Here is a 54,888-nt window from a genome sequence, read left to right as displayed (position 1 = left end):
GCCGCCGTCGGCCTCCACGAGGCCGGCATCCTCACCAAGTACGGCGTCGAGCTCATCGGCGCCGACATGGACGCCATCCAGCGCGGCGAGGACCGCCAGCAGTTCAAGGAGGTCGTCCTCAAGGTCGGCGGCGAGGTCCCGCGCTCCGCGGTCTGCCACTCCATGGACGAGGTCCGGTCCACGGTCAAAGACCTCGGCCTGCCCGTGGTCATCCGCCCCTCCTTCACCATGGGCGGCTTGGGCTCCGGCATGGCCCACACCTGGGAGGACGTCGACCGCATCGCCGGGAACGGCCTCGCCGAGTCCCCCACCACCGAGGTCCTCATCGAGGAGTCCGTGCTCGGCTGGAAGGAGTACGAGCTCGAGCTCATGCGCGACCACAACGACAACGTCGTGGTCGTCTGCTCCATCGAGAACGTCGACCCCATGGGCGTCCACACCGGCGACTCCGTCACCGTCGCCCCCTCGATGACCCTCACCGACCGCGAATACCAGCACATGCGCGACGTCGGCATCGCCATCCTCCGCGAAGTCGGCGTCGACACCGGCGGCTGCAACATCCAGTTCGCGATCGACCCGGCCACCGGCCGCATGATCGTCATCGAGATGAACCCGCGCGTCTCCCGCTCCTCCGCGCTCGCGTCGAAGGCCACCGGCTTCCCGATCGCGAAGATCGCCGCGAAGCTCGCCATCGGCTACACGCTCGACGAGATCCCGAACGACATCACCAAGGCCACCCCGGCCGCGTTCGAGCCCACCCTCGACTACGTCGTCGTCAAGGTCCCGCGCTTCACCTTCGAGAAGTTCCCCGGCGCGGACCCGACCCTGACCACCACCATGAAGTCCGTGGGCGAGGCCATGAGCCTCGGCCGGACCTTCCAGCAGGCCCTCCAGAAGGCCCTGCGCTCCACCGAGACCAAGCAGGCCGGGTTCTGGACCCGCCCCGACCCCGAGGGCGCCACCCTCGAGAACACCATGGAGGCGCTGAAGACCGCGCACGACGGCACCCTCTACACCGCCGAACGCGCGCTGCGCCTGGGCGCGACGATCGCGGAGGTCCACGAGGCCTGCAAGATCGACCCGTGGTTCCTCGACCAGGTCGCCCAGCTCATCGACCTGCGCGGCGAGATCGAGAACGCCGCCGTCGTCGACGAGGCCCTGCTCCGCCGCGCCAAGCGCGCCGGATGCTCCGACGCCCAGGTCGCGGCCCTGCGCCCCGAGCTCGCCGGCGAGGCCGGCGTGCGCCGCCTGCGCCACCGGCTCGGCCTGCGCCCCGTCTACAAGACCGTCGACACCTGCGCCGCCGAGTTCGAGGCCCACACGCCCTACCACTACTCGACCTACGAGGACGAGACCGAGGTCGCGCCCTCCAACCGGCCCAAGGTCATGATCCTCGGCTCCGGCCCCAACCGCATCGGCCAGGGCATCGAGTTCGACTACTCGTGCGTCCACGCCGTGCAGGCCCTGCGCGAGGTCGGCTACGAGACCATCATGGTCAACTGCAACCCCGAGACGGTCTCCACCGACTACGACACCGCCGACCGGCTCTACTTCGAGCCGCTCACCTTCGAGGACGTCACCGAGGTCTACCAGGCCGAGAACGAGTCCGGCCGCGCCGCGGGCGGACCGGGCGTCGTCGGCGTCGTCGTCCAGCTCGGCGGCCAGACCCCGCTCGGCCTGGCCGAACGCCTCCAGGACGCCGGACTCCCCATCGTCGGCACCAGCCCGAAGGCCATCCACAGCGCCGAGGACCGCGGCGTCTTCGGCCGCCTCCTCGACGAACTCGGCCTCGTGGCCCCCGCCGGCGGCACCGCCACCTCCTACGAGGAGGCCCGCGAGGTCGCCGCCCAGATCGGCTACCCCGTGCTCGTGCGCCCGTCGTACGTCCTCGGCGGGCGCGGCATGGAGATCGTCTACGACGAGGACACCCTCGCCGGATACATCTCCCGCGCCACCGAGGCCAGCCCCGAGCACCCCATCCTCATCGACCGGTTCCTCGACGACGCCATCGAGATCGACGTCGACTGCCTCTGCGACGGGACCGACTTCTACCTCGGCGGCATCATGGAGCACATCGAGGAGGCCGGCGTCCACTCCGGCGACTCCTCCTGCGCGCTCCCGCCCATCACCCTGGGCGCCACCGTCATCGAGCAGATCCGCGACTACACCGCGAAGCTCGCCTTCGGCATCGGCGTGCGCGGCCTCATGAACGTCCAGTACGCCCTCAAGGACGAGCAGCTCTACGTCCTCGAAGCGAACCCGCGGGCCTCGCGCACCGTCCCGTTCGTCTCCAAGGCCACCGCCGTGCCGCTCGCCAAGGCCGCCGCCCGCATCGCCCTCGGCGCCCAGATCGCCGAGCTCCGCGGCGAAGGCCTGCTCCTGCCCGAAGGCGACGGCTCCGACGCCGGACCCGAGGTCCCGATCTCGGTCAAGGAAGTCCTCCTGCCCTTCAAGCGGTTCCGCACCGTCGAAGGCGCCGGACTCGACGCCGTGCTCGGCCCGGAGATGAAGTCCACCGGCGAGGTGATGGGCATCGACTCGTCCTTCGGCCTCGCCTTCGCCAAGGCCACGCTCGCCGTCTACGGCAAGCTGCCCACCTCCGGGAACGTCTTCGTGTCCGTCGCCGACCGCGACAAGCGCGCCATCGTCTTCCCGGTGCGCCGCCTCGTCGACCTCGGCTTCACCGTCTACGCCACCGAAGGCACCGGCCTGGTCCTCAAGCGCCACGGCATCGACTTCACGCCCGTCGCCCGCCACAGCTCCGGCGAAGCCGTGGACGCCGTCAGCCTCATCGCCTCCGGCGAGATCGACCTGGTCATCACCACGCCCTCGGCCTCCTCGGGCCCCCGTACCGACGGCTGGGAGATCCGCTCGGCCGCCGTCGTCGCCGACGTCAGCTGCGTCACGACCATCCAGGGCGCGGCCGCCGCCACGCAGGCCATCGAATCGGCCTCCCGCGGTGAGATCCGCGTCGCCTCGCTCCAGGAACTGCACCAGCGCCTGCGCGGCAGCGAAACGGCCGTCTGAATCCCATGGCGAAGCTTGCGAGCCGTGCCTGAAGTAGCGAACCGGGTGAGTGACCGCGATCCTGTCGCCGTGTCACTCACCCGGTGAATTGACGTATACAGGAATGAGCATGCTGTATCAGAATCTGGCCCGCCCGGTCCTGTTCCGGATCGGACGCGGCGACGCCGAACGAGCGCACGAGACCACCCTGCGCTGGCTCACCCGCCTGTCCACCCAACGTCAGGCCCGAAACGCGCTCATCAAGCTCAACCAGCTCAGTGCCCCCGTCACGGTCTGCGGCATCCCCTTCCCCAACCCCATCGGCCTCGCCGCCGGCATGGACAAGAACGGCGTCGCCACGGGCGCCTGGCCCGCCCTGGGCTTCGGCTTCGCCGAGATCGGCACCGTGACCGCCCAGCCCCAGCCCGGCAACCCGAAGCCGCGCATGTTCCGCATGAAGCGGTCGCAGGGCATCGTCAACCGCATGGGCTTCAACAACGACGGCGCGCAGGCGCTGGCCGCGCGGCTCACCGCGGCTCCGGCCGTGAACTGCCCGCTGGGGATCAGCATCGGCAAGTCGAAGGTGGTGCCGCTCGAGGCCGCGATCGAGGACTACCTGATCTCGATGCGGTTCCTGTACCCGTTCGCGGACTACATCGCCATCAACGTCTCCTCGCCCAACACGCCGGGCCTGCGGCAGCTGCAGGACGCCGGGGCATTGCGCGCCCTGCTCGGGGCGCTGCGCGCCGAAGGCGTGCGCCTGGCCGCCGGGCGCCAGCCGCGGCCGGTCCTGGTCAAGATCGCCCCCGACCTGACCGAGCCGGCCATGGCGCAGCTCCTGGAGGTCTGCCTCGAGAGCGGCGTCGCGGGCGTGATCGCCACGAACACGACCCTCGGCCGCGACGGCGTCGACCCGAGCGAGGACGCGATCGCCGCCGAGCCCGGCGGCATGTCGGGCAAGCCGCTGACCCAAGTCTCGCGCGAGATCGTGCGCTTCGTGCACCGCGAGACCAACGGGACGCTGCCGATCATCGGTTCCGGCGGGATCATGACCGCCGACGACGCGCAGGCGATGTTCGACGCCGGCGCCAGCCTCGTGCAGCTCTACTCGGGCCTCGTGTACAACGGACCCGGCCTGGTGCGCAGCAGTGTGCGCCGCTACCGATCCTCCGCCCGCAAGGGCGCCCGCACCCCTCAGTCCAACTGACGACAAGGAAACGCAATGCCTTCCAACAAGGATTTCGGCTCCCGGGCCCACCACCTCTCGCAGGTACGCGGGCCGCTGTGCGCCGGAATCGACCCGCACGGCGCGCTGCTCCAGCACTGGGGGCTCGACGACGACCTGGCCGGGGCCGAGCGCTTCGCCATGACGCTGGTCGAGGCCGCGGCCTCGACGTGCGCGTTCATCAAGCCGCAGTCGGCGTTCTACGAGCGGTTCGGATCGGGCGGCGTGGCACTCCTCGAACGGGTGATCGCGGAGTCCCGCAAGGCCGGGGCACTCGTCATCCTCGACGTCAAGCGCGGCGACATCGGCTCGACGATGGCGGCCTACGCCCAGGCCTACCTCGACCCGGCCTCGCCGCTCGCGGTCGACGCGATCACCGTGAGCCCGTTCCTCGGCACCGGCTCGCTGCAGCCCGCCTTCGACCTCGCCAACGCCCACGGCAAGGGCCTGTTCGTGCTGGCCCGCACCTCGAATCCCGAGGGCAAGCAGGTGCAGATGGCCAAGCGCCGCGACGGCAAGTCCGTGGCCCAGGGGATCATCGACGAGGTGAACGAGCACAACGGCGACGCCGAGCCGATGGGCTCCTTCGGCATCGTCATGGGTGCCACCATCGGGGCCTGCGCCTCCGAAGGAGAAGCGCGCCTGCGTGAGTCGACTTACGGAATCACGCACACCACCGTGCGCCAACGTGACACCGCTCACGACTTGTCCCAGTTCAACGGCCCCATCCTGGTCCCGGGCATGGGCGCGCAGGGCGGACGCCCGAGTGATCTTCCGCGCGTCCTCGGCGCGGCAACGAACTTCGCAATACCGTCCTATTCGCGACAAATCGCACAGCCGGGGCCAGCCGTGGCGAGCATTCGCACCGCCATCGAGGCGCTGCAGGAGGAATGCCGCGCCGCGATGGGGGAATAAACCCGCGATTTCGGGGCCCGAAATTTGCCCCACCCCCGGTCGCAGGCGTGTCGGACGCTGGGGTTACCGTTCCCGAGCTGGGTATGCTTCAGCGATACCCGCACGTCAAGGTCCACAGGGACGAAACCATCGACTGCAAGGAGACCCCGTGCCGCTCCCTAAACTGACTCCGGAACAGCGCGCCGCAGCCCTTGAGAAGGCCGCCGCGGCCCGCAAGGCCCGCGCCGAGCTCAAGGAGAAGCTGAAGTCGGGCGAGACCACCCTGGAAGCGGTCCTCAAGTCCGCTGCCACCGACGACATCTCGGGCAAGATGAAGGTCTCGGCCGTGCTCAAGGCCCTCCCCGGCATCGGCGACAAGCGCGCCACCCAGATCATGGAGAAGCTCAAGATCGCCGACTCCCGTCGGCTGCGCGGCCTCGGCGAGCACCAGCGCGCCGCGCTTCTGGATGAATTCAAGGGCGACCAGGCCTAAGTTCGGGTAGTTGTAGTCGCGTGAGCATCGATCGTCACCACGCAGCCCTGGCCCAGCGCCTCACGGTGCTGTCCGGCCCGTCCGGAGTCGGCAAGGGCAGCGTCAAGGCCCTCATCCAGGAGTACTACCCGTGGGTCTGGCTCTCCGTGAGCGCCACGACCCGCAAGCCGCGTCCTGGTGAGGTCGACGGCGCCGACTACCACTTCGTGTCGACCGAGCAGTTCGAGTCGATGATCGCCGCGGGGGAGTTCCTTGAGTGGGCCTCCTACGCGGGGAACCTCTACGGAACCCCCCGCGGCCCGGTCGAGGAGCGCCTGCGCGCCGGACTCCCGGCGCTGCTGGAGATCGAACTGCAGGGCGCCCGCCAGGTCCGCCGGGCCATGCAGGACGCCCAACTGGTGTTCCTGGCGCCGCCGTCGTGGGACGAACTCGTCCGCCGCCTCACCGGGCGGGGGACCGAAGACGAGGCCACGATCGCGCGCCGTCTGGACGCCGCCCGCCAGGAGCTCGCCGCGGAGGCCGAGTTCGATCACACAGTCACCAATGTGTCGATCGAGCAGGCGGCCGCCGAGCTGGTAGAGTTGCTCAGTTCTCCGGCTTTGGCAGCGAAGGCTGCGAGCCGCGCCTAAACGCGGCGGCGAGCCAGGAAAGCGTCGGGTTCCGGCATCCCGGAACCGGCAGCAACAACAAGTCGCACACGAAGGATTACACGTGTCAGGGACTGTCGCCGACCCGGTCGGCATCACCAACCCGCCGATCGACGACCTGCTCAAGAAGAGCCAGTCGAAGTACCAGCTGGTCATCTACTCGGCCAAGCGCGCGCGCCAGATCAACGCGTACTACTCGCAGCTGGGCGAAGGCCTGCTCGAGTACGTCGGCCCGCTCGTCGAGACCACGCCCGAGGAGAAGCCGCTGTCGATCGCCATGCGCGAGCTCGACAAGGGTCTCCTCGAGACGAAGGCGTTCGACGACCCCGACGCGTAAGCGTCCGGGGGTGCTGAGGCGTAAGCTTCGCGCGTGAACATCGTCCTGGGCGTGTCGGGCGGCATCGCCGCCTACAAGGCCTGCATCCTGCTCCGCCTCCTGAAAGAATCCGGTCACGACGTGACCGTGATCCCCACCGAGGCGGCGCTCAAGTTCGTCGGTGAAGCCACCTGGGAGGCCCTGTCGGGCCACCGGGTGGCTTCCGGCGTCTTCTCCGACGTCTCCGAGGTCAAGCACGTGCGGCTCGGCCGCCAGGCGGATCTCGTCGTGGTCGCCCCCGCCACCGCCGACCTGCTCGCGCGGGCCGCGCACGGACGCGCCGACGACCTCCTCACCAGCACCCTGCTGACCGCGACCTGTCCCGTCGTGTTCGCCCCCGCGATGCACACCGAGATGTGGGAGCACGCGGCCACGCGCGCGAACGTGGCCACGCTGCGCGAGCGCGGGGCGCACGTCGTCGAGCCCGACTCGGGCCGCCTCACCGGCGCCGACACCGGACCCGGCCGCCTCCCCGAGCCCGAATCGCTCTTCGCGCTCATCAAGGGCTTTCTGACTTCGCCCGCCCGGGACCTGGTGGGCCGCAAGGTCCTCGTCACCGCCGGCGGGACCCGCGAGCCGATCGACCCGGTGCGCTTCATCGGGAACCACTCCTCGGGCAGACAGGGCATCGCGATCGCCGCGGCGGCCGCCGCTCGCGGAGCGGACGTGCACCTCATCGCCGCCCACATCGACGTCGCCCCGCCCGCCGGGATCAGCGTCGAACGCGTCTCCACGACCGGCGAGCTGTACGAGGCGACGGTGAAAGCCGCCGCCGAAGCCGACGCCGCGGTGCTCGCCGCAGCGCCCGCCGACTTCACGCCCATAGAACGATCGGAACGCAAGCTCAAACGCAAGGGCGACATGGCACTCGCGCTGACCTCCACCGCGGACATCGCAGCCGCAGTGGGCCGCGAGAAGCGCCCTGACCAGGTGCTCGTCGTGTTCGCCGCCGAGACGAACGACGGTCCCGAGCACGCCATGCGCAAACGCGAGGCCAAAGGGGCCGACCTGGTGGTCCTCAACGACGTTTCCGGCGGCGCCGTGTTCGGCTCGACGGAGAACTCGGTCACCGTGTTCGACGAACGTGGCGAAGTCGACGTCCGCGAGCACGTCTCGAAGGAGGTCGCGGCCGACGCCATCTGGGACGCGGTATCGGCACGACTCCCGCTGAGTGGACGCGATTGACACCGCGTCACCGCCGCGTGCCGACTTGGTGGGAAGATCTTCACCGCATAGACTTGTGAGCTGCGAAGTCAGTCGAAGAGCGCCGTACCGCGGCGTGGAAGTGTTGAGGAGTGCCGTGGCACGTCGCCTGTTCACCTCCGAGTCGGTCACTGAGGGCCACCCGGACAAGATCGCCGACCAGATCTCCGATGGGATCCTGGACGCCCTGCTGGGCGAGGACCCGTCGAGTCGGGTCGCGGTCGAAACCCTCATCACCACCGGTCAGGTGCACGTGGCGGGCGAGGTGACGACCCACGCCTACGCGGACATCCCCCGGATCGTGCGCGACACGATCCTGCGGATCGGATACGACTCGTCCAAGAAAGGCTTCGACGGCGCCTCGTGCGGCGTGAACGTCTCGATCGGCGGCCAGAGCCCCGATATCGCCCAGGGCGTCGACAAGGCCTGGGAGTCCCGTGTGGACGCCGGCGACATCGACGAGATGGACCTCCAGGGCGCGGGCGACCAGGGTCTGATGTTCGGCTTCGCGTGCCGCGAGACGCCCGAACTCATGCCGCTGCCGATCGCCTTGGCGCACCGGCTCTCCCAGCGGCTGACCGAGGTCCGCAAGGACGGCACCGTGCCGTACCTGCGCCCGGACGGCAAGACCCAGGTCACCATCGAGTACGAGGGCAACCAGCCCGTGCGCCTCGACACCGTGGTCGTCTCGAGCCAGCACGCGCCCGACATCTCGCTCGACTCGCTCCTGTCGCCCGATGTGGCCGAACACGTGATCGCGCCGGTCGTCTCGGGTCTCGACCTGGACACCGCCGACTACAAGCTCCTGGTCAACCCGACCGGCCGTTTCGAGATCGGCGGGCCGATGGGCGACGCCGGCCTCACCGGCCGCAAGATCATCGTCGACACCTACGGCGGGTACGCCCGCCACGGCGGGGGCGCGTTCTCGGGCAAGGACCCGTCGAAGGTCGACCGCTCGGCGGCGTACGCCGCGCGCTGGGTAGCGAAGAACGTAGTGGCAGCCGGGCTCGCCGAGCGCTGCGAGGTCCAGGTCGCGTACGCGATCGGCAAGGCCAAGCCCGTCTCCGTCGCGGTCGACGCGCAGGGCACCGAGACCGTGGACCCGGCTCGCATCGAGCGCGCGGTGCTCGAGGTCTTCGACCTCCGCCCGGCCGCGATCATCCGCGACCTCAACCTGATCCGCCCGGTCTACTCCAAGACCGCCGCCTACGGCCACTTCGGCCGCGAACTCCCCGAGTTCACCTGGGAGGCCACCGACCGCGCGGCCGCCCTCAAAGAGGCCGTGAACTAGGCACGAACTGAAGTCACCGGGCGGCTCCTCCTGTCGGAGCCGCCCGGTACTTTTATCGGATGGACGAGTCCCCGGCACGATACGCAGCGGTCTGCGTAGACCACCCGTTGCCGCAGCTCAACCAGCTTTTCGACTACCGTGTCCCGGTCGAGCTCGTCGACGAGGTGCGTCCAGGCTGCCGCGTCGCGGTCCGCTTCAACGGCCGCAAGCTCAAGGCCACCGTGATGGAGCTGCGCGACCGCACGGACTTCCCCGGCAAGATCCTCCCGGTGCTCGAAACGGTCCCGCCCGGGCCGGTGCTCACCGCTGAAGTGGCCGCGGTGGCCAGGCGCGTCGCCGACCGCTACGCGGGGAACCTCGCCGACGTGCTGCGCCTCGCGCTTCCCGAACGCAAGCTGCGGGTCGAGAAGGAGGACCCAGCCGAACCGCTGCCGGTGGACGCCCCGAGCAACGCTCACTGGAATAGATATATCGCTGGCGAGGCATTCCTTCGCGCGGTGGGCGCGGGCAAGCAACCCCGGATCGTCTGGAGCGCCGTCCCCGGCGAGGACTGGGCCGCCCGATTCGCCGAGGCCGCGGCGACGGCCGCCGCCGCCGGGCGCGGAGCGCTGCTCGTCGTCCCCGACCAGTACGACCTGGAACGACTCGACGCAGCACTGACCGATGTGCTCGGTCCAGACCGGCACGTCACCATCTCGAACGCGATGGGCCCGACACCCCGCTACCGGTCGTTCCTCAAGGCCCTGCGCGGGGAGGTCCGAGTCGTCGCAGGCACCCAGGTCGCCATGCTCGCCCCCGTCGAACGGCTTGGGCTCGTTGCGGTCTGGGACGACGGCGACAAGAACCTGATCAGCCTCCACGCCCCTCACCCGCACGCCCGCGACGTGCTGCTGACCCGCGCCGAGCTCGCCGGCGCCGCCTGCGTGGTGGGCGGCTTCTCGCGCACGCCGCAGGCGCAGCTCCTGGTGGAGACCGGCTGGGCCGTCTCCGCGGTCGGCGAACGCGACGCGCTCCGCGCGGCCGCACCCCGGGTCGTGCCGATCGGCGATGACGCCGACCTCGCGGCCGACCCGTCGAGCTCGACCGCGCGATTGCCAACGGTCGCTTGGGAAGCCGCACGCAAAGCACTGAACGACGACCTGCCGGTGCTCCTGCAGGTGCCGCGCCGCGGCTACGTCCCGGCGGTGTCCTGCCAGCGCTGCCGCACCCGCGCGCTCTGCCCTGAATGCACGGGGCCGCTGCGGCTCACCGGCCCGCGCCGGCCCCCCGTGTGCACGTGGTGCGGCCGGGTCGACGAGCACTACCGCTGCAAGGAATGCGGATCGACGCGGATCAGGGCGAACGTGATCGGCGCGGCCCGCACCGCGGAGGAACTCGCGAGCGCCTTCCCAGGCGTCGAAGTGGTCGAATCGAACGCCTCGGAACGGCTCGACGCGATCCCGGAGGGCCGCCGGATCGTCGTGTCCACCCCAGGGGTCGAACCGGCTGCGCCGCAAGGCTACGGCGCGGTCCTGCTGCTCGACACCTGGGCGCAGCTGACCCGGGCCGAACTGACCGCTTCCGAAGAGGCGCTTCGGATCTGGATGAACGCGGTGGCGCTGTGCGCCCCCCGCGGCACCGCCGTGGTCACGGCCGACGGCGGACTGCCGGTGGTGCAGGCCCTGATCCGTTGGGACTCGGCATGGTTCGCGCGTCTCGAACTCGACGAGCGCGCCGAGCTGGGATTCCCGCCGGTGATGAAGTTCGCCGCGCTGACCGGCCCGAACGGCGAGGCCGAGAAGATCGCCGCGAACCTGCCTTCCGGCCTGGGCGCCGAGGTCATCGGGCCGATCCCGGTCGACGAGCACACCGAGCGGCTGCTGCTGCGGGTCCGCCGCCGCGACGGCGCCGCCCTCGCGAGCGTCCTCGCGAAAGCCGCCGCCGAAAGGGCGAGCGCGAAGGCCGAACAGGTCAAGATCCAGATCGACCCCCGCGAGATCGCCTGAGGCCGAGCGGGCTCGGGATCGGGCAGAAGTCGGACGAGGCGCCGACGCCGGCGACCAGGAGGAGGCGGAGCGCGATCCAGGCGACCGCGATCCAGCCGAGGACGATGCCCGCCGTCGCCATGCCCGCACCGGCCTGGCCGGCCAGAGGCGGGGCGGGGTTCGTCCTGGTGCATAGAGGGTCCTTCACATCAGGGAGCCCGATTGTCGCAGCTGCGGCCCGGGAGGGGTCCCCGCGCGGCACAATGGGGCCATGCCGGTCCTCGTGGGCACCTCCGGTTGGCAGTACCGCGACTGGCGGGGCGTGCTCTACCCGGAGGGCGTGCCGCAGCGGCGCTGGCTGGAGCACTATGCCGAGCGCTTTCCCGCCGTCGAGAACGACGGCGCGTTCTACCGGCTGCCCGAACGCGGCACGTTCGAACGGTGGCGCTCCGAGACACCGAAGCGCTTCGTCATGGCGCTCAAGGTGAGCCGATTCCTCACCCATTTGAAGCGGCTGCGCGACCCGGCCGAGCCCGTCAAGCGGCTGACCGATGCCGCGGCCGGGCTCGGAGACCGGCTCGGCCCGTTCCTGCTGCAGCTGCCGCCGACCCTCAAGGCCGACCCCGACCGGCTGGCCGACTGCCTCGACCGCTTCCCGGAAGGCGCGCGCGTCGCCGTCGAACCCCGCCACGAGTCCTGGTGGAACGACGAGGTGCGGTCGGTCCTCTCCGAACGGGACGCGGCCCTGTGCTGGGCCGACCGGGGCGGTCGCCCCGTGACCCCGTTGTGGCGCACCGCTTCGTGGGGATACCTGCGCCTGCACGAGGGCCGGGCGAAGCCCGCCCCGAGCTACGGCGACGCCGCGCTGCGATCGTGGTGCCGCCGCATCGACGAGACGTGGCCGAAGCGGGCCGAATGCCACGTGTACTTCAACAACGACCAGGGCGGGGCCGCCGTGCGGAACGCGTTCCGTTTCGCGGAGCTGATGCGCGACCTCGGGGGCCGCAGCGTTCCCGGCGCGCGGCCGTGACTACTCGGCCTCGCCGCGGCCGAACTTGGCGCACGAGACCGAGGACGATCAGCACGAACGGGATCGCGATGGGCAGGACCGTGGTGAACCCCAGGAGCACGATGAGCGCTTCGACGCCGATGAACGAGGCGACGCCCATGTATCCGACGACGGTGAACGCCTGCATTCGGTACACGAGTGCCGCGACGGCGTCGCGGAGTCGTCCGGGGCGGGATTCGGTCACCGCTCATGTATACCGGCGAAAGGGATTATTCTGCGATCTCCCAGATGTGGCCGGCCGGGTCGGCGAACGCGGCGGTGCGGACGCCCCACGGCCGGTCGAGCGGGCCGTTGACGAGTGCCACGCCGCGGGCGGCGAGGCTCGCGCACAGCGTGTCGACGTCGTCCACGGTGATGGTGAACTGCTGGCGGGCGCCGGTTTCGGGTCCGGCGACTGTGGCGGGCCCGATGAGGCCGGGGGCGGCCTCGGCGGCGAGGACGTTGATGAGGGCGTTCCCGAAGTCGAACACGACCGAGGCCTCGTCCTCGAAGCGGACCGGAAGGCCGAAGACCTCGGTGTAGAAGGCCTTCATCGCGTCGAGGTCCTCAGCGAAGACGGTGATCGCGCTGATGCCTCGCGGCCAGGGGCCGACCTCGGTGGTTGTGGACATCGCCGTTCCTCTCGCGTTCCGGTCGAGGCGGGTGCGCCCGTCCGCAACGGTTGGGACGAGGCGGCCGGCGCGGATTCATCGGTGCGGGCGCGTCTTGCCGAGGATGCTCAACCCGGATCCGGCGCGGTTCGCGGAGCAGGGCGTCTTCAGCAGATCGGGCCGTCCGACCCGGCGGTCGCCCGTGCGAGGTCGCGGACGAGCTCCAAGTCGACCTTCGCGGGGTCGCTGAACCGCAGGCACCCCTTGCCCATGTCGTGGCCCGCGAGGCGCTCGGCGAACGCGTCGCGGACGTCCGTGCGGAGCAGGTAGAAGGCGATGTGGCGCTTCTGGGACGCGAAGGCGATCTCGATCCCCGCGACCCCGCCGTCCCGCGTCAAGCCGGGCATCCCGTACGCCATGAGCTCGGTGAACCCCGGCATCGCCTCCAGGCAGGCCTCCCGGATCGCGGTCATCACCGCCCGACGGTCCTCCGGGAGCGCCGCCAGGTATTCGTCCACGGTCGCCGCGTCACTCCGCACCATCCCCGAAACCTAGCGCCGGATCGCCCCGAAGCGATGAGTTTCGGCTCGCCGCCTCGTCTCAACTGGTGCAATCGGCTTATCGGCTCCGCTCGGAAGGACGAACCGCGATGCAGAAGATCGTCACCAACATCTGGTACGAGGACAACAGCGCAGAAGAGGCCGTCGAGTGGTACCTGACCCTCTTCGACGACGCCAAGGTCACCAGCGTCATCCCGTACGTCGAGGACGCCCACGGCAAGGTCGGCGAGGCCATGGTCGTGAACTTCGACCTCGCCGGGCAGTCGTTCACCGCGATCAACGGCGACGACTCCGCCAAGCACGACCACGCCATGTCGCTGCTCATCAACTGCGACTCCCAGGATGAGGTCGACCGCCTCTGGGACGCGTTTCTCGCCAACGGCGGCAGCGAGATCCAGTGCGGCTGGATCGCCGACAAGTGGGGCGTCAACTGGCAGGTCTGGCCCACCGAGGCCGACCGGTACGTGGGCGGCCCCGACAAGGAGTCGGCGGTGCGCGCGGTCAAGGCGATGTACGAGATGAAGAAGATCGACCTCCAGGGTCTCAAAGACGCCTACGAAGGCGAATAGCGTTCAGGCCCGGGCACGCCCGGTCCCCCGCGCGGGGGACCGGGGCCCCGCCGGAGAGGGAGGACGGCGGGCCCGCGGCCTGCGAGGCTGGACCCATGACCCGCCGCTGGCACAATGGCCCCATGCGCCTCCTCGCCCCGCTCTGGTCCCGTGCCACCTACCGCGGCTGGGTCTGGATCATCCTCGGCGGCGCGCTCATGATGCCGTTCATGATGGTCGGCGCCATCGGCCACAACTTCCTCAACCCCGACAGCGGCTTCAACGGCATCCTCGAACCCGCCGTGTTCGCCGCCGTCCTCCCGCTGGTCGCCGCCGCCTCGCTGCTCCTGCCGGACCGCGAGGTCGAGCGAACGGCCGCCCGCCGGCTGCTCGGCGCCGAGTTCGCCTCGCCCGTCGACGACGACTCCTGGAACTCCCGTTGGCGCACCGGCTGCTGGTTCACCCTCCACGCCGCGATCGGCGGCGTCGTCAGCGGCATCACCCTCGCCCTCGTTCCGTACGTCGGCTACCTGCTCTACTACGGCGCCCGCTTCACGTTCACCGGCCTCGACATCGTGCCCGGCCGCTTCGCCGGGCCGATCGCCGAATGGGGCCTGCTCACCGGACCGCTGTTCCTCGCGGCCCTCATCGCGCTCGTCGCGGCCGTCACCACCGCCATGCGGACCCTGGCGCCGCGGCTTCTCGGCCAGAGCGCGAGCGACCGGCTGGCCGCCTCCCGCGCCGAGGCCGCCCGGCTGGCGGCCCGCAACCGCATCGCCCGCGAACTCCACGACTCGGTCGGCCACGCCCTGTCGGTGGTCGTCGTCCAGTCCGAGGCCGCCTCGCGGCTCATCTCCCGCGATCCCGCGTTCGCCGCCGAGGCCATGAACGCCGTCGGCGAGACCGCCCGTGGCGCGCTCGCCGAGCTCGACGCCGTGATCGGGGCCCTGCGCGAGGATCGCGACGACTCGCGCGCACCGCAGCGCGACCTCGCCGACCTCGCGTCGCTCGCCGCCGAGTCCGGCGTCACGGTCGACCTGCAGGTCACCGGCGAACCTGAAGCCCTGGGCCGCATGGCCTCCCGCGAGACCTACCGGATCGTCCAGGAAGCGCTGACGAACGTGCTGCGGCACGCCGACGAGCCGCGCGCCCGAGTCGCCGTGGCCGTCGGCGCCGCCGAAGCCGCGGTGACCGTGGCCAGCCCGGCCGCGCGCCGCCCGCGCGGACGCCCCGGCGGCCGCGGCCTCATCGGGATGGCCGAACGCGCCGCCGTCCTCGGCGGCACGGCCGCAGCCGACTGGGACGCGGGCGAATGGACCGTCCGCGCCTCCATACCGATCGATACGAAGGGCCGGGAATGACCGCACCGCTGCGCATCGCGCTGATCGACGACGAGGCCCTGATTCGCACCGGGTTCGCCGCGATCATCGGCGCCGAACCGGACCTCGAGGTCGTCGCCCAAGGCGGCGACGGGATCGACGCGCTCACCATCGCGCGCTCCGGCAAGGCCGACGTGCTCCTCATGGACGTGCGAATGCCCACAGTGGATGGCATTCAGGCGACCGAGCGGATCGTCGCCGAACTCGAGACGCCCCCGAAGATCCTCGTCGTCACCACCTTCGACAACGACGACTACGTGTGGCAGGCGCTCCGGGCCGGCGCCGACGGGTTCCTGCTCAAACGCACCCGCGTCGAGGACCTGCTCGCGGCCGTCCGGCTCGTCGCCCGCACCGACGCGCTCCTGTTCCCCGAAGCGGTCCGCCGCCTCGCCGCCGCGGCCCCGACCCGCAAGGCCCCCAAAGGCATCGGGAACCTGAGCGACCGCGAGCGGGAAGTCCTCGTACTCGCCGCGAAGGGCCTCTCGAACCAGGAGATCGCGGCCGAGCTCTACCTGGGCCGCGAGACCGTCAAGACCCACCTCAGCGGCGTCTACACCAAGCTCGGCGTCCGCGACCGCACGCAGGCCGTGATCGCCGCCTACGAAGGCGGACTCGTCTGACGGACGCCGCCCACGCGGTGAACGCCGCGCCCTCCGTCGAACGCGACGACCCCACCCGGACCCGCGGTCGCAGCGCCTTCGCCCGAATCGCCGCGGCCGGACGCGGCCTCGCGCCCCGGGCCCTCCGCGGCCTCGCGTCCCTCCCCATCGACGACCGCGACGAATCCTCACCGCATATGCCGTAGCTCTCAACGGCCAGCAAAACCTAAGCGCCGCAGCACCTTTCAACGCCTCAGGACCCTCCGGTCAGGTCGGTGCGGGCCCTCGCTCGCCTTCTCGGGTTGACAGCTGTCGGCGCGAACGTGCTATGGTTCATTAGTCAAGTAATGAACCTCTGAACCAACGAACCATTCGCACTACACCGAAGGAGGCGAGATGTTCGATGACGGCACACCGATCTATCGGCAGATCGCCGATCAGATCAAGGCCGAGATCATGAACGGCTCGCTCGAACCGGGAGGCAAGGTCATGTCGACCAACCAGTACGCCGCCTTCTACCAGATCAATCCGGCCACCGCGCAGAAGGCGTTCAGGGAGCTGGTCGACGAAGGCGTCCTCTACAAGCAGCGCGGCGTCGGCATGTTCGTCGCCGACGACGCCCGCGAACGGCTCGCCGCCGACTTCCGCGAGCGGTTCTTCGAACGCGTCCTCGCCCCCCTCGTCCAAGAGGCCCGCCAAGCGGGCATCTCCCTCACCGACATCATCGACTACCTTGAAGCCCAGGAAGGCGCCCGCAAATGAGCTTCTCCGCCACCCTCCGCGACGTCACGCTCAAGTACCGCGACAGCGACGCCCTCGCCGACGTGAACCTCGAACTCGAAGCCGGCAAGATCTACGGCCTGCTCGGCCGCAACGGCGCCGGCAAGACCAGCCTCCTGAGCCTCCTCGCCGCCTTCCGCAAGCCCACCAGCGGCGAGATCCTCGTCGGCGGCGAGCCGGTGTGGGAGAACGTCGGGATCGTCTCGCGCGTCGCCCTCATCCGCGAAGGCGGCGACTTCGACGACTCCGACTCCGTCAAGGCCGCCATCGAGACCGGCCAGATCCGGCCCGGCTTCGACACCGCCTACGCGCTCAAGCTCGCCGAGCGCTTCGAACTGCCGCTCAAGAAGAAGGTCCGCGAGCTCTCCCGAGGCAAGCGCTCGGTCCTCGCCGCGGTCTGCGGCCTCGCCGCCCGCGCCGAACTCACCATGTTCGACGAGGTCCACCTCGGCATGGACGCCCCCACCCGGGACGCGTTCTACAAGGAACTCCTCGCCGAGTACATGGACCGGCCCCACACCGTCATCCTCTCCACCCACCTCATCGACGAGGTCGCCAACTACCTCGAAGAGGTCATCATCGTCGACAGAGGACGCATCCTCCGCCACGAGGAGGTCGAGGTCTTCCAAGGCATGGGCGCCACCCTCACCGGTGCGGCCGCCGCCGTCGACGAAGTCGCCGCCGGCCTCGAAATCCTCGCCGAGCAGCAGCTCGGCGGCACCAAGAGCATCACCGTCGCCGCCTTCGACCCCGGCACCCGCGAGCGCGCCGCCGCAGCCGGGCTCGAGATCGGACCGGTCGGCCTCCAAGACCTCTTCATCCACCTCACCGAACCGAGCCGGAACGGAGCCTGACGATGCCCGCCCTGCAGCACCTCACCCTTCCCAACCGCCGCTTCACACTCGGCCTCGGCATGGCAGCGGAAGGCCTGAACTACTTCAAGTACTGGATCCTCGCGGCCGTCGCCATCGCCTTCCTCGGACCGCTCGCGCTCTCGCGTTACAACGAGATCGACCTCTCGACCTGGTTCTACACCGCGAACGTCGCCAAGTGGTTCACCTCGTTCGTCGCCGGCGGCTTCCTCTACGTGCTGGTGCCCAACATGATCGCCGCGGGCATGACCCGCCGCGAGCTCAGCGTCGTCATGGGCGTCTTCGGATTCCTGTGGTCGGCCGCGCTCGGCGCGCTCGTCGTCGCCGGATTCCTCGTCGAGCGCGTCTACTACGACGCCATGGGCTGGTCCCAAGGCGTCCAGGGGGACGACGCGACCACCGTGATCGGCACTTGGGGCGAGACGGCCGCCTTCGCTGCGGTCCACCCGCTCATGTACCTCGCGTACTTCGCCGCCGGGGCCCTCGTCGGCGCCGCCGCCTACCGCTGGCAGAGCAGCGGCTGGCTGCTGGTCTTCCCGGTCCTCGTGGTCGTCTTCAGCCTCGACAACGCCGTCTACGACACCGAGCCCTTCGGCCCGGCCTGGGCGGGCGTCCTCGGCAGGTTCATGGACGACTGGGGACGCGGCCTCGTCCTGACGGGCGTCGCCGTCGTCGCGGCGGGCCTGGCGATCGCGGCCCGGCGCATCCTCATCGACATCCCGCTGCACAGCAAGAAGGCCTGACCATGAACTCTCGACTCACGAACCGCCGCTACCGCTTCGGCCGCCGCCTCTTCACGGGTGCCGTGACCTGGCTCCGCTGGTGGCTCATCGCCGGCATCGTCCTGGTCCCCGCCCTCTCCGCAGTGTTCGCCGAGGTATTCGAACTCGGACTGTGGTCCATCACGGCGGCCGTGCTCCAGTGGTTCGCCGCCGGGACCGCCGGACTGATGCTCTTCGCGAACCTGCCGGTGTGGATCTCGCGCGGCTGCACCCGCCGCGAGATCACCGTCGCCTACGCCGTCTTCGGAGCCCTGACCACGGTCGGCCTCTCCGCCTACCTCATGACCGGGTTCGCCGCCGAGCACGCCCTGCTCGCGCTCGCCGCCGAACCGCCGACCGGCCTCGGCGAAGCCCTCGGCTCGGGCGCCCGATACCTCGCGATCACGCCGATCTACTTCTTCGCGGGCACCCTCATCGCCGCGCTCGCCACCCGCTTCAGCGGCGACAACCGGTTCACCGCCGCCGTGCTCTTCGGCGCCGGCGCGCTCTACGCCGCCGTCCTCTACCTCGAGTTCAACGACGCGTGGTTCGAACCGGGCGGATCCACGGCCGTCTGGACCGCCGCCGCGCTCGCCCTGACCGCGGTCCTGATCGCCGCCACCGCCGCCGCACTGCGATCCGTCCCGATCCGAGCAAAGGCCTGACCATGAACGCCGTTCTCGCGCAACGCAAGTACCGTCTCGGCGCGCAGCTCGCGACCGACACCGCCAAGACCTTCGGCCTGTGGGCCGTCGCCGCCTACGCGCTCCTCCAAGCGGTCCAGGGAGTCCTGCGGATCACCGTCGGGTTCGAGGGCGACTTCAGCCACTACCTCTTCGGCATCCTGCCGCTGCTGCTGCTCGCCATCAGCTGGGTCACCCTTCTCAAGGCCTACCCGTCCGCCATCGGCGCCGGCCTGACCCGCCGCGAGTTCGGCTCCGCCTACGCCCTCTTCAGCGCCGTCCTGATCGCCGCGGGATTCGCCTTCTCGCAGTTGATCGTGATCGTCGCCGAACTGACGAACAGCGGCGCCTACGACGGGTTCTACGGAGCCGCCCCGATCGACGCCCTCACGCGGACCGCGGTCCACGTGACCTGCGGCGCGGCGGCCGGCGCGATCATCGTCCGCTTCGACCGCGACCTCGTGAAAGGGACGCTCGCCGGCGTCCTCATCACGGCGCTGCTGCTGCGGCAGATCCCGCTCCAGATCGCCGCATCCGCGGCTCCCGGCGGCGACGGGGACCTCGTCTTCTTCGCGTTCCCCGCTGACGGCGTGCCGTTCGCTCAGCTCGACGCCGTCCTCACCGTCGTCTTCGTCCTCATCGCCTGGCTCGCGCTCGCCCGGGCCCCGATGCCGCACAAAAAGGCCTGAACCATGGGACTCCTCAGCGTCGAAGTGCCCTTCCCCCTGGTCGTGCTGCTCCTGTGCATCACCGCCAGTCTCGTCGCCGGGCTCATGCTGACCACCGAACGGGCCGCCGCACTCGGCTCCCACCCCGGCCCCGCCGAGGGCGCCGTCCGGGCCCGGCGCTCCCGACCCGCACCACACCCGCCGCCGACCCCTCACGGAAAGCACCCGGCGGGTGGGACACTGGTGGACGGCCAGTACACGCATCGGAAGGTCAGCACATTGTCGATCCAGCCCATCCGCATCTTCGGCGACCCGGTCCTGCGCACCGCCGCCGAGGAAGTCGACACCTATGACAAGGAACTGCGGGGCCTCGTGAAGGACCTGCTCGACACCATGCGCGACGAAGGCGGCGCCGGGCTCGCCGCACCGCAGCTGGGCGTCAGCAAGCGCGTGTTCGCCTTCGACGTCGACGACGTCATCGGCCACATCGTCAACCCCGTGCTCGAGTTCCCCGACGAGGAGGAGCAGGACGGCCCCGAAGGCTGCCTCTCACTCCCCGGGCTCTACTTCGACACCATCCGCCGCCAGAACGTCGTCGCCAAGGGCTTCAACGAATACGGCGACCCCCTCCAGATCGTCGGCACCGGCCTCATGGCCCGCTGCCTCCAACACGAGACCGACCACCTCGACGGCATCATCTTCATCGACCGCCTCGACTCCGACCGCCGCAAGGCCGCGTTGGCCGAGATCCAGTCCCAGGACTGGTACAACGAAGACGTCAAAGTCAAAGTCACCCCGCACGACTCCAAGGGTGTGTTCTTCAAACGATGAGGATCGTCTTCGCCGGGACCCCGGAGGTCGCACTGCCGACCCTCGAGGCCCTCCACGCGTCCGGCCACGAAGTCGTGGCGGTGCTGACCCGCCCCGACGCGCGCACCGGGCGCGGCCGCAAGGTCTCCCGCTCGCCCGTCGCCGCCTGGGCCGACGAGCACGGCATCGAAGTGCTCACGCCCGCGAAACCGCGCGAGCCCGAGTTCCTCGGTAGATTGCGCGACCTCGACGCCGACATCGTGCCGGTCGTCGCCTACGGCGCGCTCGTACCGCCGACCGCCCTGGAGATCCCGCGCCTCGGTTGGATCAACCTGCACTTCTCGCTTCTGCCCGCGTGGCGCGGCGCCGCCCCCGTGCAGCACGCCGTGCTCAACGGCGACGAGATGACCGGCGCCTGCGTCTTCCAGCTCGAAGCCGGTCTCGACACGGGCCCCGTCTACGGCCGCCTCACCGAGCCGATCGAGGCCACCGACACCTCCGGCGACCTCCTCGGCCGCCTCGCCGTCGCCGGCGCCCGCCTCACCGTCGACGTCGTCAACGCCCTCGAAGCGGGGATCATCGTCGGCGAACCGCAACCCGAGGACGGCGTCTCCTACGCCCCCAAGATCACCGTCGAAGACGCCCGCGTCCGCTGGACCGACCCCGCCTTCGCCGTCGACCGCCGCGTCCGCGCCGTCACCCCCGCCCCCGGGGCCTGGACCGAGTTCGAAGGCCAGCGCCTGCGCCTCGGCCCCGTCCGCCCCGACCCGGAGGGACCGCGCCTCGCCCCCGGCGAGATCGCCCTCGCCAAGCAGTCCGTCCATGTCGGCACCGCCACCGACCCGGTCCTCCTCGACCAGGTCCAGCCCGCCGGGAAGAAACCCATGGACGCCGCCGCCTGGGGCCGCGGCCTCCAAACTGAGAGCCCGGTGTTCGTATGAGCGACAACAGCAACCGCCGACGCAGCCGTTCCGGCCCGCGCGACGGCGACGAGCGCGACCGCCCGAAGGTGAATCCGCGCCGCGTCGCCTTCGACGCGATCAACGCCGTCACCGCCGACAACGCCTACGCCAACCTCGTGCTGCCGCGGATGCTCGCCGAGACCGACAACACCGGCCGCGACGCCGCCCTCGCCACCGAGCTCACCTACGGCACGCTCCGCAGCCTCGGCACGCTCGAAGCGATCCTCGCCGCCGCCTCCGGTCGTGAGATCCGCCAGCTCCAGCAGGACCTCGTGGACGCCCTCTGCCTGGGCGCCTACCAGCTCCTGTACATGCGCATCCCCGCGCACGCGGCCGTCGCCACCACTGTCAGCCTGGTCAAGGCCGCGGTCTCGCCGCGCGTCTCCGGGCTCGCGAACGCGGTGCTGCGCAAGGTCGCCGCGAAAGACCTCGAGCAGTGGACCGAGGAGCTCGCCACCGGCGACCGCCTCCACGACCTTTCCCTGCGGTACGCGCACCCGCAGTGGATCTCGGCCGAGTTCGAGGCCGTGCTGGGCGCGGACGAACTGCCGCCGGCGCTGGCGGCGGACAATGTCGCGCCGCCGGTGCACTTGTGCGCCAAGCCGGGTCGCATCACCAAGGGCGACCTCTCGCGGGAGACGCGGGGCGGGGAGCACGGCCAGTGGTCGCCGTACGCGGTGTACCTGCCCAGCGGCGATCCGGGCCGGGTGCGGGCCGTCGCGACCGGGCTCGCGCACGTCCAGGACGAGGGCAGCCAGCTGGTCGCCGTGCAGCTCGCGGAGGCGCCGCTCGAAGGGCCGGACCGGTCGTGGATCGACCTGTGCGCCGGTCCCGGCGGCAAGACCGGTCTGCTCGGTGCCATTGCAGCGCAACGGGATGCGGCGCTCGATGCGGTGGAGATCCAGTCGCACCGGGCCGAGCTCGTGGCGAAGGCCGCGCGTGGCCTGCCCGTCACCGTCCATACCGGCGACGGGCGCACCTTCGGGAAGGCGGGTTCGGCCGACCGGGTGCTCGTGGACGCCCCGTGTTCGGGCCTCGGCGCGCTGCGCCGCCGCCCGGAGGCGCGGTGGCGCAAGCAGCGCAGCGACATCGACGACCTGGTGCCGCTGCAGCGCGAACTGCTCGCCTCGGGTCTGCGCCTGGCGCGGCCGGGCGGGATCGTCGCGTACGTGACCTGTTCGCCGGTCGAAGCGGAGACCACCGAGGTGGTCGAGTCGGCGCTGGCGGCCGGGGGAGCGGAGCTCGTCCGTCCTGAGTGGCTCACCAAGCGCGTGCCCGGTTCGGAGCGCGGCGACTTCGTGCAGCTGTGGCCGCACCGCCACGGCACCGACGCGATGTTCCTTGCGTTGCTTCGTAAAACCGGCAACCGATAGCACTCCAGCTCTCGGGCCTCCTCCTGCGTCGCGGTGCGAACCGGTCGCAGGCGGGGGCCGCTTTTTTTCGGGTGGGGCAGCGAAAGTCAACATACTGGAAGCGCTACCATTCATTGACAGGGGTGAATATTTCCCCGGGTTACCGGCACGACTGACCCTAGGAGCACCAGATGAAACGACGACAGCGACTCGCGGCGATCGTCGCGGGAGCCGCCACCGCGGTGGCGACCGCACTCAGCGCGGGCTTCCTCCTCAGCCCCAATGCGGGCGCGCAGGAGGACGTCAGCGCACAGGCCCAAGCACTGTGGACGAACCCGAACACGGGCGCGGCCCGCTGGGTGAACCAGAACCCGAACGACTGGCGCGCGAGCATGATCCGCGACCGGATCGCCGAGACCCCGGCGGGCAACTGGTTCACCCAGTACAACCCGGCCGGCGGCATCGCGGCGCAGGTCGCCGCGGTCGTCGACGGCGCGGCCTCGGCCGGCGCGGCCCCGGTCATGGTCGTCTACGGCATCCCCAACCGCGACTGCGGCGGGCACTCCGGCGGCGGCGCCCCCGATCACCAGTCCTACCGCGGCTGGATCGACCAGATCGCGAACGAGATCGACGGTCCCGCTTACATCGTGATCGAACCCGATGTGATCGCGCACGACTGCCACAGCGCCTCCGAACGCGCCGAGATCAACACCTCCCTCAGCTACGCGGCCCAGAAGCTCAACGCCGCCAGCTCTGAGGCCAAGGTCTACCTCGACGCCGGGAACTCGGCCTGGCTCACCGCCGCCGAAGCCGGCAGCCGCCTCCAGGCCGCGGGCATCCAGTACGCCGACGGCTTCTCGCTCAACGTCTCCAACTACCGCACCACGGAGGAGGCCACCGCCTACGCCAACCAGATCCGCGGCATCGTCGGCTCCGACAAGCGCGCGGTGATCGACACCAGCCGCAACGGCAACGGGCCGCTGAACCCGCCCAACCCCAACGACTGGTGCGACCCGGACGGCCGCGCCATCGGCAAGTTCCCGACCACGTCCACGGGCGTCGACGGCATCGACGCGTTCCTATGGGTCAAACTCCCCGGCGAGGCCGACGGCTGCGCCGGCGCCGCGGGGCAGTTCATCCCCGACCTGGCTTACGAGCTGGCCAACAACGCGGGCAGCGGCTGGCCCGGCCAGGTCGAGCCGACCGACCCGGTGACCAGCCCGACCGACGGTCCGACCAGCGACGATCCCACCACCGGCGGGCCCGGCGAGACGGACTGCACGGTCCACATCGACGTCGTCAGCGACTGGGGCTCGGGCTGGCAGGGCAAGGTCTCGATGACCGCCGACCAGGCCGTGAACGGCTGGACGGTCTCGTGGACCTGGCCCGGCTCCCAAGCGGTCACGAGCAGCTGGAACACGCAGCTGACCACCTCCGGGAAGACCGTCACCGCCAAGGACGTCGGCTGGAACGCCTCGGTCGCGGCGGGCCAGACCAAGGAGCTGTTCGGCTTCGTCGCCTCCGGGACGGCGGCCGACATGGACGTGCCGTGCTGACCTGAGATCACAACAGGCACCCGGTGTCGGGCCTGCGTCGCGGTTCCGCGACCTACACTGTCCGTGTGGCACAGTTCCGAACGGCGCAGGCCGACACCGTCATCGCCCCGAGTCTCCTGGCGGCGGACTTCGCCCGTCTCGCCGAGGCGGCCGACGCGGTCGAGGGGGCCGTCGACTGGCTTCACGTCGATGTCATGGACAACCACTTCGTCCCCAACCTCACGCTCGGCCCGCCGGTCGTGAAGTCCCTCAAGGCCGCCACGGACATCCCGCTCGACTGCCACCTCATGATCGAAGACCCCGAGCGCTGGGCCCCCGGCTACGCCGAACTCGGCGCCTACAACGTCACCTTCCACGCCGAAGCCGCCGACGACCCCGTCCGGCTCGCGAAGGACTTGCGCGCGGCAGGCTCCAAGGCCGGGCTCGCGATCGACCGCGACACCCCCGTCGAGGACTACCTCGAGATCCTCCCGGCCTTCGACACGCTGCTCATCATGACGATCAAGGCCGGCTTCGGCGGCCAGAGGTTCATGCCCGAGCTGCTCGGCAAGGTCCGCACCGCCCGCGGCCACGCCGACGCCGGACACCTGGAGCTGCGCATCGAGGTCGACGGCGGCATCGCCGAGGACACCATCGCCGCCGCCGCGGAGGCGGGAGCCGACGCGTTCGTCGCCGGCACCGCGATCTACGGCGCGGCCGACCCCGCCGATGCGGCCAGGCGCCTGCGCGCCCGCGCCGACGCGGCGCGATCATCCGGATGACGCGAACATGCCAGCCGCCACCCCCGATTTGGTCCTCATCGCCGACAACGATCCCGAGATCGCCGAATTCCTCGCCGCGAGGCTGAGAGCCGACGGCTTCGACACCGCGCTCGCGCGCGACGGCTACCAGGCGCTCGCCGGGATCGCGCTCCGCCGCCCCGGCATCGTCCTGCTCGAAGTCGACCTGCCGTTCATCGACGGCCTCGCCCTCACCCGCCAGCTCCGCGCCGACCCGGCCACCGCGAGCCTGCCGCTCATCCTCCTCGGCGCCGGGCCCTCCTCGGCCGACAAGATCGCCGGACTCAAGGCCGGGGCCGACGACTACATCGCCAAGCCCTTCGACCCCGCCGAGGTCTCGGCCCGCATCGACTCGGCGATCCGCCGCCACCGCGAGGTCCGCGAGTCCTCCCCGCTCACCGGCATGCCCGGCAACGACAGGATCCTCCGCGAACTCCAGGCCTGGATCAAACGCGGCGACCCGTTCGCCCTGTGCTACATCGATATCGACCAGTTCAAAGCGGTGAACGACGTGTACGGGTTCGTGCGCGGCGACGAGTTCATCCGGGCCCTCGCCGAATGCGTGTACGCCGCCGCCGGTGACGCCGGGGCCGCCCCGGTCTTCCTCGGCCACGTCGGCGGCGACGACTTCACCATCCTGTGCCTGCCCGAGCACGCCGAAGCGGTGACCGGCTTCCTCAACGACCACTTCGCGCGCCGCGTCCGCCAACTCTGCGAACCGCGCGACGTCGAGCGCGGCTACATCGAGCACGCCGACCGCACCTCCCGCCGCCTCACCCGCTCGCGCCTGCCCACGCTCTCCACCGGCGTCGCGCTCTCCACGATGCGTCGCTTCGCCGACGCGTACGAGGCCGTCGCCGAGGCCACCACCCTCAAGAGCGTCGCCAAATCCCACCCCGGGAACTACGTGGCCTTCCCCGAGGGCCGCGCGCCCGGCCGTACCAACCGCCGTCCCGTCTTCTGGACGAACGACGGATGAAGACGCCTGTCGTCAGTAGGGTCCGTCACAGTGAGGACCCGGGCGGAATATCCACGTGGCACAATTCCTTGTAGCAAACGCGCGTCAGCGGGGTCGGTGAAATTCCGAGCCGGCGGTGAGCGGGCCCAGGCCCGCGAGTCCGCGACCCGTCCGCATCCAGCGGACGGTTGACCTGGTGAGAATCCAGGACCGACGGTCAAAGTCCGGATGGGAGCAGACGCAGCGCAGGAGGCCACTGGTGGCCCCTGCGAACCATCCTCTTACCCCCGCCTGCGCGCCGCAGATCGCCACGCAAGGTAGGGAGTTCCAACCGTGTTCACCGGAATCGTCGAAGAACTCGGCGAAGTCGTCAAGGCCAGTGAAGCGTTCCTGGCCGTCCGCGGGCCCGTCGTCACCTCCGACGCCGCCCTCGGCGACTCCATCAGCGTCAACGGCGTCTGCCTCACCGTCGTGAGCGTCGAAGGCGATGTCTTCACCGCCGACGTCATGGAGGAGACCTACCGCCGCTCGGTCATCGGCAAGCTCGAACCCGGCGACCCGGTCAACCTCGAGCGCGCCGCCACCCTCACCACCCGCCTCGGCGGGCACCTCGTGCAGGGCCACGTGGACGGCGTCGCCCACATCGTCAAGCGCACCCCCGCCGCCGAGTGGGAGGAAGTCACCTTCCGCCTCCCCGAAGGCCTCGCCAAGTACGTGGTCGAGAAGGGCTCCATCACCATCGACGGCACCTCGCTCACCGTGGCCGCCATCGAAGGCGACGAGTTCAGCGTCGGCCTCATCCCCACCACGCTCGAAGCGACCACCCTGGGCCGCAAGCAGGTCGGCGACCCCGTCCACATCGAGACCGACGTCGTCGCCAAGCACGTCGAGAAACTCCTCCAGTCAGCCGGGAGCATCTGATGAACGACATCCGCATGGACACCGTCGAAGACGCGATCGCCGCGATCGCCGCGGGCCGGGCCGTCATCGTCGCCGACGACGAAGGCCGCGAGAACGAGGGCGACATCATCTTCGCCGCCCAAGACGCCACGCCCGAGCTCGTCGCGTTCACCATCCGCCACACCGGCGGCTACCTGTGCGTGCCGATGCTGCCCGATCGTGCCGACCTGCTCCAACTGCCGCCGCAGGCGGCCGAGAACCAGGACCCGCGCGGCACCGCCTACACGGTCACGGTCGACGCCCGCCGCGGCATCGCCACCGGCATCTCCGCCGCCGACCGCGCCCACACCATCAGCGTGCTCGCCAACCCGGTCACGGTCGCAGGCGACCTGAGCCGCCCCGGCCACGTGGTCCCGCTGCGCGCCAAAGAAGGCGGCGTGCTCGTCCGCACCGGCCACACCGAGGCCGCCGTGGACCTGGCCCGCCTCGCGGGCAAGGAACCCGTCGGCGTCCTCAGCGAGATGATGAACGACGACGGCACCATGATGCGACTGCCCGAGCTCCGCGAATTCGCCGACGAGCACGGCCTCGCGCTCATCACCGTCGCCCAGCTCGTCGAATGGCGCCAGCGCAACGAGGTCCACGTCAAGCGCCTCGCCGAGGCCCGCCTCCCGCTCGAGGCCGGCCAGTTCACCGCCATCGGCTACCGCGCCGTCTTCGACGGCAACGAGCACGTCGCCCTCGTCAAGGGCGACATCGGCAACGGCGAAGACGTGCTCGTGCGCGTCCACTCCGAATGCCTCACCGGCGACGCCTTCGGCTCCCTGCGCTGCGACTGCGGCCCCCAGCTCCAGTCCGCGCTGCGCGCCGTCGAGGCCGAGGGCCGCGGCGTCGTGCTCTACATGCGGGGCCACGAGGGCCGCGGCATCGGCCTGGTCCACAAGCTTCAGGCCTACCAGCTCCAGGACCAGGGCCGCGACACCGTCGACGCGAACCTCGAACTGGGCCTGCCCGCCGACGCCCGCGACTGGGCCATCGGCGCGCAGATCCTCGACGACCTCGGCATCAAGTCGATGCGGCTGCTGACCAACAACCCGGACAAACGCGCCGGCATCGAAGGCCACGGCCTCGAGGTCATCGACCGGGTCGCTCTGCCGACCTACGCCACGCCCGACAACCTCGCCTACCTGACGACCAAGCGCGACCGCATGGGCCACCTGCTCGCCGACCTGCCCGCGCCCGTCCTCGCAATGGAAACCGCGCTGACAAGAGAGGCCGCCTGATGGCCGGACACGGAGCACCCGAGGTCAACGTCCCCGACGCCGCCGGGCTCACCCTCGGCATCGTCGCCACCGACTGGAACACCGAGATCGTCGGCCAGCTGCTCAAGCGCGCGCTCGAGGCCGCCGCCGACGCCAAGGTCGCCGACGTGAAGGTCCTGCACGTCGCCGGGGCGGTCGAACTGCCGATCGCCGCGCAGGCGCTCGCCCGCAGGTACGACGCCGTGGTCGCCCTCGGCACCGTCATCCGCGGCGGCACCGCCCACTTCGACTACGTGTGCAAGTCCGTCACCGAAGGGCTCACCCGGGTCGCACTCGACGAGTCGACCCCCGTCGCCCACGGCGTGCTCACCGTAGACAACCAGGAGCAGGCCCTCGCCCGCGCCGGATACCCCGACTCCACTGAGGACAAGGGCTACGAGGCGGTCGTCGCCGCCCTCGGCGCGGCGCTGGCGATCCGCTCGCTCGATTGACGCCGTGCGGCCCCTGCCTTTTCGAGGCAGGGGCCGCGTGTAGGACCGATGGTGCAGACCGGTCGCGTCTTCAACTGGAGAGCCCGAGCTGGCGCTCGAACTCCGATTCGTCGAAGTACAGGTGATGCTCGGTGATCTTGCCGTCCTTCACGGTCGCGATGTCGCAACTGCGAAGCTTCACCTTCTTCCCGGTGGCCGAGACCGTCTCGCCCGATGGCATCGTCATGTCCCCGGTGTTGGTGCCGACGAAGAAGCCCTCGTCGACCGCCCTGCCGTCGGATTCGAGTTTCATGGTCGTCTCGTAGGCGGCGTCAGGGAACGCGTCGATGAACTGATGCCAGTACTCGGCGATCTTGTCGTGGCCCTTGACCGTTCCGACGTCGGGTGTTATCACCACGGCGTCGTCGCTGTACAGCTCGACCGCGGCGTCGACGTCGTGCATGCCGACTGCAGCCTCGGTCATCCGGTCCAATACCTCTCTGGCTTGGCCCATGGCCATCACCTCCTCACGGCCGATTATGCTGTGCTGCCCGCCGGTCGGGACACCTTCGGAGATATGAGCCGACCGAGCTTGAACTGGGAAGACGTCCCGTCCGTACCGGCATGGCACCGTCTGTCGCGGCCGAGCCGCGTCCGGCGGGCCATCGCTATGTCCGCAGGCCCTCCAGGAGCCGGTCCAGCGCGGCCGTCGCCTGGTCGAGCGCCGCCGGGTCCCCGGACCGGGCGATCCACAGCGCGGCTTCGTTCATCGCCCCCGACAGGAGCCGTGTAAGCGGCTCGATCGGCTGCACGGCGATCACCTTCGCGTCCATCAGCGCCGTGAGGGCTTCGGCGAGGTGCCGCGCCGACGACGCCTCGTCCATCGCGCGCCATTCCTCCCATCCGAGCACGACCGGGGCGTCCTCCAGGAGCACCCGTCGCACGGCCGGATCGGTTCCCGACGCCAGGAACGCCCGGCATCCGGCGCGCAGCTGCTCCCACCGGTCCTCCCGCGCGGCCGCTGCGGCCGCCACGCGGTCCCCGAGCTCGCTCTGAAGCTCGGCGACCACCGCCCGGAACAGCCCGGTCTTGCTCCCGAAATGGTGGTAGGCCGCGCCCTTGGTGGCCCCGATGGCCCGCGCCACCTCGGCCAGGACCACGTGGTGGTACCCATCGTCGGCGAATCGCCTCCGTCCTTCGGCGAGCAGCGCCCGCCGCGTCGCCTCCCGCTGATCGGCCCTGGTCATGCCGCGACCTCACTTTCGCATACCCGGGGTATGTTAGCATCGAGATTCACATACTCGCGGTATGTGAAATCGAGGAACGGAGACCCCGCAATGACCGCCCGACTCAGCGGCTTCTACCCGGTGATCGCCACCGGCGACGTCGCCGCCGCTCACGAGTTCTATTCGCGCCACTTCGGATTCGAGGCCACCTTCACCGCCGACTGGTACGTGAGCCTGCACCGACCCGACGCCCCGGAATACGAACTGGCGCTGCTCGACGGCACCCATCCCACGGTCCCCGAAGGACACCGCGGGTCGCTGACCGGCGGGTTGATCCTCAACTTCGAGGTCGACGACGTCGACGCCGAGCACCGGCGCCTGGTCGGCGAGGCCGGCCTGCGAGAGCTCCTGCCGCTGCGCACCGAGGCGTTCGGCCAGCGTCACTTCATCTGCGAGGCCCCCGACGGCGTCATGATCGACGTCATCACGGTCGTCCCCGCCGAAGGCGAGTTCGCCGAGCAGTACGCGCCGGGACATGAGCCGGGGGGTGCCGCGGCTCAGCCGTAGTGCTGGAGCCGCGGCCAGATCCGGTCCCATGCGAGGACCGGGCCGCGGCAGACGCCGATCACCTGTCCCTGCTCCTCGTTGTCGACACCGAGGCCGTTGTCGAGCTCGGCGGCCCGCTCGCACGAGTCGAAGTAGGGGAGCAGGGTCGCGAGCTCCAGACCCACGGTGACGACCGTGCCGGTGTCCTCCGGAGGCGGGCCGTACTCGTGGAGTTCGTTGTGGCCGCTGAAGACCGGCGGCAGGCCCTCCCCGTATCGCAGTAGCGCCCCGGCCTCGCCGTAGTTCGCGGTGATGATCGCCGCGTGCGCGGCCTCCCCGGCGGGAAGTGAGGCGGCCACGGCCTCCACCTGGTCGGTGTACGCCTGCCAACCGACCCCGTCCGGGACAGAGCTGTTCATGTCGGGGATCGGCGTATCGCCGACGACTTCGACAGGGAGCAGCGGCAGTGCGACCAGAGCTGAAACCGCACTGTTGAGCACCACACCGACCACCGGCATCCGGCGACGGCCCACCGTGCTCGCCCAAGCCGCGACCGGGACGCATCCGGCCGCGTACAGGGCGAAGACCAGGCCCATCGGGTAGTAGAACTGGCCGCCGCTCACCAGCGTGACCAGCAGCAGCACCGGATAGGCCACGGCCAGCGCCCGGACCGGCCGCCACTCGGGCCTGCGCAGCAGCGCGATGAACCCGGCTATCCAGACCGGCACGAGGAACAGCCCGACCAGCAGGAACTGGAAGGGCAGCAGCAGGATCCGATTCTCCGTGCCGTCCGTCTCGTTGATGGCCGCGGCCATCTCCAGCTGCGGCCAATCGTGGGTCGCCTGGTAGACGAGGTTCGGCGAGCCGATCACCAGCGCGACCGCGACCCCGGCCCACAGCCACTTCGACAGCAGGACCGCCCGCGGCCCGGCCGCGAGCAGCGCCAGGCCGAGGCTGAGGAGCAGCAGCACGACGAGATGCTTGTTGTACAAGCCGATCCCGGCCACCGCGCCGACCGCGAGCCACCACTGCGGCCGGTCCCGCAGGAGCGCCTTCACCGCGAACAGCAGCGCCGCCGTCCACACCGCCAGGTCGACCGAGTTCGTCGAGAGCTGGTGACCGAACGCGAGCGCGACCCCGCCGAACGCCAGGCCCCACGCGCAGAGGGCCTGCGCGGCCCTGCCGCCGCCGAGTTCGCGCGTCAGCAGCGCCCCGATCCACAGGAGCCCGACCATGCACAGGATCGACGGGAACCTCAAGGCCCACAGGGAATCGCCGAGCAGCGCGACGGCGGCCTTCCCGAGGAGCGGCGTGAGCGGCGGCTGGTCCACGTACCCCCACGCGGGCTCGAGCATCCGGAAGTACAGCTCGTCGCGGTGGTAGTCGTAGCGGCCGTTGAGGGCCGCGAGGACGGTGGCGAGCACTGCGGAGGCGGCGGCGAGGTGGGCGCGGTACAGGGGAGGGGGCTGCATGGGCGGGCCTTCGTGTCCGGGGGTGGCCCCGATCCTGCCGCAGTGGACGGACGGACGCAACCCGCCAGCCCGTCCCGGCCTCCGGACACCGATGAATCCGCGACGCGGACCTCGTCCTCACCGGTAGGCACTACGAGGAGGATTCGACATGCCCGAACCACAGACCATGGACTACACGTTCACCGCGCCCATCGAGAAGGACGGCGCCTTCGCGACCTTCCTGACCGTGCCCGGCTCGGCCGAGCTGCTCGGCACCCGCAGGGCCGTGAAGGTGACCGGGACCATGGACGGCCACGAGTTCGCCGCCACGCTCATGCCCTCCGGCTCGGGCCCGCACTGGCTCCCGGTGCGGGCCGCGCTGTGCAAGGCCATCGGCAAGAGGGCGGCGGGCGAGGCGGTGACCGTCCACCTGACTCAGCGGCTCACTTAGCGTCGATGCGCGCGAAGTACGCGTCGACCAGGGGCTTGCCGATCCCGGTCATCCACTGCTCGAACGTGAGCAGGCCGGGGTGGATCTCGCGCAGCGCCTCGATGTCGACGGGCAGGGGGTGCGCGTTGAGGATGCCCAGCATCTTCGCGGTGGAGGGGCTGTCCGCGGCGACCTGGTCGGCCGTGATGCCGATGTAGGGCACCTCGCGTCCGACGACGCGGCCGATGAGCGCGGCCTTTTCGGTCTGGCCGAGGTTGTCGCCGGCCAGCTCGTACACCTGCCCCCGGTGCCGTTCCGGGTCGGCGAACGCGATCGCGGCGAAGGCGGCGATGTCGTCGGCGGCGATGTGCGGCTCGAGCGTGTCGGCGTTGAGCATCGAGACCAGCGCGCCGTCCTGCAGCTCGCGGAAGGAGTCGAACGTGTTCTCCATGAACGAGCTCGGGCGCAGGATCGTGTGCGGCACCCCGCTCGCGCCGATCGCGCGCTCGGCTTCGGCCTTGCGCTGCAGCATGTCCATCACGGCTTCGAGGGGGCCGCCGACTCCGATCGAGGACGAGTGCACGAGGTGCGCGACGCCCGCGGCCTTCGCGGCGGCGCCGATGTTCGCGGCGCTGCGGCGCTCGTGGTCGAGGTCGTGTCCGTAGGGGCCGCCCTCGTAGGCTCCGGCGTGCACGCTGAAGACGCCGAAGGCGCCCGCCGCGGCGGCGTCGAGCGAGGCCCGGTCGTCGAGGTCGCCGGCGACGACTTCGACCCCGGCCTCTTTGAGCGTCTTGGCCTTCGCGCCACCGGGGTCGCGGGTGAGGGCCCGCACGTGCCAGCCGTCGGCGAGCAGTCGGGCGGCGACGGCCCCGCCCTGGCGGCCGGTCGCGCCGGTCACGAGGACGGTCTTCTCGGATGCAGGCATGGGTGTTCCTTTCGTTCACGGGGTGCGCCGACTACTATCGGGAGAGGCGACCCGGTTTCTGAAACGGAACACTACACCCGTTTAAGCGAGTCCACGAGAGGGGGACCCATGCCCGCCACCGCCCGGCGCGCCGAACGCGCCGACTCCCAGCGCAACCGCCAGAACGTCCTCGAGACGGCCGACCGGCTCTTCGCCGAACGCGGTGCCGCGGTGTCCCTCAACGAGATCGCCGTCGCTGCCGGCGTCGGCGCGGGCACCGTCTACCGGCACTTCCCGACCAAGGACGCGCTGCTCGCCACCGTCCTCGACCAGCGGCTCGGCCAGCTGGGGGAGTACGGCGAGCGGGCGCTGGCCATGCCCGACCCGGAAACGGCCTTCTTCTCCTACCTGCGGTTCATCACCGAGCAGGCCCTCGCCAACAGGGCGATCTGCGAGGCCCTGGTCGCGCGCGGCGACTGGCAGGAGCCCTCCAAGGCGATCGGCCGCTGCGTGCTCGACTCCCCACTCTCGCTCCTGCTCGCGCGGGCCCAGCGGGCGGGCGTGGTCAGGAGCGACCTCGATGTCGAGGACGTGCGCGCCCTGCTCACCGGCTGCACGGCCAGGATCGACGATCCCGCACGCGCCCAACGGCTTCTGGAAGTCCTCTGGGACGGCTTCCGCGCGAAACGAAACCCTGAGGTTCGTAACGAAACCCCGGCGATTGCCGAACTCCGTAACGAAACGAAACGGAACTGCCCGGTCTGCGGCGGCCCGCTTCCCGAGACTGCCACCGGTCGCCCCGCGAAGTACTGCTCGGGGGCCTGCCGCCAGAAGGCGTTCCGCGAGAAACGCAAGACTACGTAGTCACAGGTCGGCCTCAAGGCCTTCCCCTTTGGCAACCGCTCGCCTAGGATCGGTCCCGCATCTGCCGAGACCACTGGAGGAGGCCGCCATGGCCCGCAGGTTCGCCACTCACGAGCGGCGCGAGGTCGCCGCGCTCGACGGCATCTGGGACTTCGCGTTCCTGGGCGACGCCGACCCCGACTCGATCGCCGTCGACCGGATCGCCTTCGACGACGTGATGGCGGTGCCCGGCTGCTTCGACGCCACTCCCGCCTACGCCGGGAAGCGCGGCCTGGCCGCGTACCGCATCCGCGTCCACGTCGAGTCCGGCGTGCAGCGCCTCGTCTTCGACGGCGTCCAGCACTGGTGCCGCGCCTTCTGGAACGGCGAACGCATCCAGGAGCACGCCGGCGGCTTCTCGCGCTTCACGGCCGAGACCGAGGCCGACGCGGGCACCGCCGAGATCGTCGTCCTCGTCGACAACCGGTTCGACGAGCGCTCCCCGCTCCACATGGAGCACTTCGACTGGTACGCGTACGGGGGCCTCTCCCGCAGCGTCGAGCTCCACCGGCTGGGCCCGGTGCGGATCGACGGACTGCGGGTCGCCACCGAGTCGGTCGCCGACCGGCGTGTGAGCGTCCGCATCGACTACTCGGCGGGCACCGCAACGCAGGTGCCGCTCGAGATCGAGTGCGACGGCCGGACCGTCCTCACCGAACCGGTCGACCTCCAGACCTCCGGCAGCCTCGAACGCATCCTCGAACTCCCTTGGGCCGCACCATGGTCGCCCGCCGAGCCGAACCTGGGCATCCTCACCGTGCGCCTCGGCGACGACGATCTGCGCGAGCGCTTCGGCCTCCGCGAGATCGGCACCGAGAACGCTCGCATCACCGTCAACGGCGAACCCCTCACGCTCATGGGCGTCAACCGCCACGAAGCCCACCCGCAGTTCGGTCACACCCAGCCCGAAGCGCTGCTCGTCAACGACGTGCAGCAGCTCCAGGACCTCGGCTGCAACTTCGTGCGCGGCAGCCACTACCCGCTCGACCCGCTGTTCCTCGACCTGTGCGACGAGGCCGGCATCCTGGTGTGGTGCGAGTCGATCGGCTGGCAGTACCCGGTCGAGCACCTCACCGACCCCGGCTTCATCGAAGCGCAGGTCGCGCACATCGACGAGATGGTCGCCGCCTCGCAGAACCACCCTTCGATCATCCTTTGGGGCATCCTGAACGAGTGCCCGAGCTGGTCCGAAGCGGGGCGGCCGGTCTATGCGACGCTGCTCGGGCGCCTGCGCGAGCTCGACGACTCCCGCCCGGTCACCTACGCGGCCATCAACGCCCATGACGACAAGTGCTTCGACCTGGTCGACGTCGTCGCCGCGAACACCTACCCGGGCTGGTACTTCGGCGACCTCCCCGACATCCCGGGCGAGCTCGACCGCATCAGCGCCCGCGTGGACGCCCTCGGACTGGGGGACAAGCCGCTCATCATCTCCGAGATCGGCGCGGGCGCGGTGCCGGGCCACGTCGACCAGCTCGGATCACTGTGGACCGAGGACTACCAGTCGCGCCTGCTCGACACCGTGATCGGGCATCTCCTCGACGGCCAGGACCGGATCTCGGGCCTCGCCATCTGGGTGCTCGGCGACTTCAGGACCACCGAGCAGCGGGACTTCCTGCTCCGGCGCCCGCGCGGCGTGAACGACAAGGGCCTCATCGACGAGTACCGCCGCCCCAAACTGGCCTACCGGACCGTGCAGGGGCACTTTCGAGGGGAGCACGGCCGTCGCGACCAGGCATGACGCGCGGGCGGATCGCCTCAGCGGCGCTTGACCTTCTGCAGGGCCTCACGGCCGCGCTCGGGAAGCTCGGAGGCCGCCGAGAGGAGCGCCTCGCGCGCGTCCTCCAGCGCCGAGACTGCCCGCTGGTAGCCCTTCGCGGATCTGCGCCGGTCGTAGGCGATCTTGCCTCCGACCACCGCGGCCGCCACCACGACCACCGCGGCCGCGGCGAGGGCGAGCGTGCGGCGGCCGTTCCTGGCGGCGGGCCAGAGGTCGTCATCGGTGCCGTACTCGTCGAATTCCATGCGGGCGCCCTCGTTCTCGGCGAGGTCGGACAGGCGCAGCGCGTCGCTCTCGTCCGCCGGTTCCCCGCCGTGGTCCGGCATTTCCTTCTGCGATTTCATGGTCGCACCCTCCCTCGGTCGGACCGGCGTCCCGAGCCGTGGGCCCGGATGCCGTCAACCCGGAGTTTACCCAGTACGACAACGAATGCGATGCCTTGAACCGTGAAGATTTCCGCGGTTCAAGGCATCGCGGCCGCCGATCTAGGTCGAGAGCGAGTAGCTGTTCATCCGGAAGTCGCGCCCGCCGGAGGACGAGGTGATCTCCCAGCCGAGCTGGATCTGGTCGATGCGCACGTTGGGCATCCGGCCCTGGTTCACCAGCCACTGGCAGATCGGCGTGATGTTCACCGTGCCGCTCGTGAACTGGCTCGTCGCCATGAAGCTGTAGACGGGGTTGCCGCCGTTGTGCCCCTGGTGGTAGTTCCAGTTGCGTCCGCCGAGGTTGACGTTGGTGACGTAGCCGCCGATCGGGCCGACGTTGGACGTCCACTGCGTCCAGATCATGATCTCGTGCGCGTGGCCGTTGCCCCACACGTCGTAGGTGGTGTTGTACGCCAGGCCCGAGCCCGAGCCGGGCACGGTGGCGTTGAAGGAGCTGGACACGTTCCCCATGTTGGAGACGTTGCGCCCCAGCGTGTAGGAGACGTTCGGGTAGGACTTGATCCCGCCGGTGTTCGGGTGGTTCGCCCACACGCCCCAGTTGCTGTAGGAGTTCGCCCAGATCGACTGCGGCCCGTAGCCGCCGCCCCAGACGTTGTTGTAGAGCGTGTAGGCGCCGTTCTGCCAGGATCCCCAGCGGTCCGAGGAGGACCAGTTGGCGGCCTGCGCGGGGGACTGGAGGGCGCCGACGGCGCCCGCGGTGGCCAGGGGGGCGGCCAGCGCGGCGGAGAGGATCGATCTGCGTCGCATGAAGAGCATGCCTTTCTCGAGGTCATGGTTTCAGTCACCGGGAGGATATCGACGATTAAATATCGACAAATCCCGATACGTTAATTAGATCATGCGACCAAATTAAAGTCCATACCGGCCGTGAACTGTGAAATCCCCACCCTCGCGCGCGCTAGGCGAAGCACGTGTTCGCACAGCGGCGGGGCCGGATCGGACGGTGAGCGAGTAGTCGTCCACCGTGAAGTCGTGCCCGCCCGCGGCGGAGGTGATCTCCCAGCCGAACTGGATCTGGTCGATCCGCACCTCCGGCATGTGGCCCTGGGCGACCAGCCACCGGCAGTGGCCCGTGTTGTCGATCGAGGTCTCGGTGCGCTGCGAGTTCGCGAGGAAGCTGTAGACCGCGCTGGCGCCGTTGCTGCCCTGGTGGTACGTCCAGGTCTGCGCCCATGCCGGGAGGGTGCCGACCGTCGCCGTGCCCGCTGCGAGCGAGGCCGCACCGGCGGTGAAGAGCGTTCTGCGTCGCATATCGCCTGCCTTCCGTTGCCCCGTTCGACGCTATATAGGACGACAAAACGGGTCGAATGATGACAACCGGATGAGATCACACGACCCGGCTAAGTCTCACGTTGGGTGCGACCTGGGTCTCACCGTCCCGGCCAGCGGTCGCCCCAGGCGGTTCGCGGTCGCCGCATCCAGGCCCGCCACGTAGAATTCCGGCCGTGAAGACCTTCGAGCAGCTCTACGCCGAACTCGCCGACAAAGCCGCCACCCGACCCGAAGGGTCGGGCACCGTCGCCCAACTCGACGCAGGCGTCCATGCCATCGGCAAGAAGATCGTCGAAGAGGCGGCCGAGGTCTGGATGGCCGCCGAATACGAGTCGGACGAGGCCGCGGCCGAGGAGATCTCCCAGCTCCTCTACCACCTCCAGGTGATGATGGTCGCCCGCGGCATCAGCCTCGACGACGTGTACCGGTACCTCTAACCAGCTTCTGAAAGGCCCATCCGCATGCTCCGCATCGCCGTGCCCAACAAGGGATCGCTCTCCCAGGGCGCCACCGACATGCTCACCGAGGCGGGCTACCGCCAACGCGGCTCCAGCCGCGACCTGCAGTCCCTCGACACCGCCAACGACGTCGAATTCTTCTACCTGCGCCCCAGCGACATCGCCACCTACGTCGCCTCAGGCGACCTCGACCTCGGCATCACCGGCCAGGACCTCGCCGTGAACTCCGGCGAAGAGGTCGAAGAGGTGCTCGCGCTCGGCTTCGGCCGCTCCACCTTCCGGTACGCCGCCCGCCCGGGCACCGTCGACACCGTGAAAGGCCTCGACGGCAAGCGCATCGCGACCTCCTTCCCCGGCGTCGTCCGCAGCGACCTCGAGAAGCACGGAGTGAACGCCGAGATCGTCAAGCTCGCCGGCGCGGTCGAGAACGCCATCGCCCTGGGCGTCGCCGACGCCATCGCCGACGTCGTCGAGACCGGCACCACCCTCAAGCAGGCCGGACTCGCCATCTTCGGCGAACCGATCATGCAGTCCGAGGCGGTCCTCGTCCGCAAGGCCGGCAACGGCCAGTCCGCGGCCGTCGAGCAGCTGCTGCGCCGCCTGCGCGGCGTGCTCGTGGCCCGCTCCTACGTGATGCTCGCCTACGACGTGCGCGCCGAACTCCTCGAAGCCGCCGTCGAGCTGACCCCCGGCATCGAATCGCCGACGGTCTCCCCGCTGCATCGGGAAGGCTGGGTCGCGGTCCAGTCGATGACCGAGCGCGCCGACCTCCACCGGGTCATGGACGCCCTCTACGAGATCGGCGCCCGCGGCATCCTGGCCTCCAACATCGACGCCTGCCGCCTCTGAAGACCGCTCAGCTGAGCCGCGGCGCCTCGAGCGCCGCGGCCGCGTCGGCCCGCCTGCGCAGCTCGGCGGCCATCGCGACGGCCTCACCGACGTCGCGGTGTGCCGCCTTCGCCGTGTGCCCCAGGCCCCCGGCCGTCATCGCGTGCACCGTCGCGAGCCCCTGCATCCGCTGGATCGGACCCTGCACGACCCGCACCGACTGGATCCGCGCATACGGCACCGCCACATAGGTGTTGACCCACAGGCCCTGCCGCACCACGAACACCTGCTCATCGAGCATCGCACCGGTCCACTTCCAGCGCAACGGCATCCGCCAACGCGCCCGACGCGGCGGCCGCTCCACCTCGAACGCCGCGGGCAACTCCGGCACCGCCTCGGCCGCCACCAGCGCGACCTCCGCCGGACCGCCGACCGGCAGCGCCGTGGTCGACTTGACGACGCTGGCGCTCTGCTGCGCCATCGCCGCCGTCCACACCTCGACGCGCCGCCAGTCCCTGCGCCGCCACAGGATCGGCTCGTCGAAGCTCACGGCCGTCACCCGGTCCACCGGCACCGTCTCGTGGCTCGTGTCGGTCAGGCCCCGCTCGATGAGCAGGTTCCCGCCGTCTCGCGTGATGCGGAACCGGCAGTTGCGCAGGAACCGGTTCACCGTCGCCACCGTGCTCTGCAGATAGCCCAGCAGCGCCGGAGCGAAGAACCCGAACCACAGTGCCGTCGCGACCTGCGTGAACCCGAAGATGGAACCGGTCACCGCGAACGCGGTCCCGAAGACCAGCAGCGCCGTCAGCTGCACCGGCAGTGCCTCGAGCAGCGACGCCCCCGCCAGCTTCCGCACCGTCACCGGCGGCACCAGCGGCTCCGGCCGCTCCGGAGCCTCCGCAGTGGACTCGGCGGCGCCCTCGTCCGCGGCCTCGACCCGCGGCGCCGCCCCGGGCCTGCCAGCGATCGACAGCAGCTCCGCACGCAGCTCCAGCGCCCTGTCGTGCTTGAGGTACGCGAGCCGCGCGTCCGTCCCGTCGCCGCCCGCGACCTCGATGTTCAACTGCGCCAAGCCGAACACCCGCGCCCGCAGCGGCCGCGCCAGATCCACCGACTGCAGCCGGTCCAGCGGCACCGTGCGGTGGCTGCGCGTGAACACGCCGCCGTAGATGTGCAGCTCCCGGCCCCAGATCACGAACCCCCGGAACTGGAGCGCGATCAGGCTCGCGATGCCGCCCACGACCGCCGCCGCCACCGCCGCGTACACCGCGAACAGGAAGTTCCGCGACGTGAACATCTGGACGCCCACCGCCGCCGCGGCCGCGGTGAGGAACCGCACGCTCTCGAGCAGCGGCGTCAGCGGATGCAGGCGTTGGCGCTGCACGCCCTCAGGCGGTGCGCTCGGCGCGTACGGCGCCGGGCCGTAGGGCGCGGGCGCCAGCGGGGGAGCGGGCTCGTCGCCCCGGACCGGTTCGGCCTCCGGCGTCACAAACCCTCCCGGACCTCGGCGGCGCGGACGGCGAGCCGGTCGCGCAGTGCGGCGGCCACCATCGGGTCGAGCCCGGGCACCTCGGTGTTCGAGCCCAGCGCCGCGGTGCGCACCTGCACCGAGGTGAGCCCGAACATCCGCTCGATCGGCCCGGCCGAGAGGTCGATGAGCTGGATGCGGCCGTAGGGGACGATGCTCAGCCGCCGCGTCAGCAGCCCGTGCCGCACCAGCAGGTCCTGGTCTCTTTCGGCGTAACCCCAGGTCCGCACGGTGCGCACCACGGTGAGCACGCGCAGGCCCGCGAGCAGCACGTAGCCGCCGAGCGCCCACAGCAGGCCTTCCCAGCCGAGCCAGATCGTCAGCGGGACCGCGGCGACCACCGCCAGGATCAGGACGTTGAGCAGGCTCCGCAGCATCCACACCGTGCGCAGCTTCGGCGACATCGGCTGCCATTCGATCCCACCGGGCCACAGGTCCCACACGGGGACCGCTCTCGCGTTCATCGCTCGATCATTCCACGCTCGATCACGGCAACCTCTGGGTCTCGCAAGGGAATCCGCGCGCGGTGAGGAACTCGCGCAGCGTCGGCTCGTGCTCCTCGCATGCGGCCCACCGCTTCACGCGGTCGGAGCCGTGGATGCGAGGGTTGCGCCACAGCAGCATCCACGCCGCCGTGTTGCGGCAGCCGCGCGACGAGCAGACGGGCGCCTCGGACTGCGCTTTCGGATCTGAAGTCACCATGCGATTGTCCGCCAAGCGCCGCAGCCGCGACGCCCGCGAGCCGCAATTGTGCGATCTCGGCGACGCCGGCGAGCCGAGGACGGGCTCGGCGTCATCCGGTGCGAGGCCACACCGCCGTGTCGATGAACGCCTCCACCGCCTCGATCACGTCCGCCATCGCGTGCGCCGACTCGACCAGCGGCCTGCCGCGGATGAACATGCCGTGGTCGGCCCCGCGCACCTCGCAGACCTCCCCGGGCAGCTCGCGGGCCAGCGCGGTGTTCCACGCGGGATCCGCGGTGCCGCCCACGAGCAGGTACGGGGCGGTCGAGCGCCGCAGGGCCTGCACGATCGGATAGTGCTGCAGGAACGGCGTGAACCAGATCGCGGGGAGCCCGTGATGCGCCGCGAGGATCGCGGCGGCCGTGCCGAGCGACTTGCCGACGAGCAGCGGCGGGTCGTCGTTGTGCACGCGGTCGAGCACGGCCTCGGTCTGCTCGCACACGCCGTCGATCATGGCCTGGGCGTCGGCGGCGAGCTCGTCCACGCCCTTCCACACCAGCGGGTAGGTATGGGCGCCACGGGACTGGAGGGCCACGTGGGTGTACATCAGCAGCGGCCCTTGGACGCTGTAGTTGCGTCCGGGGAGCAGGAGGGCCTGGCGGCGGCGGGGCATGAGGGGAATTCTAGTTGCCGCGGGGCCGGTTGCGCGTCCTCCGCAACGCCCGCGCGCGGCGGCTTCCGGGCATGAGAAGACCCGCACGACCACGGGGGAAGTCGTGCGGGTTGGTGAAAGCATAGCGCTCCGACATTTCGCAGCAACGGATTGAATCCGCGCGGCGTGTCACGCTCCTGGGCAAATACCGCCTTACCGTTTGCCGGAAGAGCATCGTGGCAGTGTAGACCCGCTGTGCCGCAAGGGGTTCGGCGAAAACTGTCGGGTTCCCGACAAACTGCGGTGCGGGAGCGCCGCGCGGGTCCGTGCGGCCCCCTGCCATCCTCGAACGGGCGAATTAGTATCGACAGGACCAGACCGAACGCTCGCGAAGGAGCCGACATGGGATCAGCCGAGGCCGACCGTTCAGACCGCTCCACCGGGTCCTCGACCCCGGCGGAGAACGCCGCCCTGCTGGAGAAGGCGCTGTTCGAGATCAAGAAGGTCATCGTCGGCCAGGACGCCCTCGTCGAGCGCATGTTCGCCGCGCTGCTGGCCCGAGGGCACTGCCTCATCGAAGGCGTGCCCGGCGTCGCCAAGACCCTCGCCGTCGAGACCATGGCCCGCGTCGTCGGCGCCGACTTCCAGCGCATCCAGTTCACCCCCGACCTGGTCCCGGCCGACATCGTCGGCACGCGCATCTACCGGCAGTCCAGCGAGACCTTCGACGTCGAACTCGGCCCGGTCTACACCAACTTCGTACTCGCCGACGAGATCAACCGCGCCCCCGCGAAGGTCCAGTCCGCGATGCTCGAGGTGATGGCCGAGGGCCGCATCTCCATCGGCGGCCAGACCCACGTGCTCCCCAAGCCGTTCCTGGTCATGGCCACCCAGAACCCGATCGAGCAGGAAGGGGTCTACCCGCTGCCCGAGGCGCAGCGCGACCGCTTCCTCTTCAAGGTCAACGTCGGCTACCCCACGGACGCCGAGGAACGCGAGATCGTCTTCCGCATGGGCGTCGACTCGCCCGTGCCCGACCGCATCCTCGACACCGACGACCTCCGGCGCCTCCAGCAGGCCGCCGACGGCGTGTTCATCCACAACGCCCTCGTCGACTACGCCGTGCGCATCGTCATGGCCACCCGCAACCCCGCGGCCGCCGGTCTGAGCGGCATCGCCCGGCACATCCAGTACGGGGCCAGCCCCCGCGCCTCCCTCGGCCTCATCCGCGCCACCCGCGCCATCGCGCTCCTGCGCGGCCGCGACTACGCCCTGCCGCAGGACCTCGACGACATCGCGCCCGACGTGCTCCGCCACCGGCTCGTGCTCTCCTACGACGCCATGGCCGACGGCGTCGTCACCGACCAGCTCGTGGGCCAGCTCCTCGCGGCCGTCCCCGCCCCCACGGTGAGCCCCCGCCAGGACGCCGCGCCGCGGGTCGAGTCCTACCAGCCGCAGCAGCCGGGCGCCTGGTGAGAGCGACGGTTCCCTTGGAACACGACCTGCGCGCCCTCGACCGCCTGCAGCTCAACGTCACCCGCCGCCTCGACGGGCTCCTGCACGGCGACTACCTGGGCCTGCTGCCCGGGCCCGGCTCCGAGCCGGGCGAGGCCCGCGAGTACCGCGCGGGGGACGACGTGCGCCGCATGGACTGGCCGGTCACGGCCCGCACCACCGTGCCGCACGTGCGCACCACCATCGCCGACCGCGAACTCGAGACCTGGCTCGCCGTCGACCTCTCGCCGAGTCTCGACTTCGGCACCGTCGGCATGCTCAAGCGCGAACTCGCCGAAGGCGCCGTCGCCGCCTTCGCCTACCTCGCCGGACGCGGCGGCAACCGCATCGGCGCCGTCGTCACCGAAGGCGGCCCCGCGAAGGCCATCCCGCCGCGCCCCGGCCGCGGCGGCGCCCGCTCGCTCCTGCGCACGGTCACCACGCTCCCGCGCGGCGAGGGCGCGGGCGATCTCGCCGAGCTCATCGACAAGACCCGCCGCCACGCCCGCCGCCGCGGACTCGCGATCGTCATCTCCGATTTCTTGGAGGACGAAGACGATCCGAGCGACTGGCCCCGAGAGTTGCGCCGCCTCGCGGTGCGCCAGCAGGTGCTGTGCGTCGAGATCCTCGACCCGGCCGAGCTCGCGCTCCCCGACGTCGGCGTGCTCGACCTGATGGACCCCGAGACCGGCGCGACGGTCGAAGTCCAGACCGGGAACGCGCGCTTCCGCGCCCGCTACGCCGAGGCCGCCGCCGAGCAGCGCGCCCGCATCGCCGCGGGCATCCGCTCCGGCGGCGCGGCCCACCTGCGCCTCTCGACCGGCTCGGACTGGCTGCGCGACATCGCCGCTTTCATCGCGCAGCGCCGCCACCTCGCCGCCTACCGCTAGCGACCCACCGCACTCTGCGCCGCTGAACGACACCAAGGAGAACTGTTGATCCGCCTGCTCGAACCGATGTGGCTCCTGGCGTTCCTCCCCGTCGCCGCACTCGCCGCGGTCTACGTCTGGGCCCAGTTCGCCCGCAAGCGGATCGCCGTCAGGTTCGCCAACGCCTCGCTCCTGGCGAAACTCGTGCCCAAGGTCCCCGGCTGGCGCCGCCACCTCCCGGCCGGGCTCCTCGTGATCGCGCTCGCCGTGCTCGTGGGCGGCATGGCCCGGCCCGCGGTGGACGTCGACGAGCCGCAGGAGCGGGCCACGATCATCCTCGCCGTCGACGTCTCACTGTCCATGATGTCCGAAGACGTGTCGCCGACCCGGATCGAGGCCGCCAAGGAGGCCGCCGCCGGGTTCGTCAACGACCTGCCCGACGAGTACAACGTCGGCCTCGTCTCCTTCGCCGGCTTCGCCTCCGTCAACGTGCCGCCGACCAAGGACCACGCGAGCGTCGCCTCCGCGATCCTCGGCCTCAACCTCGCCGAGGCCACCGCCACCGGCGAAGCGGTCTTCGCCTCGCTCCAAGCCGTGCAGCAGGTGCCCGCCGACGAATCCGGCACGCTCCCGCCCGCCCGCGTCCTGCTCCTTTCCGACGGCTACCGCACGGCCGGGCGCACCGTCGAGGAGGCCACCGAGGCCGCCTCGGCCGCGAACATCCCCGTCTCCACGGTCGCGTTCGGCACCGACGAGGGCGTGATCGAACTCGACCAGGAGCTCGTCTCCGTCCCCGTCGACCGCCAGGCCCTCGCCGAACTCGCCGAAGGCACCGGCGGGAACTTCTACGAGGCCTACACCGCCGAGCAGCTCCGGTCCGTCTACGAGGACATGGAGTCCTCGCTCGCGCATCAGACGATCGCTCAGGACATCTCCCAGTGGTTCATCGGCAGCGCCATGATCCTGCTGTTCGCGGCCGCCGGACTCAGCCTCGCCTGGACCTCCCGCCTCACCTAGGTCCTGAGGCGAGTGCCACACGGTGCGTGAAGGCCCCTTCGCCACTGAAGGGACCCGTCAGTACGATCGTCGGTGACTTCGTACAAATAAACTTGAGGAGTTCGAACAATGGCGCGCACGGTCCTCGTCACCGGTGGCAATCGCGGGATCGGTCTCGCTATCGCCCAGGCCTTCGCGGCCCAGGGCGACAACGTCGCCGTCACCCACCGGGGCACCGGCGCACCCGACGGCCTCTACGGCGTCCAGTGCGACATCACCGACACCGCCTCGGTCGACGCCGCGTTCACCGACGTCGAAGGCAAGTTCGGTCCCGTCGAGATCCTCGTCGCCAACGCCGGCATCACCGACGACACCCTCCTGCTCCGCATGAGCGACGAGCAGTTCGAGCGCGTCGTCGACACGAACCTCAAGGGCGCGTGGCGGGTCGCCAAGCGCGCCTCCTCGAAGATGCTGCGCGCCAAGTTCGGCCGCATGATCTTCATCTCCTCGGTCGTCGGCCTCTACGGCAACGCCGGGCAGACCAACTACGCCGCGTCCAAGGCCGGCCTGATCGGCCTCAGCCGCTCGATCACCCGCGAACTCGGCTCACGCAACATCACGGCGAACGTCGTCGCCCCCGGCTTCGTCCAGACCGACATGACCGACGCGCTCCCCGAAGCCCAGCGCAAGGCCTACCTCGACTCGATCCCCGCCAAGCGCTTCGCCACGGCCGAGGAGATCGCCGGGGCCGTCACCTGGCTCGCGGGCGACAACGCCGCCTACGTCAACGGCGCGGTCATCCCCGTCGACGGCGGCCTCGGCATGGGCCACTAGGCCCCTGAAGCGCCACAGTATTTGCAAGCACGAATAACGACGGAGGAACAGATGACTGGATTCTTGGACGGCAAACGACTGCTCATCACCGGGGTGATCACCGAGCAGTCCCTCGGCTTCGGTGTGGCCAAGTACGCGCAGGAGCAGGGCGCCGAAGTGGTCCTCACCGGCTTCGGGCGCATGTCCCTGGTCGAGCGGATCGCCAAGAAGCTCCCCACGCCCGCCCCCGTCATCGAGCTGGACGCCACCGACCCCGAGCAGCTCGCCGGACTCGAGGCGAAGGTCCGCGAGCACGTCGACGGCCTCGACGGCGTCCTGCACGCCATCGCCTACGCCCCGCCGTCGGCGCTCGGCGGGAACTTCCTCAACACCCCGTGGGAGGACGTCGCGACCGCCCTGCAGGTCTCGACCTTCTCCTACAAGGCCCTCGCCATGGCCTGCCTGCCGCTGATGGGGAACGGAGGCTCCATCGTCGGTCTCACCTTCGACGCCAGCCAGGCCTGGCCCGTCTACGACTGGATGGGCGTCGCCAAGGCCGGCCTCGAGTCCGCCAACCGCTATCTCGCGCGCGACCTGGGTCCCAAGGGCATCCGCGTCAACCTCGTGTCCGCGGGCCCGCAGCGCACCATGGCCGCCAAGTCCATCCCGGGTTTCGAAGCCTTCGAGGAGGCGTGGACGACCCGCGCCCCGCTCGGCTGGTCGCTCACGGACTCCGAGCCGGTCGCCAAGGCCTGCGCGGCGCTCCTGTCCGACCTCTTCCCGGCCACCAGCGGCGAGATCCTGCACGTCGACGGCGGCTTCCACGCCGTCGGGGTCGAGCGCACCGAGCAGTAGCGGAGCCGCCATGACAATGAACGGTTACGACGCGGTCCTGCTCGTCTCGTTCGGCGGCCCCGAAGGCCCCGGCGACGTGCTGCCGTTCCTGCGCAACGTCACCCGAGGCCGCGGCATCCCCGACGAACGCCTCGCCGAGGTCGCCGAGCACTACTACCACTTCGGCGGCATCTCGCCGATCAACCAGTGGTGCCGCGAGGTCCTCGACGCCCTCCGCCAGGAGTTCCGCGTCAGCGGGATCGACCTGCCCATCTACTGGGGCAACCGCAACTGGCCCCCGATGCTCGTCGACGCGGTCACCCAGATGACCGGCGACGGCGTCAAGCGCGCCCTCGCCCTGTGCACCAGCGCCTACGGCTCGTACTCCTCGTGCCGCCAGTACGTGGAGGACATCAACGCCGCGCGGGCCGCCGTCGGCGACACCGCGCCCGTCATCGACAAGATCCGGCACTTCTTCGACCACCCGGGCTTCGTCGGCGGCTTCGCCGACCAGCTCAAGAAGAGCCTCGGCCAGATCGAGGACCAGTCGAAGACCCGCGTGGTCTTCACCGCCCACTCGATCCCCGACGTCATGGACGAGTGCTCCGGACCCGAAGGCGCCCGCTACTCCGACCAGGTCGCCGAGACCGCCGCGCTCGTCGCCGAGCACGCCGGATGGCACGGTCCCTTCGACGTCGTCTGGCAGTCCCGCTCGGGCCCGCCATCGATGCCGTGGCTCGCGCCCGACATCAACGACCACCTCAAGGTCCTCGCCGCCGAGGACGTCGACACCGTCGTGGTCAGCCCCGTCGGATTCCTCTCGGACCACATCGAAGTGCTCTGGGACCTCGACAACGAGGCCAAGGACACCGCCGCCGAGCTGGGCCTCCGCTACCTCCGGGCCGGCACGCCCGAGGTCGGCGCCGACCTCGTCGGCATGTTCCGCGAACTCGTCGCCGAACGCGTCCAAAGCGCGCCGCTGCGGCGGCTCGGCAAACTCCCCGTCTGGGACCCCACGGTCGAGGGCTGCTGCCCCGCCCGCAGGCCCCCGGCCCCCGAGAAGCACCGGAACCGCTGACCGAACCGGGCCCGCGTCCCAAACGGGACGCGGGCCCGGCCCGAAATCCCCGCTGGTCGCATCCGCATGACATGCTTGACAGGTGGAACCCGTCTTCTATTGGATCATCGCCGCTGTGATCCTCGGCGCCATCGAACTCTTCACCGGCACCCTGGTACTCGCCATGGTCGGCGTCGGCGCCGTGCTCGCCGGCATCGGCGCCGCCCTCGGCGCCCCCTTCTGGCTCCAAGCCGTGCTCTTCGGGGCCGGTTCCATCGCCTCCATCTTCGGACTTCGCCCCTTCCTCAGGCAGGCCCTCGAGGGCGACTCCGGTGCCCCCAGGACCCCCGGCGTGTTCGGCACCCGCGCCATCGAAGGCGCCGAAGCCCGCGTCCTCACCAAGGTCGACCTCTCCGGCGGCCTCGTCGAGATCCACGGCGACAACTGGACCGCCTTCCCCCTCGAACCCGACCAGGTGCTGGAACCCGGAGACAGCGTGACAGTGGTAGAAATCAAGGGAGCCACCGTCATCGTCTGGAAGCAGAGCTGACTGGCCGTGCCCGTATAGCCTTTCCGCAACGTCTGGAACCAGACCCAGAGCAAGCCAAGTGAAAAGCCCGCCGATCCGCCAGACCACTGGAGGCTGAAACACCATGGACGCCGTAGGCATACTGCTGCTGATAGTCGCGATCTTCTTCGTCATCGTGCTGTTCCGCTCGATCAAGATCGTTCCCCAGCAGTGGAACTACATCATCGAACGCCTCGGCAAGTACCGACGCACCCTGGAACCCGGGCCCCGGCTCCTGGTGCCGTTCGTGGACAACGTTCGCGCCAAAGTGGACCTCCGCGAGCGCGTCGTGAACTTCCCGCCCCAGCCCGTGATCACCGCCGACAACCTCGGCGTGCAGATCGACACCGTGCTGTACTACATCATCACCAAGCCCACCGATGCCGTCTACAGCATCGACGACTACCTGGCGGGCGTCGAGCAGCTCACCACCACCACGCTCCGCAACGTCGTCGGCTCGCTGGACCTCGAGAAGACCCTCACCAGCCGCGAGGAGATCAACGCCCGCCTCGCCGCCGAACTCGACAAGGCCACCGACAAGTGGGGCCTCAAGGTCACCCGCGTCGAACTGCGCTCCATCGAACCGCCGTTGAGCATCCGAGACGCCATGGAGAAGCAGATGCGCGCCGAACGCGACCGCCGCGCCGCGATCCTCAACGCCGAAGGCACCAAGCGCGCCGCGATCCTCAACGCCGAAGGCGAGCAGCAGTCCCAGGTCCTGCGCGCCAAGGGCGCCCGCGACGCCGAAGTCCTCCGCGCCGACGGCCAGGCCAAGGCGATCCAGACCGTCTTCGCGGCCATCCACAAGGCCAAGCCCACCGACCGGCTCCTGGCCTACCAGTACCTCCAGACCCTCCCCAAGATCGCCCAGGGCGACGCCAACAAGGTCTGGGTCGTCCCGGCCGAACTCACCAAGGCACTCGGAGGCATCGGCAACGCCCTCGGCGGCATCACCGAGAGCACCCCGGAGGACGAGGAGATCGAGGTCGACACGAGCGCCCTCGAGCTCGACGACTCGGCCGCCCAGGCCCTCGAAGCAGCCGAGCAGGCCGCCCGTGAGGTCCAGGACATCGGCAAAGGCAAGATCCGGGACGAACTCCCGCCCGCCCCGGCCTAGGGTCCCTCCGGTGAATCCGGATGGCGCCTCGCCGGGATTCACCGGACAGCTCTTAGCACCACGTGACGCCCGGGGAGCCCGCACAGGCACCCCGGGCGCCGCCGTACCCGTAGTGGAGAATCACCGGGTGCCCGACGTCATTCACATCCACGACCCCGAGGACGAGCGCCTCGGCGACTACCGCGCGCTCACCGACCTCGCCCTCCGCACCCGCTTCGAACAGCCCCACGGCCTGTTCATCGCCGAAGGCCACCAGGTCGTCAACCGGGCCCTCCGCGCCGGCTACCGGATGCGCTCGATGCTCATCGACGCCAAACGCGCCGACCAGCTCGCGCACCTCGCCGAAGACGCCCCCTGCTACACCGCCGGACCCGACGTCCTCGAATCCGTGACCGGCTTCCACGTCCACCGGGGCGCGCTGGCCTCGTTCCACCGCAAGGAGCTCCCGGATCCGGCCGACCTCCTGGCCAGCGTCAACCGCCTCGTCGTCCTCGAAGGGCTGAACAATCACACCAACATCGGGGCCGTCTTCAGGGTCGCCGCAGGGCTCGGTTTCGACGGCGTGCTCCTCGCCCCGGACTGCGCCGACCCGCTCTACCGCCGCAGCGTCCGCGTGAGCATGGGGGAGGTGTTCGCGGTCCCCTACGCCTACCTGGAGCCCTGGCCGAGCGGCCTCGCCCAGATCCGCGACGCCGGATTCACCCTGCACGGACTGAGTCCCTCGCGCGGCGCGATCGACATCGGCCGGGTGAGCGCCGAGGAACGCGAACGCCCGGCCCTGATGTTCGGCGCGGAAGGCCCCGGCCTGACGAAGGCCGCGCTGGACGCCTGCGACCGCACGGTGGTCATCCCCATGCACGCGGGCGTCGACTCGCTCAACGTCGCCGCGGCGACGGCCGTGGCCTGCTGGGAGTTGTCCCAGCCGACGCCCCGCTAGAGGCTTACGGTGGCGAACTCGGACTCGCAGGGCGGGCCCCACGTGTAAGAGAACCGCTTGGCGTCGAGCTCCAGGTGCGCGGCGAAGGCCGTATGCGTCTGCAGCTCAACGGGGTCGGTCTCGACGGGGTGACGGCAGAGCCCGAGCGGCCCGCCTTCGTGGTCCCGCATGGCGGCGTGCAGGCGCTCGGTCGAGACCGGGGACTCCTTGGCGAGCAGTGTCTCCATGCGGTCGCATCGGTGATACGTCGAAACCCGGCCGGTCTCGAGCCAACTCTGGTAGACCCCGAGGGCCTCAGGATCACGGAAGTGGTTGGCGTGCACCAGAGGCGCATCGCCGCCCTCGTAGATCACCCGCGAGCCCAGCGGAGAGGTCTCGACGGTGACCACGCCCTCCGACGCGCTCCCGATGAAGAAATTCGAAGAACAAGCAGGCCGAGGACCCACCGCGTGCCCGATCGCCTCAGCGAGACTCGTCGACTCCAGCACCCGCCGAGACCGGAGGTGGAACGGCACCGTGTCGAGGCGCCAGTCGTCGGCCGAAGCCCCGAGTCCGTTGATGCACAGGCCGACCCCGGTGCTGTTGAGCCCGATCTTCGCGCCGGCGACACCGGCCTCGGTGAATCCGATCATGGTCGTATCTCCCCGCTGCCACTGCAGCAGGGCCCCTTCGACTCCGGTGAACCAGTCCCAGTTCTGCCCGATGTGCGTCCCCGACGCGGTGAACACCCCGTCCGAGCCGCCGAACGAGGTGCACTCGGACCGGATGCCGTCGACCGTGGGCCGCCCGAATTCGCTCCAGGCGCTGTAGAGCAGCTCGTAGCGGGCGTTGAGCAGGGCGATGTCCAGCAGATCCTGCCCGGACGCCTCGGCGATGCCGTCCATCGTCGCCCGGTAATCGGCGTCGTAGCGTGTGAACTGCTCCAGGAACCGCTGTGAACGCTCGGCGAGTTCGCCCTCGGGGACACCCGAGGTGAGCATCCGGGACCGGTAGACCGCGACGTTGGCGGCGATCGCCTCCCGCAGTTCCTCGCCGTGCTGCAGACCTTGCCGGTGAGGGCTGCCCTGAAGGTGGAGAAGCGGAAGTGAAGTCATGAAACCCATTGTGGCAAAGGCCAAAGGGATAAGCCAGCGACTTCCTAGCGCCCCATCAGGGCCTGCTCCACCTGCGAGTAATGAATCGTCCACCACTTCACGAGCCCGGTCTGTCCCGGCAGGAGGTGGTCGCACGCGGAGTTGTGCCGCACATAGTGCCACTCGATGACCCAGTTGTCGGTCAGCCGGTCCCACCACAACTGGTGCGTGGCCAGCCCGATTTCGGGCTCGCCGACGTCGAAGACCGACCGGTAGCCCCCGGCGAACGCCCGGATCCGATCGCAATCGAGCCCGCGCTCATCTCCGTAAGTGAAGTAGAACACCGCTGCCCGCGCCATCTCCCGCGCGTACGACGAGACCACCAACCGGTCCCAGTCCAAGATCGCGGAGATCCGGTCATCGGGTCCATGCAGGACGTTGTGCGGGTGGAGGTCGCCGTGCGTATATCCCGTGTACTGGGGCAGCAGGTCCGGAGGCCGGCGGTCCCCGAGCCTGACCAGCAGCCCCCGCTTCAAGCGCAGTGTCTGCTCGGCGATGGCCTCGAATCCGGTCTTGTCCCCACGACCCGCGGCGACCAGCTCCAGCAGCCGGTCGACCTTCTGCAGCGCGGCTTCGGTCGTCGGCGGATTCTCAGGCTTCGGCGCCCGGTCCGCGGGAATGGAGGCATGCAGCGTCCGGTGCAGTCTCCCGATCACCGAACCGAGATCACGGCAAGCATCCCGTGACATGGACAACCCTGACCGGTGCCGTCCCCCGACCCACGGAAAGACTCCGAACTCCTCGCCTTCCAGGAAGATCGTGGTCCGCCCGTCCCGGCTGAGCACCGGCAGCACCACCGGTACGCCCGAGCCGCCCAGGGTCTGCAGTACATGGAACTGGAATTGCAGCTCGGGGCCGGTGACGTCCCGGAACAGCTTGAGGAGATACGACCCAGAAGAGGTGTCGACCCGCCAGGACCGGTTCATCAGCCCGGTCTGGACCCGCTGCATCTGGTAGATCTGCCCGAGATCCCAATGTGTCAACGCCGCGTCGGGGAGTCGAGGCGCGGTCACGGTCATGCCCCCAAGCCTAGCCGCCGTCGGCCCGTCAGCCTGACCGTGAACCCCCCTTGCGCCTACCGCCGAACCATCGTGTAAAGTTTCGTCTCGTGCCACGGAGGGCGGGAAAGCTCACCTGGCAGGCAAAACAAACTACATATACACTTCTGTGTGCACGCGCGAGTGGCGGAATGGCAGACGCGCTAGCTTGAGGTGCTAGTGTCCTATTATGGACGTGGGGGTTCAAGTCCCCCCTCGCGCACAGATTAAAGGCCCTGGTAACAGGGCCTTTTTCGTGTCTTTCGGGCAGGCCTGCGGCCCCGCGTGAAGCCTTTGTAGAGGGCCTCGGGGAGCCAATAGGGGAGCCATTGGAGCCTGTTTCTGGAGCCGTTTGCGAAGGCGCCGTTGCTGATCGGCCGTTGGTGGTCATTGCGAGGCGTTAGTCAATGATGGCGGGTGGTTGTTGGCATCGGGGCTTTGATCTGGGCGTTCGCTCGTTCCGGGGGTTGCTGGTCGGTGAGCCAATTGGGCCTGGGTGGTCGTGTCGTTTCGTAGGTCAGGGGGACGAGTGCGGCCCCCGGCGGTGGTTCCGCCGGGGGCCGCTGAAGTGTCCGTTCGATGGGTTAGGGCTTGTCCTCGGGCTCGTCGAGGAGGCCTTTGGCGAAGGCCCCGTCGAGCAGGTCGGCGCCCTTGGTCATGACTGGGCGCAGTTGGTGGCGGTAGACGGTGGCGGTCGTGGTGGTGTTGGCGTGGCCGACGAGGTCGGCGATGAGTTCCAGGGTCGCGCCGTTGTCGGACATGAGCGAGACGAACGAGTGGCGAAGTTCGCGCGGTGTCCAGGATCCGGGGATCCCGGCTTTGGCGACGACGGCGCGGAACTGATCGCGGATGACCTGGGCCTGCTGGACGGTGTCGTTGCGGGTGCCGAAGACGTAGACGATCCCCTCGGACTTCCAACCGTGCGCCGCGCGCCACGTTTGTTGCTGTTCGCGGTGGGCGAGCAGCAGGGCGACGATGAAGTCGGGCAGGGCGATGGTCCGGCGGCTCTTCAGTGTCTTCGTGTCGCCGCCTTCGCGGACCGACCGCCACACTTCGACATGCGGGGGCAGATCCTCGAGGTGCTTGCCCCCGCACGAGCAGGTCTGGCCCTTCACCGGGTTGAGGTGAGTGTGCGCCCACTCCAGGGGCCGGGCTTCCTCGGTGCGGACGCCGGTGAACATCGACAGGGCGATGTAGGCGTGGATCGGCCGGCCCTTGCTGGCGTGCAGGAGCGCCTTCCCTTGGTCGAGGGTGAGCGCTTTGCTCGGTCTGCCTTCTTTGCCCTTGGGGGCTTTGACGAGTGCGGCGACGTTGCGCCGGACCCGGTTGCGTCCTTCGGCGAACTTGATGACTCGCCGCAGCGTGAACAGGCGCCGCCGGACCGAGGATGTCGCGAGGGCCTCGGCCATGGTGTCGAGCCAGGCGTCGACGTCGTCGGCTTTGAGCTGCTTGAGCTTCGCCTGGCCCAGGTGCGGAATGATCCACTTCTCGGCGTGGATGCGCAGCTCGTTGACCGTGGCAGGGATCAGTCCGCGGACCCCGTTCTCGAGGAAGTCGCGGCAGGCCTGCTCGACGGTGTACTTGTCACCCAGGTCGATGCCGTCGTCGAAGTCCTCCTTCAGTTCCTTGAGTTTGGCGCGGACTTCGCGTTGGGTGGTGCCGCTGACTTTCGGGCGGTGGCGGGTGCCGTCAGGCTTGATACCGAGCGAGATCGAGCCGAAGTAGCACTGCTTCGACTCGTCCCAGTAGATCGACCCGTCTCCTTTGCGGGCCTGCTTGCGCCCGGCGGGCTTCTTCTTCGCGTCAGTCATCGGAGGCCTCCCGTACGCGGTCGGCGACCCAGGCGCGGACCTGGGCCGGGTCGTAGCGCAGGTGTCTGCCGATCCGGGCGGCCGGAGGTCCGGTCCGGTGTTTGCGCCAGGCGCGCAGGGTCTGGACCGGGACTTTGAGGTAGGCCGCGACCTGGTCGATCGACCACAGCGACTCGACCTCGGCGCTGGCGGTGGTTTGGAGGTTGGTGCATGCGGTGGCTCCTTGTGTGTGGCACGGGCACCGGAGCGAGTCGCGGTCGGCCGCGGCGTCCGGACCCGTGCTGTCAGTTCCGGAGGCGGCTTTGGCTCCTGGTTGGACGGAGCGTGAACCTACTAATCCGGAACTGTGAAGTTGGGTTCTGGGTGTTGATGCGAGAATGCTTGCATGGCAAAGGGAAAGCCGCGCGCGAGTGCGGAGCTTCGGGCCAGGGCACTGGAGATGAAAGCAAGCGGGCAC

At 70.0% G+C, this 54,888-nt stretch carries 60 protein-coding genes, 1 tRNA gene and 1 riboswitch (1 of these 62 only partly in view); of the genes, 44 read left to right on the top strand and 17 right to left on the bottom strand.

Annotated elements, in window-relative coordinates; genetic code table 11:
- The 10 genes from carB to JHY01_RS10785 form a co-directional block, all read left to right on the top strand.
- Positions 1-3,027 carry the 3' portion of a carbamoyl-phosphate synthase large subunit gene (gene carB, locus JHY01_RS10830; RefSeq protein ID WP_205325648.1) on the top strand. 291 nt of this gene lie to the left of the window's left edge, so 3,027 of the gene's 3,318 nt are visible here — the last part of the coding sequence; its start codon lies beyond the left edge, outside the window; it ends in the stop codon at positions 3,025-3,027.
- Between the two features lie 109 nt (positions 3,028-3,136).
- The gene (locus tag JHY01_RS10825) at positions 3,137-4,213 is read left to right on the top strand and encodes a quinone-dependent dihydroorotate dehydrogenase (protein ID WP_205325647.1); all 1,077 of its coding nucleotides are present in this window, start codon (positions 3,137-3,139) and stop codon (positions 4,211-4,213) included.
- A 15-nt stretch (positions 4,214-4,228) separates the two neighbouring features.
- The gene (gene pyrF / locus JHY01_RS10820; protein WP_205325646.1) at positions 4,229-5,146 is read left to right on the top strand and encodes an orotidine-5'-phosphate decarboxylase; all 918 of its coding nucleotides are present in this window, start codon (positions 4,229-4,231) and stop codon (positions 5,144-5,146) included.
- 148 nt (positions 5,147-5,294) lie between these two features.
- Positions 5,295-5,618, top strand: coding sequence for an integration host factor, actinobacterial type (gene mihF, locus JHY01_RS10815; RefSeq protein ID WP_030156658.1), 324 nt, complete (start codon positions 5,295-5,297; stop codon positions 5,616-5,618).
- Positions 5,619-5,638: 20 nt separating this feature from the next.
- Positions 5,639-6,247 carry a guanylate kinase gene (gene gmk, locus JHY01_RS10810; protein WP_270109769.1) on the top strand — a complete coding sequence of 203 codons (609 nt, stop codon included), beginning with the start codon at positions 5,639-5,641 and terminating at the stop codon, positions 6,245-6,247.
- Positions 6,248-6,329: 82 nt separating this feature from the next.
- The gene (gene rpoZ / locus JHY01_RS27300) at positions 6,330-6,602 is read left to right on the top strand and encodes a DNA-directed RNA polymerase subunit omega (protein ID WP_205325645.1); all 273 of its coding nucleotides are present in this window, start codon (positions 6,330-6,332) and stop codon (positions 6,600-6,602) included.
- A gap of 33 nt (positions 6,603-6,635) precedes the next feature.
- The gene (gene coaBC, locus JHY01_RS10800; protein ID WP_205325644.1) at positions 6,636-7,826 is read left to right on the top strand and encodes a bifunctional phosphopantothenoylcysteine decarboxylase/phosphopantothenate--cysteine ligase CoaBC; all 1,191 of its coding nucleotides are present in this window, start codon (positions 6,636-6,638) and stop codon (positions 7,824-7,826) included.
- A 115-nt stretch (positions 7,827-7,941) separates the two neighbouring features.
- Positions 7,942-9,135, top strand: coding sequence for a methionine adenosyltransferase (gene metK / locus JHY01_RS10795; RefSeq protein WP_205325643.1), 1,194 nt, complete (start codon positions 7,942-7,944; stop codon positions 9,133-9,135).
- Positions 9,136-9,194: 59 nt separating this feature from the next.
- On the top strand, positions 9,195-11,120 hold the full coding sequence (locus JHY01_RS10790) for a primosome assembly protein PriA (protein ID WP_205325642.1): 1,926 nt from the start codon (positions 9,195-9,197) through the stop codon (positions 11,118-11,120).
- 250 nt (positions 11,121-11,370) lie between these two features.
- Positions 11,371-12,129, top strand: a complete 759-nt coding sequence (locus tag JHY01_RS10785; protein ID WP_205325641.1) for a DUF72 domain-containing protein — start codon at positions 11,371-11,373, stop codon at positions 12,127-12,129.
- Between the two features lie 248 nt (positions 12,130-12,377).
- Here the strand turns inward: JHY01_RS10785 and JHY01_RS10780 are convergent, their stop codons facing one another.
- Positions 12,378-12,779 carry a VOC family protein gene (locus JHY01_RS10780; protein ID WP_205325640.1) on the bottom strand — a complete coding sequence of 134 codons (402 nt, stop codon included), beginning with the start codon at positions 12,777-12,779 and terminating at the stop codon, positions 12,378-12,380.
- Between the two features lie 146 nt (positions 12,780-12,925).
- A complete protein-coding gene (locus JHY01_RS10775; RefSeq protein ID WP_205325639.1) occupies positions 12,926-13,300 on the bottom strand; it encodes an iron chaperone in 375 nt (124 codons plus the stop codon).
- Positions 13,301-13,407: 107 nt separating this feature from the next.
- Between JHY01_RS10775 and JHY01_RS10770 the strand changes: the two genes are divergently transcribed.
- The 18 genes from JHY01_RS10770 (at position 13,408) to ribH (ending at position 28,678) form a co-directional block, all read left to right on the top strand.
- Positions 13,408-13,887: a VOC family protein gene (locus JHY01_RS10770; protein WP_205325638.1), complete on the top strand. Its 480-nt coding sequence runs from the start codon at positions 13,408-13,410 to the stop codon at positions 13,885-13,887.
- A 122-nt stretch (positions 13,888-14,009) separates the two neighbouring features.
- Positions 14,010-15,227, top strand: coding sequence for a sensor histidine kinase (locus tag JHY01_RS10765; protein ID WP_205325637.1), 1,218 nt, complete (start codon positions 14,010-14,012; stop codon positions 15,225-15,227).
- Positions 15,224-15,865 (top strand): response regulator transcription factor, encoded by a 642-nt coding sequence (locus JHY01_RS10760; protein WP_205325636.1) that lies wholly within the window; start codon positions 15,224-15,226, stop codon positions 15,863-15,865. Before JHY01_RS10765 ends, JHY01_RS10760 begins: the two co-directional genes overlap by 4 nt.
- A gap of 17 nt (positions 15,866-15,882) precedes the next feature.
- Complete coding sequence (locus JHY01_RS10755; RefSeq protein WP_205325635.1) at positions 15,883-16,050, top strand: hypothetical protein; 168 nt, start codon at positions 15,883-15,885, stop codon at positions 16,048-16,050.
- A gap of 190 nt (positions 16,051-16,240) precedes the next feature.
- The gene (locus JHY01_RS10750; RefSeq protein ID WP_205325634.1) at positions 16,241-16,606 is read left to right on the top strand and encodes a GntR family transcriptional regulator; all 366 of its coding nucleotides are present in this window, start codon (positions 16,241-16,243) and stop codon (positions 16,604-16,606) included.
- Positions 16,603-17,478: an ATP-binding cassette domain-containing protein gene (locus JHY01_RS10745; RefSeq protein ID WP_205325633.1), complete on the top strand. Its 876-nt coding sequence runs from the start codon at positions 16,603-16,605 to the stop codon at positions 17,476-17,478. Before JHY01_RS10750 ends, JHY01_RS10745 begins: the two co-directional genes overlap by 4 nt.
- A gap of 2 nt (positions 17,479-17,480) precedes the next feature.
- Positions 17,481-18,239 carry a hypothetical protein gene (locus tag JHY01_RS10740; RefSeq protein ID WP_205325632.1) on the top strand — a complete coding sequence of 253 codons (759 nt, stop codon included), beginning with the start codon at positions 17,481-17,483 and terminating at the stop codon, positions 18,237-18,239.
- Positions 18,240-18,241: 2 nt separating this feature from the next.
- Positions 18,242-18,922 carry a hypothetical protein gene (locus JHY01_RS10735; protein WP_205325631.1) on the top strand — a complete coding sequence of 227 codons (681 nt, stop codon included), beginning with the start codon at positions 18,242-18,244 and terminating at the stop codon, positions 18,920-18,922.
- 2 nt (positions 18,923-18,924) lie between these two features.
- On the top strand, positions 18,925-19,629 hold the full coding sequence (locus tag JHY01_RS10730; protein ID WP_205325630.1) for a hypothetical protein: 705 nt from the start codon (positions 18,925-18,927) through the stop codon (positions 19,627-19,629).
- Between the two features lie 258 nt (positions 19,630-19,887).
- Complete coding sequence (def, locus tag JHY01_RS10725) at positions 19,888-20,439, top strand: peptide deformylase (RefSeq protein ID WP_205325780.1); 552 nt, start codon at positions 19,888-19,890, stop codon at positions 20,437-20,439.
- Positions 20,436-21,359, top strand: a complete 924-nt coding sequence (fmt, locus tag JHY01_RS10720) for a methionyl-tRNA formyltransferase (RefSeq protein ID WP_205325629.1) — start codon at positions 20,436-20,438, stop codon at positions 21,357-21,359. Before def ends, fmt begins: the two co-directional genes overlap by 4 nt.
- Entirely contained in the window at positions 21,356-22,753 is a 1,398-nt protein-coding gene (locus JHY01_RS10715; RefSeq protein ID WP_205325628.1) for an RsmB/NOP family class I SAM-dependent RNA methyltransferase, read from the top strand. The genes fmt and JHY01_RS10715 overlap by 4 nt, the downstream gene beginning before the upstream one ends.
- A 170-nt stretch (positions 22,754-22,923) precedes the next feature.
- Positions 22,924-24,288 carry a glycoside hydrolase family 6 protein gene (locus tag JHY01_RS10710; RefSeq protein ID WP_205325627.1) on the top strand — a complete coding sequence of 455 codons (1,365 nt, stop codon included), beginning with the start codon at positions 22,924-22,926 and terminating at the stop codon, positions 24,286-24,288.
- Positions 24,289-24,353: 65 nt separating this feature from the next.
- Entirely contained in the window at positions 24,354-25,049 is a 696-nt protein-coding gene (rpe, locus tag JHY01_RS10705) for a ribulose-phosphate 3-epimerase (protein ID WP_307814373.1), read from the top strand.
- Between the two features lie 7 nt (positions 25,050-25,056).
- Positions 25,057-26,046: a diguanylate cyclase gene (locus tag JHY01_RS10700; protein WP_205325626.1), complete on the top strand. Its 990-nt coding sequence runs from the start codon at positions 25,057-25,059 to the stop codon at positions 26,044-26,046.
- Positions 26,047-26,125: 79 nt separating this feature from the next.
- A riboswitch (FMN riboswitch) is annotated at positions 26,126-26,269 on the top strand.
- 89 nt (positions 26,270-26,358) lie between these two features.
- Positions 26,359-26,946: a riboflavin synthase gene (locus JHY01_RS10695; RefSeq protein ID WP_205325625.1), complete on the top strand. Its 588-nt coding sequence runs from the start codon at positions 26,359-26,361 to the stop codon at positions 26,944-26,946.
- On the top strand, positions 26,946-28,208 hold the full coding sequence (locus JHY01_RS10690) for a bifunctional 3,4-dihydroxy-2-butanone-4-phosphate synthase/GTP cyclohydrolase II (RefSeq protein WP_205325624.1): 1,263 nt from the start codon (positions 26,946-26,948) through the stop codon (positions 28,206-28,208). The genes JHY01_RS10695 and JHY01_RS10690 overlap by 1 nt, the downstream gene beginning before the upstream one ends.
- Positions 28,208-28,678: a 6,7-dimethyl-8-ribityllumazine synthase gene (ribH, locus tag JHY01_RS10685; protein ID WP_205325623.1), complete on the top strand. Its 471-nt coding sequence runs from the start codon at positions 28,208-28,210 to the stop codon at positions 28,676-28,678. Before JHY01_RS10690 ends, ribH begins: the two co-directional genes overlap by 1 nt.
- A gap of 70 nt (positions 28,679-28,748) precedes the next feature.
- Here the strand turns inward: ribH and JHY01_RS10680 are convergent, their stop codons facing one another.
- Complete coding sequence (locus tag JHY01_RS10680) at positions 28,749-29,171, bottom strand: ester cyclase (RefSeq protein ID WP_205325622.1); 423 nt, start codon at positions 29,169-29,171, stop codon at positions 28,749-28,751.
- Between the two features lie 154 nt (positions 29,172-29,325).
- Entirely contained in the window at positions 29,326-29,904 is a 579-nt protein-coding gene (locus JHY01_RS10675) for a TetR/AcrR family transcriptional regulator (RefSeq protein WP_205325621.1), read from the bottom strand.
- A gap of 90 nt (positions 29,905-29,994) precedes the next feature.
- Between JHY01_RS10675 and JHY01_RS10670 the strand changes: the two genes are divergently transcribed.
- Positions 29,995-30,450: a VOC family protein gene (locus JHY01_RS10670; protein WP_205325620.1), complete on the top strand. Its 456-nt coding sequence runs from the start codon at positions 29,995-29,997 to the stop codon at positions 30,448-30,450.
- Here the strand turns inward: JHY01_RS10670 and JHY01_RS10665 are convergent.
- Positions 30,441-31,901: a glycosyltransferase family 39 protein gene (locus JHY01_RS10665; protein ID WP_205325619.1), complete on the bottom strand. Its 1,461-nt coding sequence runs from the start codon at positions 31,899-31,901 to the stop codon at positions 30,441-30,443. The genes JHY01_RS10670 and JHY01_RS10665 overlap by 10 nt on opposite strands.
- A gap of 148 nt (positions 31,902-32,049) precedes the next feature.
- Here JHY01_RS10665 and JHY01_RS10660 point away from each other — a divergent pair, with 148 nt between their 5' ends.
- Positions 32,050-32,331, top strand: coding sequence for a DUF1905 domain-containing protein (locus tag JHY01_RS10660; protein ID WP_205325618.1), 282 nt, complete (start codon positions 32,050-32,052; stop codon positions 32,329-32,331).
- Here JHY01_RS10660 and JHY01_RS10655 read toward each other — a convergent pair.
- On the bottom strand, positions 32,324-33,235 hold the full coding sequence (locus JHY01_RS10655; protein WP_205325617.1) for an NmrA family NAD(P)-binding protein: 912 nt from the start codon (positions 33,233-33,235) through the stop codon (positions 32,324-32,326). The genes JHY01_RS10660 and JHY01_RS10655 overlap by 8 nt on opposite strands.
- Positions 33,236-33,343: 108 nt before the next feature.
- Between JHY01_RS10655 and JHY01_RS10650 the strand changes: the two genes are divergently transcribed.
- Positions 33,344-34,078 (top strand): TetR/AcrR family transcriptional regulator, encoded by a 735-nt coding sequence (locus JHY01_RS10650; protein ID WP_205325616.1) that lies wholly within the window; start codon positions 33,344-33,346, stop codon positions 34,076-34,078.
- A gap of 88 nt (positions 34,079-34,166) precedes the next feature.
- The gene (locus JHY01_RS10645; protein WP_205325615.1) at positions 34,167-35,858 is read left to right on the top strand and encodes a glycoside hydrolase family 2 protein; all 1,692 of its coding nucleotides are present in this window, start codon (positions 34,167-34,169) and stop codon (positions 35,856-35,858) included.
- A 17-nt stretch (positions 35,859-35,875) separates the two neighbouring features.
- Here the strand turns inward: JHY01_RS10645 and JHY01_RS10640 are convergent, their stop codons facing one another.
- From JHY01_RS10640 to JHY01_RS10630, 3 genes are all read right to left on the bottom strand, one after another.
- Positions 35,876-36,241, bottom strand: coding sequence for a hypothetical protein (locus JHY01_RS10640; protein ID WP_205325614.1), 366 nt, complete (start codon positions 36,239-36,241; stop codon positions 35,876-35,878).
- Positions 36,242-36,382: 141 nt separating this feature from the next.
- Positions 36,383-37,090 (bottom strand): hypothetical protein, encoded by a 708-nt coding sequence (locus tag JHY01_RS10635; RefSeq protein WP_205325613.1) that lies wholly within the window; start codon positions 37,088-37,090, stop codon positions 36,383-36,385.
- 102 nt (positions 37,091-37,192) lie between these two features.
- A complete protein-coding gene (locus JHY01_RS10630) occupies positions 37,193-37,594 on the bottom strand; it encodes a hypothetical protein (protein ID WP_205325612.1) in 402 nt (133 codons plus the stop codon).
- A gap of 194 nt (positions 37,595-37,788) precedes the next feature.
- Here JHY01_RS10630 and JHY01_RS10625 point away from each other — a divergent pair, with 194 nt between their 5' ends.
- Positions 37,789-38,052, top strand: coding sequence for a phosphoribosyl-ATP diphosphatase (locus JHY01_RS10625; protein ID WP_270109719.1), 264 nt, complete (start codon positions 37,789-37,791; stop codon positions 38,050-38,052).
- Positions 38,053-38,076: 24 nt separating this feature from the next.
- Positions 38,077-38,922 (top strand): ATP phosphoribosyltransferase, encoded by an 846-nt coding sequence (hisG, locus tag JHY01_RS10620; protein ID WP_205325611.1) that lies wholly within the window; start codon positions 38,077-38,079, stop codon positions 38,920-38,922.
- Between the two features lie 7 nt (positions 38,923-38,929).
- On the opposite strand, the gene JHY01_RS10615 is transcribed toward hisG, so the two are convergent.
- The 4 genes from JHY01_RS10615 to JHY01_RS10600 all read right to left on the bottom strand — a co-directional run bounded on the left by JHY01_RS10615 (position 38,930) and on the right by JHY01_RS10600 (position 41,786).
- Positions 38,930-40,390 carry a PH domain-containing protein gene (locus tag JHY01_RS10615; protein ID WP_205325610.1) on the bottom strand — a complete coding sequence of 487 codons (1,461 nt, stop codon included), beginning with the start codon at positions 40,388-40,390 and terminating at the stop codon, positions 38,930-38,932.
- Complete coding sequence (locus JHY01_RS10610; protein ID WP_205325609.1) at positions 40,387-40,893, bottom strand: PH domain-containing protein; 507 nt, start codon at positions 40,891-40,893, stop codon at positions 40,387-40,389. The genes JHY01_RS10615 and JHY01_RS10610 overlap by 4 nt, the downstream gene beginning before the upstream one ends.
- A gap of 22 nt (positions 40,894-40,915) precedes the next feature.
- Entirely contained in the window at positions 40,916-41,128 is a 213-nt protein-coding gene (locus JHY01_RS10605) for a hypothetical protein (RefSeq protein WP_205325608.1), read from the bottom strand.
- Between the two features lie 94 nt (positions 41,129-41,222).
- Positions 41,223-41,786 (bottom strand): alpha/beta hydrolase, encoded by a 564-nt coding sequence (locus JHY01_RS10600; protein WP_205325607.1) that lies wholly within the window; start codon positions 41,784-41,786, stop codon positions 41,223-41,225.
- A 381-nt stretch (positions 41,787-42,167) separates the two neighbouring features.
- Here JHY01_RS10600 and JHY01_RS10595 point away from each other — a divergent pair, with 381 nt between their 5' ends.
- From JHY01_RS10595 to JHY01_RS10555, 9 genes are all read left to right on the top strand, one after another.
- Positions 42,168-43,241 (top strand): MoxR family ATPase, encoded by a 1,074-nt coding sequence (locus tag JHY01_RS10595; protein ID WP_205325606.1) that lies wholly within the window; start codon positions 42,168-42,170, stop codon positions 43,239-43,241.
- The gene (locus JHY01_RS10590) at positions 43,235-44,149 is read left to right on the top strand and encodes a DUF58 domain-containing protein (RefSeq protein WP_205325777.1); all 915 of its coding nucleotides are present in this window, start codon (positions 43,235-43,237) and stop codon (positions 44,147-44,149) included. The genes JHY01_RS10595 and JHY01_RS10590 overlap by 7 nt, the downstream gene beginning before the upstream one ends.
- Before the next feature lie 45 nt (positions 44,150-44,194).
- Positions 44,195-45,145, top strand: a complete 951-nt coding sequence (locus JHY01_RS10585) for a VWA domain-containing protein (RefSeq protein WP_205325605.1) — start codon at positions 44,195-44,197, stop codon at positions 45,143-45,145.
- A 108-nt stretch (positions 45,146-45,253) separates the two neighbouring features.
- Entirely contained in the window at positions 45,254-45,958 is a 705-nt protein-coding gene (locus JHY01_RS10580) for a beta-ketoacyl-ACP reductase (protein ID WP_205325604.1), read from the top strand.
- A gap of 51 nt (positions 45,959-46,009) precedes the next feature.
- Positions 46,010-46,792 (top strand): enoyl-ACP reductase FabI, encoded by a 783-nt coding sequence (fabI, locus tag JHY01_RS10575; protein WP_205325603.1) that lies wholly within the window; start codon positions 46,010-46,012, stop codon positions 46,790-46,792.
- 16 nt (positions 46,793-46,808) lie between these two features.
- A complete protein-coding gene (locus tag JHY01_RS10570; protein WP_205325776.1) occupies positions 46,809-47,849 on the top strand; it encodes a ferrochelatase in 1,041 nt (346 codons plus the stop codon).
- Positions 47,850-47,931: 82 nt separating this feature from the next.
- Complete coding sequence (locus JHY01_RS10565) at positions 47,932-48,378, top strand: NfeD family protein (RefSeq protein WP_205325602.1); 447 nt, start codon at positions 47,932-47,934, stop codon at positions 48,376-48,378.
- A 103-nt stretch (positions 48,379-48,481) separates the two neighbouring features.
- The gene (locus JHY01_RS10560) at positions 48,482-49,513 is read left to right on the top strand and encodes an SPFH domain-containing protein (RefSeq protein WP_205325601.1); all 1,032 of its coding nucleotides are present in this window, start codon (positions 48,482-48,484) and stop codon (positions 49,511-49,513) included.
- 112 nt (positions 49,514-49,625) lie between these two features.
- On the top strand, positions 49,626-50,450 hold the full coding sequence (locus JHY01_RS10555) for a TrmH family RNA methyltransferase (RefSeq protein WP_374199521.1): 825 nt from the start codon (positions 49,626-49,628) through the stop codon (positions 50,448-50,450).
- On the opposite strand, the gene JHY01_RS10550 is transcribed toward JHY01_RS10555, so the two are convergent.
- Complete coding sequence (locus JHY01_RS10550; RefSeq protein WP_205325599.1) at positions 50,447-51,544, bottom strand: C45 family peptidase; 1,098 nt, start codon at positions 51,542-51,544, stop codon at positions 50,447-50,449. The two genes, JHY01_RS10555 and JHY01_RS10550, sit on opposite strands and share 4 nt — an antisense overlap.
- 44 nt (positions 51,545-51,588) lie before the next feature.
- Entirely contained in the window at positions 51,589-52,602 is a 1,014-nt protein-coding gene (locus JHY01_RS10545) for a phosphotransferase (protein WP_205325598.1), read from the bottom strand.
- A 156-nt stretch (positions 52,603-52,758) separates the two neighbouring features.
- Here JHY01_RS10545 and JHY01_RS10540 point away from each other — a divergent pair.
- A tRNA-Leu gene (locus JHY01_RS10540) sits at positions 52,759-52,843 on the top strand.
- Between the two features lie 361 nt (positions 52,844-53,204).
- On the opposite strand, the gene xerC is transcribed toward JHY01_RS10540, so the two are convergent.
- Both xerC and JHY01_RS28105 read right to left on the bottom strand, forming a co-directional pair.
- Complete coding sequence (gene xerC, locus JHY01_RS10535) at positions 53,205-54,431, bottom strand: tyrosine recombinase XerC (protein WP_205325597.1); 1,227 nt, start codon at positions 54,429-54,431, stop codon at positions 53,205-53,207.
- Positions 54,424-54,888, bottom strand: a complete 465-nt coding sequence (locus JHY01_RS28105) for a helix-turn-helix transcriptional regulator (protein WP_374199520.1) — start codon at positions 54,886-54,888, stop codon at positions 54,424-54,426. The genes xerC and JHY01_RS28105 overlap by 8 nt, the downstream gene beginning before the upstream one ends.

Source organism: Glycomyces sp. YM15, assembly GCF_016918015.1.
Lineage (GTDB): Bacteria > Actinomycetota > Actinomycetes > Mycobacteriales > Micromonosporaceae > Glycomyces.
This window is presented reverse-complemented; position numbering and strand designations above follow the sequence as displayed.

Excerpts from the sequence above, each read along its gene's own strand:
- JHY01_RS10825 (WP_205325647.1), top strand. The coding sequence starts at position 3,137 with ATGCTGTATCAGAATCTGGCCCGCCCGGTCCTGTTCCGGATCGGACGC.
- pyrF (WP_205325646.1), top strand. The coding sequence starts at position 4,229 with ATGCCTTCCAACAAGGATTTCGGCTCCCGGGCCCACCACCTCTCGCAG.
- JHY01_RS10790 (WP_205325642.1), top strand. The coding sequence starts at position 9,195 with ATGGACGAGTCCCCGGCACGATACGCAGCGGTCTGCGTAGACCACCCG.
- JHY01_RS10785 (WP_205325641.1), top strand. The coding sequence starts at position 11,371 with ATGCCGGTCCTCGTGGGCACCTCCGGTTGGCAGTACCGCGACTGGCGG.
- JHY01_RS10780 (WP_205325640.1), bottom strand. The coding sequence starts at position 12,779 with ATGTCCACAACCACCGAGGTCGGCCCCTGGCCGCGAGGCATCAGCGCG.
- JHY01_RS10775 (WP_205325639.1), bottom strand. The coding sequence starts at position 13,300 with ATGGTGCGGAGTGACGCGGCGACCGTGGACGAATACCTGGCGGCGCTC.
- JHY01_RS10770 (WP_205325638.1), top strand. The coding sequence starts at position 13,408 with ATGCAGAAGATCGTCACCAACATCTGGTACGAGGACAACAGCGCAGAA.
- JHY01_RS10765 (WP_205325637.1), top strand. The coding sequence starts at position 14,010 with ATGCGCCTCCTCGCCCCGCTCTGGTCCCGTGCCACCTACCGCGGCTGG.
- JHY01_RS10760 (WP_205325636.1), top strand. The coding sequence starts at position 15,224 with ATGACCGCACCGCTGCGCATCGCGCTGATCGACGACGAGGCCCTGATT.
- JHY01_RS10750 (WP_205325634.1), top strand. The coding sequence starts at position 16,241 with ATGTTCGATGACGGCACACCGATCTATCGGCAGATCGCCGATCAGATC.
- JHY01_RS10745 (WP_205325633.1), top strand. The coding sequence starts at position 16,603 with ATGAGCTTCTCCGCCACCCTCCGCGACGTCACGCTCAAGTACCGCGAC.
- JHY01_RS10740 (WP_205325632.1), top strand. The coding sequence starts at position 17,481 with ATGCCCGCCCTGCAGCACCTCACCCTTCCCAACCGCCGCTTCACACTC.
- JHY01_RS10735 (WP_205325631.1), top strand. The coding sequence starts at position 18,242 with ATGAACTCTCGACTCACGAACCGCCGCTACCGCTTCGGCCGCCGCCTC.
- JHY01_RS10730 (WP_205325630.1), top strand. The coding sequence starts at position 18,925 with ATGAACGCCGTTCTCGCGCAACGCAAGTACCGTCTCGGCGCGCAGCTC.
- fmt (WP_205325629.1), top strand. The coding sequence starts at position 20,436 with ATGAGGATCGTCTTCGCCGGGACCCCGGAGGTCGCACTGCCGACCCTC.
- JHY01_RS10715 (WP_205325628.1), top strand. The coding sequence starts at position 21,356 with ATGAGCGACAACAGCAACCGCCGACGCAGCCGTTCCGGCCCGCGCGAC.
- JHY01_RS10710 (WP_205325627.1), top strand. The coding sequence starts at position 22,924 with ATGAAACGACGACAGCGACTCGCGGCGATCGTCGCGGGAGCCGCCACC.
- JHY01_RS10700 (WP_205325626.1), top strand. The coding sequence starts at position 25,057 with ATGCCAGCCGCCACCCCCGATTTGGTCCTCATCGCCGACAACGATCCC.
- JHY01_RS10690 (WP_205325624.1), top strand. The coding sequence starts at position 26,946 with ATGAACGACATCCGCATGGACACCGTCGAAGACGCGATCGCCGCGATC.
- ribH (WP_205325623.1), top strand. The coding sequence starts at position 28,208 with ATGGCCGGACACGGAGCACCCGAGGTCAACGTCCCCGACGCCGCCGGG.
- JHY01_RS10680 (WP_205325622.1), bottom strand. The coding sequence starts at position 29,171 with ATGGGCCAAGCCAGAGAGGTATTGGACCGGATGACCGAGGCTGCAGTC.
- JHY01_RS10675 (WP_205325621.1), bottom strand. The coding sequence starts at position 29,904 with ATGACCAGGGCCGATCAGCGGGAGGCGACGCGGCGGGCGCTGCTCGCC.
- JHY01_RS10670 (WP_205325620.1), top strand. The coding sequence starts at position 29,995 with ATGACCGCCCGACTCAGCGGCTTCTACCCGGTGATCGCCACCGGCGAC.
- JHY01_RS10665 (WP_205325619.1), bottom strand. The coding sequence starts at position 31,901 with ATGCAGCCCCCTCCCCTGTACCGCGCCCACCTCGCCGCCGCCTCCGCA.
- JHY01_RS10660 (WP_205325618.1), top strand. The coding sequence starts at position 32,050 with ATGCCCGAACCACAGACCATGGACTACACGTTCACCGCGCCCATCGAG.
- JHY01_RS10655 (WP_205325617.1), bottom strand. The coding sequence starts at position 33,235 with ATGCCTGCATCCGAGAAGACCGTCCTCGTGACCGGCGCGACCGGCCGC.
- JHY01_RS10650 (WP_205325616.1), top strand. The coding sequence starts at position 33,344 with ATGCCCGCCACCGCCCGGCGCGCCGAACGCGCCGACTCCCAGCGCAAC.
- JHY01_RS10645 (WP_205325615.1), top strand. The coding sequence starts at position 34,167 with ATGGCCCGCAGGTTCGCCACTCACGAGCGGCGCGAGGTCGCCGCGCTC.
- JHY01_RS10640 (WP_205325614.1), bottom strand. The coding sequence starts at position 36,241 with ATGAAATCGCAGAAGGAAATGCCGGACCACGGCGGGGAACCGGCGGAC.
- JHY01_RS10635 (WP_205325613.1), bottom strand. The coding sequence starts at position 37,090 with ATGCGACGCAGATCGATCCTCTCCGCCGCGCTGGCCGCCCCCCTGGCC.
- JHY01_RS10630 (WP_205325612.1), bottom strand. The coding sequence starts at position 37,594 with ATGCGACGCAGAACGCTCTTCACCGCCGGTGCGGCCTCGCTCGCAGCG.
- hisG (WP_205325611.1), top strand. The coding sequence starts at position 38,077 with ATGCTCCGCATCGCCGTGCCCAACAAGGGATCGCTCTCCCAGGGCGCC.
- JHY01_RS10610 (WP_205325609.1), bottom strand. The coding sequence starts at position 40,893 with ATGAACGCGAGAGCGGTCCCCGTGTGGGACCTGTGGCCCGGTGGGATC.
- JHY01_RS10600 (WP_205325607.1), bottom strand. The coding sequence starts at position 41,786 with ATGCCCCGCCGCCGCCAGGCCCTCCTGCTCCCCGGACGCAACTACAGC.
- JHY01_RS10595 (WP_205325606.1), top strand. The coding sequence starts at position 42,168 with ATGGGATCAGCCGAGGCCGACCGTTCAGACCGCTCCACCGGGTCCTCG.
- JHY01_RS10580 (WP_205325604.1), top strand. The coding sequence starts at position 45,254 with ATGGCGCGCACGGTCCTCGTCACCGGTGGCAATCGCGGGATCGGTCTC.
- fabI (WP_205325603.1), top strand. The coding sequence starts at position 46,010 with ATGACTGGATTCTTGGACGGCAAACGACTGCTCATCACCGGGGTGATC.
- JHY01_RS10570 (WP_205325776.1), top strand. The coding sequence starts at position 46,809 with ATGAACGGTTACGACGCGGTCCTGCTCGTCTCGTTCGGCGGCCCCGAA.
- JHY01_RS10560 (WP_205325601.1), top strand. The coding sequence starts at position 48,482 with ATGGACGCCGTAGGCATACTGCTGCTGATAGTCGCGATCTTCTTCGTC.
- JHY01_RS10550 (WP_205325599.1), bottom strand. The coding sequence starts at position 51,544 with ATGACTTCACTTCCGCTTCTCCACCTTCAGGGCAGCCCTCACCGGCAA.
- JHY01_RS10545 (WP_205325598.1), bottom strand. The coding sequence starts at position 52,602 with ATGACCGTGACCGCGCCTCGACTCCCCGACGCGGCGTTGACACATTGG.
- xerC (WP_205325597.1), bottom strand. The coding sequence starts at position 54,431 with ATGACTGACGCGAAGAAGAAGCCCGCCGGGCGCAAGCAGGCCCGCAAA.